The 47819-nt window shown below is 37.7% G+C and carries 47 protein-coding genes and 2 pseudogenes (1 of these 49 cut by a window edge); 25 read left to right on the top strand and 24 right to left on the bottom strand.

All coding sequences use genetic code 11. From position 1 onward, the window contains the following. Positions 1-80: 80 nt before the first annotated feature. The 6 genes and pseudogenes from MKL35_RS11770 to MKL35_RS11745 all read left to right on the top strand — a co-directional run bounded on the left by MKL35_RS11770 (position 81) and on the right by MKL35_RS11745 (position 5852). Positions 81-846: pseudogene (locus MKL35_RS11770) on the top strand (IS5-like element ISAba31 family transposase). Between the two features lie 110 nt (positions 847-956). Further along, complete coding sequence (locus MKL35_RS11765; protein ID WP_032010656.1) at positions 957-1847, top strand: DMT family transporter; 891 nt, start codon at positions 957-959, stop codon at positions 1845-1847. A gap of 218 nt (positions 1848-2065) precedes the next feature. Beyond that, positions 2066-2674 (top strand): paraquat-inducible protein A, encoded by a 609-nt coding sequence (locus MKL35_RS11760; RefSeq protein ID WP_002049163.1) that lies wholly within the window; start codon positions 2066-2068, stop codon positions 2672-2674. Beyond that, complete coding sequence (locus MKL35_RS11755) at positions 2671-3480, top strand: paraquat-inducible protein A (protein ID WP_032010659.1); 810 nt, start codon at positions 2671-2673, stop codon at positions 3478-3480. The genes MKL35_RS11760 and MKL35_RS11755 overlap by 4 nt, the downstream gene beginning before the upstream one ends. Positions 3481-3487: 7 nt before the next feature. Then, entirely contained in the window at positions 3488-5155 is a 1668-nt protein-coding gene (locus MKL35_RS11750) for a PqiB family protein (protein ID WP_002049115.1), read from the top strand. Beyond that, a complete protein-coding gene (locus tag MKL35_RS11745) occupies positions 5145-5852 on the top strand; it encodes a PqiC family protein (protein ID WP_004707996.1) in 708 nt (235 codons plus the stop codon). The genes MKL35_RS11750 and MKL35_RS11745 overlap by 11 nt, the downstream gene beginning before the upstream one ends. A gap of 56 nt (positions 5853-5908) precedes the next feature. On the opposite strand, the gene uraH is transcribed toward MKL35_RS11745, so the two are convergent. Both uraH and MKL35_RS11735 read right to left on the bottom strand, forming a co-directional pair. Beyond that, the gene (uraH, locus tag MKL35_RS11740) at positions 5909-6310 is read right to left on the bottom strand and encodes a hydroxyisourate hydrolase (protein WP_000167348.1); all 402 of its coding nucleotides are present in this window, start codon (positions 6308-6310) and stop codon (positions 5909-5911) included. 11 nt (positions 6311-6321) lie between these two features. Then, on the bottom strand, positions 6322-6810 hold the full coding sequence (locus MKL35_RS11735) for a GlcG/HbpS family heme-binding protein (protein WP_004708000.1): 489 nt from the start codon (positions 6808-6810) through the stop codon (positions 6322-6324). 104 nt (positions 6811-6914) lie between these two features. Between MKL35_RS11735 and MKL35_RS11730 the strand changes: the two genes are divergently transcribed. The 10 genes from MKL35_RS11730 (at position 6915) to MKL35_RS11685 (ending at position 17228) form a co-directional block, all read left to right on the top strand. Continuing rightward, positions 6915-7586, top strand: coding sequence for a heavy metal response regulator transcription factor (locus tag MKL35_RS11730; protein WP_001221367.1), 672 nt, complete (start codon positions 6915-6917; stop codon positions 7584-7586). Then, positions 7583-8974 carry a heavy metal sensor histidine kinase gene (locus MKL35_RS11725; RefSeq protein ID WP_032010663.1) on the top strand — a complete coding sequence of 464 codons (1392 nt, stop codon included), beginning with the start codon at positions 7583-7585 and terminating at the stop codon, positions 8972-8974. Before MKL35_RS11730 ends, MKL35_RS11725 begins: the two co-directional genes overlap by 4 nt. Before the next feature lie 107 nt (positions 8975-9081). Then, positions 9082-9648, top strand: a complete 567-nt coding sequence (locus MKL35_RS11720) for a lipocalin family protein (RefSeq protein ID WP_002049130.1) — start codon at positions 9082-9084, stop codon at positions 9646-9648. Positions 9649-9765: 117 nt separating this feature from the next. Continuing rightward, complete coding sequence (locus tag MKL35_RS11715) at positions 9766-10737, top strand: acyl-CoA desaturase (RefSeq protein WP_032010664.1); 972 nt, start codon at positions 9766-9768, stop codon at positions 10735-10737. Further along, a complete protein-coding gene (locus tag MKL35_RS11710; RefSeq protein ID WP_032010665.1) occupies positions 10734-11996 on the top strand; it encodes an NAD(P)/FAD-dependent oxidoreductase in 1263 nt (420 codons plus the stop codon). The genes MKL35_RS11715 and MKL35_RS11710 overlap by 4 nt, the downstream gene beginning before the upstream one ends. 23 nt (positions 11997-12019) lie before the next feature. Continuing rightward, the gene (locus tag MKL35_RS11705; protein WP_032010668.1) at positions 12020-12811 is read left to right on the top strand and encodes a DUF1365 domain-containing protein; all 792 of its coding nucleotides are present in this window, start codon (positions 12020-12022) and stop codon (positions 12809-12811) included. Next, a complete protein-coding gene (locus tag MKL35_RS11700; protein WP_004886395.1) occupies positions 12808-14007 on the top strand; it encodes an SAM-dependent methyltransferase in 1200 nt (399 codons plus the stop codon). The genes MKL35_RS11705 and MKL35_RS11700 overlap by 4 nt, the downstream gene beginning before the upstream one ends. A 29-nt stretch (positions 14008-14036) precedes the next feature. Next, positions 14037-14816 carry a DUF1295 domain-containing protein gene (locus MKL35_RS11695; RefSeq protein ID WP_270913688.1) on the top strand — a complete coding sequence of 260 codons (780 nt, stop codon included), beginning with the start codon at positions 14037-14039 and terminating at the stop codon, positions 14814-14816. Positions 14817-14824: 8 nt separating this feature from the next. Continuing rightward, the gene (locus tag MKL35_RS11690) at positions 14825-15874 is read left to right on the top strand and encodes an SAM-dependent methyltransferase (protein ID WP_002049152.1); all 1050 of its coding nucleotides are present in this window, start codon (positions 14825-14827) and stop codon (positions 15872-15874) included. A gap of 28 nt (positions 15875-15902) precedes the next feature. After that, entirely contained in the window at positions 15903-17228 is a 1326-nt protein-coding gene (locus tag MKL35_RS11685; RefSeq protein ID WP_004708017.1) for a sensor histidine kinase, read from the top strand. On the opposite strand, the gene MKL35_RS11680 is transcribed toward MKL35_RS11685, so the two are convergent. The 4 genes from MKL35_RS11680 to yddG form a co-directional block, all read right to left on the bottom strand. Further along, complete coding sequence (locus MKL35_RS11680) at positions 17225-17920, bottom strand: response regulator transcription factor (protein WP_004708019.1); 696 nt, start codon at positions 17918-17920, stop codon at positions 17225-17227. The two genes, MKL35_RS11685 and MKL35_RS11680, sit on opposite strands and share 4 nt — an antisense overlap. A 17-nt stretch (positions 17921-17937) precedes the next feature. After that, positions 17938-18432 carry a chalcone isomerase family protein gene (locus MKL35_RS11675; RefSeq protein WP_016805092.1) on the bottom strand — a complete coding sequence of 165 codons (495 nt, stop codon included), beginning with the start codon at positions 18430-18432 and terminating at the stop codon, positions 17938-17940. After that, complete coding sequence (locus MKL35_RS11670; protein WP_270913683.1) at positions 18399-18971, bottom strand: nuclear transport factor 2 family protein; 573 nt, start codon at positions 18969-18971, stop codon at positions 18399-18401. Before MKL35_RS11670 ends, MKL35_RS11675 begins: the two co-directional genes overlap by 34 nt. Positions 18972-19244: 273 nt before the next feature. Further along, positions 19245-20156, bottom strand: a complete 912-nt coding sequence (gene yddG / locus MKL35_RS11665) for an aromatic amino acid DMT transporter YddG (RefSeq protein ID WP_032010674.1) — start codon at positions 20154-20156, stop codon at positions 19245-19247. A 349-nt stretch (positions 20157-20505) separates the two neighbouring features. Between yddG and MKL35_RS11660 the strand changes: the two genes are divergently transcribed. Together MKL35_RS11660 and MKL35_RS11655 are read left to right on the top strand one after the other, a co-directional pair. Continuing rightward, entirely contained in the window at positions 20506-21879 is a 1374-nt protein-coding gene (locus MKL35_RS11660) for a PQQ-dependent sugar dehydrogenase (RefSeq protein ID WP_032010676.1), read from the top strand. 27 nt (positions 21880-21906) lie between these two features. Then, entirely contained in the window at positions 21907-22356 is a 450-nt protein-coding gene (locus MKL35_RS11655; protein WP_032010679.1) for a GNAT family N-acetyltransferase, read from the top strand. Positions 22357-22394: 38 nt separating this feature from the next. Here the strand turns inward: MKL35_RS11655 and MKL35_RS11650 are convergent, their stop codons facing one another. Then, entirely contained in the window at positions 22395-23597 is a 1203-nt protein-coding gene (locus tag MKL35_RS11650; protein WP_032010681.1) for an MFS transporter, read from the bottom strand. Positions 23598-23734: 137 nt separating this feature from the next. Between MKL35_RS11650 and MKL35_RS11645 the strand changes: the two genes are divergently transcribed. Together MKL35_RS11645 and MKL35_RS11640 are read left to right on the top strand one after the other, a co-directional pair. After that, entirely contained in the window at positions 23735-24292 is a 558-nt protein-coding gene (locus MKL35_RS11645) for a TetR/AcrR family transcriptional regulator (RefSeq protein WP_002049198.1), read from the top strand. Positions 24293-24772: 480 nt separating this feature from the next. Further along, positions 24773-26071, top strand: a complete 1299-nt coding sequence (locus tag MKL35_RS11640; RefSeq protein WP_002049225.1) for a dicarboxylate/amino acid:cation symporter — start codon at positions 24773-24775, stop codon at positions 26069-26071. A gap of 242 nt (positions 26072-26313) precedes the next feature. Here the strand turns inward: MKL35_RS11640 and MKL35_RS11635 are convergent, their stop codons facing one another. The 11 genes and pseudogenes from MKL35_RS11635 to MKL35_RS11585 all read right to left on the bottom strand — a co-directional run bounded on the left by MKL35_RS11635 (position 26314) and on the right by MKL35_RS11585 (position 36843). Then, positions 26314-26517: a hypothetical protein gene (locus MKL35_RS11635; RefSeq protein ID WP_270913678.1), complete on the bottom strand. Its 204-nt coding sequence runs from the start codon at positions 26515-26517 to the stop codon at positions 26314-26316. 355 nt (positions 26518-26872) lie between these two features. Then, positions 26873-27604, bottom strand: a complete 732-nt coding sequence (gene gloB, locus MKL35_RS11630; protein ID WP_004708027.1) for a hydroxyacylglutathione hydrolase — start codon at positions 27602-27604, stop codon at positions 26873-26875. A gap of 162 nt (positions 27605-27766) precedes the next feature. Beyond that, a complete protein-coding gene (locus MKL35_RS11625) occupies positions 27767-28462 on the bottom strand; it encodes a methionine ABC transporter permease (RefSeq protein ID WP_004708028.1) in 696 nt (231 codons plus the stop codon). Beyond that, positions 28459-29484 (bottom strand): methionine ABC transporter ATP-binding protein, encoded by a 1026-nt coding sequence (locus tag MKL35_RS11620; RefSeq protein WP_004708029.1) that lies wholly within the window; start codon positions 29482-29484, stop codon positions 28459-28461. Before MKL35_RS11620 ends, MKL35_RS11625 begins: the two co-directional genes overlap by 4 nt. A gap of 75 nt (positions 29485-29559) precedes the next feature. Beyond that, positions 29560-30431 (bottom strand): annotated as a pseudogene (locus tag MKL35_RS11615) (MetQ/NlpA family ABC transporter substrate-binding protein). A 471-nt stretch (positions 30432-30902) separates the two neighbouring features. Beyond that, positions 30903-32189, bottom strand: coding sequence for a phosphoribosylamine--glycine ligase (purD, locus tag MKL35_RS11610; protein WP_032010690.1), 1287 nt, complete (start codon positions 32187-32189; stop codon positions 30903-30905). A gap of 125 nt (positions 32190-32314) precedes the next feature. Next, complete coding sequence (gene purH / locus MKL35_RS11605; protein ID WP_032010692.1) at positions 32315-33889, bottom strand: bifunctional phosphoribosylaminoimidazolecarboxamide formyltransferase/IMP cyclohydrolase; 1575 nt, start codon at positions 33887-33889, stop codon at positions 32315-32317. Positions 33890-33977: 88 nt separating this feature from the next. Next, positions 33978-34247 (bottom strand): DNA-binding transcriptional regulator Fis, encoded by a 270-nt coding sequence (fis, locus tag MKL35_RS11600; protein ID WP_001086304.1) that lies wholly within the window; start codon positions 34245-34247, stop codon positions 33978-33980. 376 nt (positions 34248-34623) lie between these two features. After that, positions 34624-35466, bottom strand: coding sequence for a zinc-ribbon and DUF3426 domain-containing protein (locus MKL35_RS11595; RefSeq protein WP_017393568.1), 843 nt, complete (start codon positions 35464-35466; stop codon positions 34624-34626). A gap of 13 nt (positions 35467-35479) precedes the next feature. Continuing rightward, positions 35480-36385 carry a 50S ribosomal protein L11 methyltransferase gene (gene prmA, locus MKL35_RS11590; protein WP_017393569.1) on the bottom strand — a complete coding sequence of 302 codons (906 nt, stop codon included), beginning with the start codon at positions 36383-36385 and terminating at the stop codon, positions 35480-35482. Positions 36386-36540: 155 nt separating this feature from the next. Beyond that, the gene (locus MKL35_RS11585; protein WP_002049150.1) at positions 36541-36843 is read right to left on the bottom strand and encodes a hypothetical protein; all 303 of its coding nucleotides are present in this window, start codon (positions 36841-36843) and stop codon (positions 36541-36543) included. Positions 36844-37075: 232 nt separating this feature from the next. Between MKL35_RS11585 and mnmG the strand changes: the two genes are divergently transcribed. After that, the gene (mnmG, locus tag MKL35_RS11580; protein ID WP_032010694.1) at positions 37076-38956 is read left to right on the top strand and encodes a tRNA uridine-5-carboxymethylaminomethyl(34) synthesis enzyme MnmG; all 1881 of its coding nucleotides are present in this window, start codon (positions 37076-37078) and stop codon (positions 38954-38956) included. 382 nt (positions 38957-39338) lie between these two features. Here mnmG and MKL35_RS11575 read toward each other — a convergent pair whose 3' ends face one another. Further along, positions 39339-40346, bottom strand: a complete 1008-nt coding sequence (locus MKL35_RS11575) for a helix-turn-helix transcriptional regulator (protein WP_002049181.1) — start codon at positions 40344-40346, stop codon at positions 39339-39341. 225 nt (positions 40347-40571) lie between these two features. Between MKL35_RS11575 and MKL35_RS11570 the strand changes: the two genes are divergently transcribed. From MKL35_RS11570 to MKL35_RS11555, 4 genes are read left to right on the top strand one after another with little or no spacing between them, the layout of a single operon-like run. Further along, positions 40572-42122, top strand: coding sequence for a circularly permuted type 2 ATP-grasp protein (locus tag MKL35_RS11570; RefSeq protein WP_004708036.1), 1551 nt, complete (start codon positions 40572-40574; stop codon positions 42120-42122). Between the two features lie 22 nt (positions 42123-42144). Next, positions 42145-42741: an alpha-E domain-containing protein gene (locus MKL35_RS11565; protein ID WP_032010696.1), complete on the top strand. Its 597-nt coding sequence runs from the start codon at positions 42145-42147 to the stop codon at positions 42739-42741. A 2-nt stretch (positions 42742-42743) separates the two neighbouring features. Continuing rightward, the gene (locus tag MKL35_RS11560) at positions 42744-43523 is read left to right on the top strand and encodes a transglutaminase family protein (protein ID WP_004708040.1); all 780 of its coding nucleotides are present in this window, start codon (positions 42744-42746) and stop codon (positions 43521-43523) included. A 16-nt stretch (positions 43524-43539) separates the two neighbouring features. Next, positions 43540-44274, top strand: a complete 735-nt coding sequence (locus MKL35_RS11555) for a proteasome-type protease (protein ID WP_002049189.1) — start codon at positions 43540-43542, stop codon at positions 44272-44274. Between the two features lie 56 nt (positions 44275-44330). Here the strand turns inward: MKL35_RS11555 and alr are convergent, their stop codons facing one another. The 5 genes from alr to rpsF form a co-directional block, all read right to left on the bottom strand. After that, the gene (gene alr, locus MKL35_RS11550) at positions 44331-45401 is read right to left on the bottom strand and encodes an alanine racemase (RefSeq protein WP_032010698.1); all 1071 of its coding nucleotides are present in this window, start codon (positions 45399-45401) and stop codon (positions 44331-44333) included. 32 nt (positions 45402-45433) lie between these two features. After that, positions 45434-46879 carry a replicative DNA helicase gene (gene dnaB, locus MKL35_RS11545; protein WP_002049228.1) on the bottom strand — a complete coding sequence of 482 codons (1446 nt, stop codon included), beginning with the start codon at positions 46877-46879 and terminating at the stop codon, positions 45434-45436. A gap of 202 nt (positions 46880-47081) precedes the next feature. Further along, positions 47082-47528: a 50S ribosomal protein L9 gene (gene rplI / locus MKL35_RS11540; protein ID WP_000382591.1), complete on the bottom strand. Its 447-nt coding sequence runs from the start codon at positions 47526-47528 to the stop codon at positions 47082-47084. Between the two features lie 8 nt (positions 47529-47536). Next, on the bottom strand, positions 47537-47764 hold the full coding sequence (rpsR, locus tag MKL35_RS11535) for a 30S ribosomal protein S18 (RefSeq protein WP_000090661.1): 228 nt from the start codon (positions 47762-47764) through the stop codon (positions 47537-47539). A gap of 11 nt (positions 47765-47775) precedes the next feature. Next, positions 47776-47819, bottom strand: partial view of a 30S ribosomal protein S6 gene (gene rpsF, locus MKL35_RS11530; RefSeq protein WP_002049107.1) — the 3' end only. It continues 340 nt past the right edge of the window; the window shows 44 of its 384 coding nt (coding positions 341-384); its start codon lies beyond the right edge, outside the window; it ends in the stop codon at positions 47776-47778.

The raw sequence follows: 47819 nt of genomic DNA, 5'->3' as shown, positions 1-47819 counted from the left end.
TAGGGTGTGTTGACACTTTTAGCTTAAAAAAATAGCGAAGTAGTAAAATCAAATCGCCAAACCCAATTTTACTATTCGCTATGCCTCGTACCATGCTGACAGATCAACACTGGCAAAAGTTGAAAGTTATTCTGCGTAATTTATCCATTCACCACAACTCAAATTTACGCAATTTTATTGAAGCTATTCTCTATAGAATTAGAACAGGCTGTCCGTGGCGAGATATTCCTTGCTGTTTTGGTCATTCAAACTCTATTTTCAAACGTTTTAATCGTTGGTCAAGCAGCGGTAAGTTTCTTAGATTATTCAAATTACTAGCCTCATGCCCCGATATGGAGTGGATTTTTATTGATGGCTCTCATGTACGTGCTCATCAACATTCTGCCGGCATAGCGAATCAATCTATTTCTAAAAGTGTAGGAGGAAACTCCTCAAAAATACATTTGATTGTTGATGCACATGGCAATCCTATTGATTTCATGATTACCGATGGAACCACACATGATGTTAAAGTTGCACCTGATTTAATATCAACATTAGATTTAAAAGAGACAAAAGTGGTATGTGCAGATAAAGGCTATGATTCAGAACCACTGCGTGAACAGATCAGGAAAACAGGGACTAAAGCGAATATACCAAAGAAAACAAATAGCCAATCGAACAATGACCATATGGACTGGTATTTATATAAAATCAGGCATTTAGTTGAAAATATGTTTTGTAGATTAAAGCAATTTAGAGGAATAGCTACTCGATATGACAAGCTCAAAAGAAATTATCAAAGTTCTGTTGCTTTAGCCTGTATATTTTTATGGCTACCTTTATAGGGTTAATTATGAACAGTAAATGTCAACAAACCCTACTAAGTTTAAACGGTTTATCTTAAAAAATTCTAATTGATTAGGTAAATATAAATTAGCCAAATAATTAAAGATATAAATTTATTGGAGAAATGTGTGAATGATCATGAGTTAAAAAGGAAAGTGGGCACACTTGAAATGGTAGTAGCCATGCTACTTTCAGGGAGTATTGGTCTATTTGTAATTAAATCAGGTCAATCACCCATTAATATTGTATTTTTTCGCTGCCTTATTTCAGCACTATGCCTAATACCCATCTGTTTATTCTATGGTTATTTTAAAAAAGTATACTTTGGCAAAAAAGAATTATTTTTAATGGTGAGTTCAGGCCTACTGATTATTTTTAACTGGGTTCTACTGTTTGCCGCTTTTCCCAAAACCTCTATTTCTTTAGCAACGATTGTTTATCACGTAAACCCGTTTGTCATTTTATTTTTAGGAGCTTTAGTTTTTCATGAAAAGCTAAATAAAAATGATGTGTTATGGACCATAGTCGCTTTTGTAGGCTTAATTGTGATTATAGGTTTGGGCAGTGCCTCGGTGAATACGAATGAGTTAATTGGCTTAGGGCTGGTTTTAGTTGCTACTACACTGTATTCAATATCTGTTCTAATGACTAAAAAACTAACCAATACACCGCCGTTATTAATTGTGCTTATACAAACCTTAAGTGGGGCCATTGTTATGACTCCGTTTATTTCGGTTTTTGCAAACCCACCGATAGGTCATCAATGGTTCTTTGTACTCGGGCTTGGGGTTTTACATACTGCATTTCTTTACTATTTAATGTACTCGGCAATTAAGAAAATACCTTTAAATAACATTGCGATCTTATCTTTTATTTATCCTATATCGACTATAGTCATTGATTATTTCTTCTTTGATCATGTGCTGACGAGTACTCAAGTTGTAGGTGCAGGTTTAATCCTACTAGGGGTGCTGGGCGTAAAATTGCACTGGAATGTTTTTGCGTTGAAGAGAGCGTAAATTTATTTAAGCTGAATATTCTTTTAGATTTAGTACCTTAAAAGCTCCTTGAAGAAAAGGAGCTTTTTAGTTCTTTTTGTTTTATTTAATAAAATAATTCATCCATATGGTCACTAATTTTTTCTTGAAGAAATGAGATTAGTTTGGCACATTGCTCATAAGTATTATTTTCGGCAAGCGTTATAGCACAGTAAAACGATAAACCTTAGAGTATAACTATGAAGCTTAAAGAATTAGCAGGTTGTGAGGAGTGCGATACCGTCTATCGTAGAGTCCCGCTTGCTTACGGAAAAAGAGCTTATTGTGTCTGCTGTGGTGCGGAACTATATCGGCATACCAAACCGTTTACCACGTTGTTAGCTTTAATTTTAACGGCCTTAATTGTATTTGTGATTGCCAATAGCTTTCCGATTGTAAAAATTGAGTTGCAAGGCAACATATCGGAAACCACTTTACTTGGTGCCGTATGGGTGATGTTTCATTATGATCGGGCCTTCGTCGGTGTCCTCATTTTAATCACTACATTTATAGTGCCGCTTTCATATTTGTTATTAATGGCTTATGTCCTTGGTACGGTGAGTGTATTTAAAAGACGCCCCAAGTTTTTAGTCGGTGCCTTACGTACTCTTTATTTTATGAGAGTGTGGGGAATGGTTGAGGTGTTCCTAATTGGAATTTTGGTCACTCTCGTAAAGTTAATGGGTATGGTACTGGTTATTCCCGAAATTGCCTTGTGGGCATTTGCGGTCTTAAGCCTATTAATGGTTTATATTACATCCATAAAAGTTAGTGACATATGGAACGAAATTGATAGGTCACAATTATGAAAACAATAAAAAATGTGACTACAGTGAAAACCGAAAATACCGATACGGTTCTAAAGCAATATCCAAGAGCCAAAGATCTTTCACTTATATTGTGTCACTGCTGCGGGTTATTAAACTCATCAAAAGTAGATAAAACGGTCGCTGGTAAAAAACATCAAGTTTTACGCTGTGTGAGATGTCACAGTGTGCTGCACCAACGTAAACCGGGAAGTTTAAACCGTACCTTTGCTTTAGTTGTTGCTGCAACTATTCTTTATATACCGGCAAATGTGCTGCCCATGACGGTGACTGACTCTCTTTTAGGAAGTCAGCAAGATACCATTATGAGTGGCGTGATTTATTTTTGGCAAAATGGAGACTATTTGGTATCGGTGGTCATTTTTATGGCCAGTATTTTTATTCCGATGCTTAAGCTATTTATTTTGTATTTCCTGTTATTGGTTGTATATATACAGTCATCGGCAGCTTGGAAATTTGCGCCTGAGCAATGTATTAAACTTTATCGAATTGTAGAATTTGTCGGGCGTTGGTCTATGATTGACGTGTTTGTGGTCGCTTTATTGACTGCTCTCATTCAAATTCAATCGCTTGCCACTATTTTAGCAGGGCCAGGTTCTATCGCTTTTGGTGCAGTTGTGGTTTTGACCATGTTTGCATCTTTAAGTTTTGACCCACGTATTATTTGGGATAATTTTTATGCATCTCAAAATACAAATAAACCCAATCAGTTTTCCTCGGAAAAAAACACAATTATTCAGGCAGAGCACTCGTCCTTGAATAATGATTCCATTAATCCCAGTCAATAAAAGAAAAATGAGTATGTCTGAAAACAAAACAACCAGCGGTACCTCAGATCATCATGAGACAGATGTTGAACTGGAAAACATGAATGATTTACCAGAACCTCAAGAAAAGAAAAATCGGTGGAAACCTTTACTCATCTGGATTGTCCCACTGGTTGCACTTTTAATTGCACTTTCACTCGCGGTGAAAGCGTTACTGTCGAATGGGCCAACGATTGAAGTGTCTTTTCGTACAGCCGAGGGTTTAGTCGCAGGTAAAACAACAGTTCGCTATAAGCAAGTTGATATTGGGGTGGTACGGCAGATTGCTCTTGCAGAAGATCGTTCGCGCGTTATTGCACGTATTGATTTACGTAAGGATGCAAGCAACTTTGCTGCCCAAGATTCACGGTTTTGGGTGGTGCGACCACGCATTGGGACGAGTGGAGTTTCAGGCATAGATACTTTATTGTCGGGTTCATATATTGAAGTGGATGGCGGGAAATCACCCGAGAAAAAACTTGAATTTACGGGGTTAGAAATACCACCCGTTATTACCTCAGATGTACCGGGCAAAGTATTTTTCCTAAAAGCTGATGATTTAGGGTCTTTAGATATCGGTTCACCGATTTATTATCGTCGAATTAACGTAGGACAAATTACCGCCTATAACTTAGCAGATGACGGTAAAAGCGTAGAGCTTCAGACTTTTATTCGTGCGCCGTATGATAAGTTTGTAACAACAGACGCTCGTTTTTGGCAGGCAAGTGGTATAGACGTCACCTTAAATGCTTCAGGCTTTAATTTAGATACTCAGTCGCTTGCAAGTATTGTCGCTGGGGGTATTGCGTTTGGTTTCCCTGAAAACTCAAATGCAACTGTAGCAGCCAATAAGAGTCACTTTAATCTTTGGGACTCAAAAGCTGAGGCATTAAAAGAACCAGATGGACAACCACGTGGTGTGATTATGTACTTCGATCATTCATTACGCGGGTTAGCAGTTGGTGCACCAATCGACTTCATGGGTATTGAAATTGGTAGTGTTAAATCAATTAATGCAGAGTTTTATAACAACTATAAACAGATTCGTATGCGTGTTGAGGCGGTAATTTATCCGTCACGCGTTGAAAATGGCTTGGCACTCAATCCAAACAGTGAAATTTTCAAAGATTTTGTTGAGCATGGATGGCGTGCACAAATGAGAACGGGCAACCTCTTAACAGGCCAAAACTATATTGCGTTAGACAAGTTCCCTAAAGCTAAACCGGCAACTTTACAAACACTAAATGATGGTCGTGTAGTGATTCCAACCACTGCAACAGAGCTAAGTGGTTTGCAGGCGCAGGTTTCTCAAATTGCTGACAAGTTAACCAAATTCCCGTTAGTAGAAATTGGGCAGGATGTTCGTAAAACGCTTAAAAACATGAATACAGCTATTGAGTCAACTGACAAGCTGGTTAAACAGTTAGACGGTAAAGTCGCACCTGGTTTACAGGCAACCTTAGACGATGTTCGTAAAACTGTAAGATCGTCCGAGTCTATCTTGTCGAGTGATGCGCCGTTACAACAAGACGTACGTAAAGCACTGCAACAGATGACTCGTGCGGCTGCTTCTTTACAGCTCATGTCAGATTATATTGAGCAACATCCTGAATCTATTATTCGTGGTAAGAGACCAGAGGCCAACGATGAAAAATAAAAAGAACCAATCATTTCAACACTCTCAAGTAGCCAAATGGCTGCTTGGGAGTGGGGTACTTTTAACAGCGGTTGCTATGACAGCCTGTTCTAGTTCGCCAACGCCAAACTACTATACGATTAGTCCTAAAGTAACTCCGGCAGTCAACTCAAGTATTCGAGTTATTGAAGTTCTACCAGTTGGACTTCCAGACCGTTTAGATCGTGCGCCTTTGGTGCTACAGGACAGTAATGGCAAGTCAACAGTATTGGATAATGAGCGTTGGACTTCGACTATGAGTACGCAATTACGTGATACCTTGTCGGCGGGTTTACAGCAAAAGTTAGGCGCTATTGATAGCTATAGCAGTGGGCTTGCTGGAAATAATCAGCCTTTATACCGAGTTTCTACAGACTTTTCTCATTTCGATATTGTAGATAACAGCAATATCAATGTTGCAGTGTCTTGGGTGGTGAAGCGTCAAATACCGCCTACTCAATTAGAATCATCTAATCCAAAAGTCATCACGAATGCGGGTTCGCAGCTCAATTGTCGAATTGCTTTTAAGCAGCCGATTGATCAAAAAGCTAAAAAACTTGAAGCAATTGTTAGTGCTTCAAGTGAGGCAATGAGCCAAATTATTAATACGGTTTCTTCTTCCATCTTGGCGCTAGATTCAAATAAAAAAGTAGTCGTCAACAATGGTATTTGTTCGTAGCAAGTTGTTTTAAAAAAACCTTTATCTGCCTAAAAACAGATAAAGGTTTTTTTATTTTAGTTGCCTCTATAGGTTGAGTAACCGTAAGGGCTGAGCAGTAACGGAATATGGTAGTGATTTACACTGCCGTCCACTTTAAAAATCACGGGTACTTCGCTAAAGAACGTTTGCTGTTTGTTCTTTTTAAACCATTCTTCAGTTTTAAACGTAACTTTATAAACACCTTGTTCTAGTTTTTTATTTTCCGGATAGAGCGCAGTAATACGACCATTTGAGTCTGTCACTTGTTGGTTGAGTTTCACCCACTGGTTATTGGTGTTTTTCTCCAAAACTACTTCAACCTGAGAAGAGGGTAAACCTGTCTCTAGGTTTAATACATGCACGCTAAGCGGATTGGTTTGTGCAAATGTAGCTGAGGCTATAAATAAAGAAGATAAAGCAATAAATGATTTAGTCATGGTGTAGCTCCTTATGAGTTAAAAACGGTTTCAATGGCTTTGCTTGCACATTGATTGTCATTTTGCGCGCCGCCAGCACCCGCAACCCCAATTGCGCCGATCACTTGGTTCTCAAAACGGACAGGTACGCCACCGCCTAACAAAAGTAAATTTGCTACGGTGGTTAAATTTTTTGCATCGGGGTTTTGGTTACTGTTTTGGCTTAAAACTAAGGTCGATGTTTTGGTCGATAACGCGGTATATGCTTTTTTCTCGGCAGCCATTAAATTATGCGGGCCTACCAACTCATGCCGCTCGGCAGTTAAAGTATTACCGCCACGATCTACCACAACGACCGCAATATTTTGATTTAGTTGTTTACATGCCTGTTTAGCACTGTCAGCTAGCAGATGGGCGGTTTTAAGATCTAAGGAATAAACTTGATTCAAAGCAGGAGGCTGTGCAAAAGTACTATTTGCAAATAGCACTGTTGTGAGTAGCAGCCAGTTTATTTTGTTCATAATGATTGCCTCTATGTCGCTTTGAAAATCTTAAACAAATTGCCTAATTTCAAGCATGACAATCACATTACAAAGTTGTCATTTTTCTAATGAGTCTCTACAAAATGCGTATTCTTATTATTGAAGACGAGATCAAAATCGCCACTTATTTGGTCAAAGGGTTAAAAGAATCCGGATACCAAGCCGAGTGCGTACATTTAGGGCTTCAAGGTTTGGAAATGCTAAAAAGAGATCAATATGACTTGCTTATTCTTGATGTGATGTTGCCAGACATAGAGGGTTGGAGCGTATTACAAGTACTACGCCAGTTCTCAAAAATTCCGGTGATTTTCTTAACGGCAAAAGATCAGGTCATGGATAGAGTGAAAGGGTTAGAGTTAGGTGCAGATGACTACTTGGCTAAACCCTTTTCCTATATTGAACTCTTGGCACGCATTAAAAGTTTGTTAAGACGACAGCAGTATTTGCAAGAAAATGAGTTGTCTATTAGCGATTTAAAAATGGATTTGGTGGGGCATAAAGTATGGCGTAATGGCAACTTAATCGAACTGAGTAAAACCGAATTTAACTTATTACGTTATTTATTGGTCAATAAAGAACAAATCGTGACGCGTAGACAAATCGGTTCTGAGGTTTGGAATATTAACTTTGACACTGATACTAACTTTATTGACGTCGCAGTACGCCGTTTAAGAAGCAAAATTGATGAAGGATATGAACCAAAACTTATCCATACCATCCGTGGCTTGGGCTATAAAATTTCGGTTAGCTTATGAACTTTAAATTTCTGCGTTCGCTTGAAGTCCGTATTACCATACTGGTCACGCTTTGTTCGGCTCTCATTTTATGTTCAGTCGGCTTTATGACCTATTTAGGCATTAACCAAATTTTATTAAAGCAGCAAGATAAAGCTTTAGTCGACCGAATTAATCGTTTGGAAATTTTGCTACAAGACAGTGAAAATGTTGAGCAAATTATTGCGCGTCCTAAGCTGTATCAAAACATGCTTGGCAACCAAGACAACTTATTTTTACTCATTCATAAAGACAAAGCTTTAATTAATATCAATCCACTCCATATTCAGCTACCTCAGCTTGCAGAGCGAACAAATCTTCAATTTCAGGACTTGGCTAACAACTCATATCCAACGCGAATTGCATGGAAAACCATCACTATTAATCAGGAACCTTATCTGCTTATTGCGGGTAAACAGTGGTCTGAGCGCATCAATATTCTTTTACCATTTCAAAAGAATCTTTTGATGTATGTGGTAGGAGGAATTCTTGCAATTTTTGCTCTTTGTATTTTGATATGCCATTTAGGGTTGCGTTCGCTACAACGGCTTCGCAAGCAAACTCACTCAATTAACGTAAATCAGCTACAAAAACGCTTAGACCTATCAAATACACCTTTAGAAGTTGAGCTGCTTTCTAAAGATATAAACCATATGCTTGAACGTATTGAAAAGGGCTATACGCAGCTCAATCGTTTTTCTGAAGATATCGCACATGAGTTCCGTACGCCGTTAAATAACTTGATAGGACAAACCGAGATTGCTTTAACAGATGAGCGTTCAGTAGAGCAATATCAAGATTTGTTGGTGTCTCATTTAGAGGATTATCACAGATTAAAACGCATGATTGATAGCATGTTGTTCTTGGCAAGAGCCGATCAAAAAATGGTGCTTGTTAACAAACAGCAAATCAATATTCAGGACGTTTTAGATGGGCTATGCCAGATTTTTGAATATCAATTTGAGGAACAAGACTGCCACATTAGTTTTAATCTAGAAGTTCCAATGTTATTTGCAGATCCAGAGTTATTTCAACGAGCGGTTTACAACCTTGTTTTAAATGCGCTGGTTCATGGGGGCTATAACAGAACTATCTTGGTTACAAGTAAATATAAGACACTTGATCACAAGAATATGGTGAGCCTAAGTGTGATAACCAGTGGTATTTCAATTGCTGAATATCAACTTGAACATCTTTTTGAAAGATTCTACCAATGTCATTCAAGCCGAACTGATGAGAGTCAAACAGGAGGCTTAGGTCTATCTATTGTGGCTTCTATTATGGATTTACATCATGGTTCATACCGTGCTTATAACACGGCTGTAGGAGTATGTTTTGAGCTTGATTTTCCAATTGCAGATACTCCATAGAAATACAATTAACTACCTATAAATGTTGCTTAATTTTAAATTTCACACTTTGTTCACAACCCTCTGAAGTATGTTTAAACATATGAAATAAATATAGGAGGATCATGATGAAATTATTATTTAAATCAATTGTGATGAGTAGCAGTCTGGCCGCGGTTAGTTTATTGGCCCCTTTAAGTACCTATGCAGAAACTACCACTAAACCCGTAGCTGTTGACGCTATCGATATTAATAAATATGTAGGTAAGTGGTATGAGATTGCGCATTTACCTATGTTTTTTCAGCGTAATTGTATAGCCAATACAACAGCAACCTATTCGATTAACGCAGATAAAACCGTGGGTGTTTTAAATAGTTGTACGAATAAAAAAGGCGAAGTGATTTCATCCGAAGGTGTGGCTTATCCGCAAAATGAAGGTAATAGTAAACTAGAGGTAAGCTTCTTACCTTCCGGTTTAAGATGGATTCCTTTTACTAAAGGTGACTATTGGGTGCTCAGAGTTGACCCAGATTATCAAGTCGCTTTGGTGGGTGGGCCAAGTACAGAATATTTGTGGATTCTTTCTCGTAGCCCTCAAATTGATCAAGCAACATATAACTCTTATTTGCAAACGGCAAAACATTATGGCTATGATGTTTCCAAACTCATTAAAACAACACAAACAAATTATTGAAATCGCTGATTATGTTGGCTTTTAAATTTGGCTCATAAATCTGTGAACTTCACATAAAATTCATTGCGCATTTTCTAAATTAGAACCAAAAGAAATGCTTTAGATCAGGAAGAATCAATGTCTAAATTTTTTCTACGCTGGATCGATAGCTGGTCAGATTCAGAAAATGCGCAAATGGATGCTTCTAGCGAATATGTCATTGAAAAGAAAATTCAATGGTTAAGAATCATACCTTTTATTGTATTACACATCGCTTGTTTAGCTGCTTTTTGGGTAGGGGTGTCTTGGTTCGCTGTGATCTTCATGCTTGGCTTTTACCTAATACGCATGTTTGCAATTACCGCTTTTTTTCACCGTTATCTTTCCCATAAAACTTTTCAAACCTCCCGTATTGTCCAATTTATTTTTATCTTGATTGGAACCATGAGTGCACAGCGCGGACCATTATGGTGGGCAGCACACCACCGTTATCACCATCATTTTACTGACACCGAACAAGATCCGCATTCAGCGAAAGCAGGTTTTTGGTATTCGCATGTAGGCTGGTTTTTAAACGAACAGAATTTTGCCACTCGAAAAAAAGTCATTAAAGACTGGTTGAAGTATCCGGAACTGATTTGGCTTGACCGATTTAGCTTACCTGTTGTGATTTTGACGGCTTTGGCAATTTACGGTTTAGGTTCATGGCTGGCGCAGCGTTTTCCTGAGTTAGGTACCAATGGCTTACAGCTTTTGGTATGGGGTTTTGTGATTTCTACTGTGCTGTTAACACATGCGACTTTATGTATTAATTCACTTGCGCATCGTTATGGTTCACGAGAGTTTAATACGGCTGACGATAGCCGTAATAACTTTTTCCTCTCTTTAATTACCTTAGGTGAAGGATGGCACAACAACCATCACTTTTACGCGGGTAGTGTGCGACAAGGTTTTTATTGGTGGCAGATCGATATTACCTTTTATGTATTAAAAGTCATGTCTTTATTTGGTTTGGTATGGAGATTAAAGCCAGTACCAGAGAAGGTTTATCAATATAAAAAAATTAAAAATCTGCCGATAGAAAAAATTGAAAATGGGGAGGTGTTATGAAAATTGCCATTATTGGTTCAGGTATATCGGGGCTTTATGCGGCTTGGAAATTGTCAAAACAACATCAGGTTACGATATATGAAAAAAATAACTATTTTGGCGGTCATACAGATACGCATGAGCTTTATATAGACGGCGCTAAGGTTGCGGTAGATAGCGGTTTTATTGTGTTTAATGACTATAACTACCCGTTATTTACTGACATGCTTAAAAATTTGGGAGTTGAAACCCAATATAGTGATATGAGCTTTTCGGTGAATAATCTGGTCAGTGGACTTCAATATAATCCTTCAAAAAAATGGTCGCTCTTTGCTCGTCCGCAAAACTTTTTAAATCGTAAATTTCTACAGATGCTCTCAGACTTGCTGCGTTTTTACGATGATAATAAAGATATAGACGTGACAGATCTAGATCCTAATTTAGCGATTGAAGACTATTTAGATCAACATAAATATAGTGCCGAGTTCCGCTATGAGCATCTTTATCCGATGTGCGGTGCATTATGGTCGGCACCTGTTGAGCAGGTAGGCCAAATTCCATATCGATTTGTGGTAAGTTTTTTTCAGCATCATCGTATGTTGCAGCTAAAAGAGCGGCCACAATGGCAAACGGTTAAACACGGTTCGGCAAGTTATATTCGTGCTATTCAAAAGAGTTGCCCATCACTTGAATGGAAGTTTGCAGAAGTAAAAAGTGTGAGCCGTTCCCCTGAAATCGTGTGGATCGAAACTTCAGAAGGGCAAGCACAATATGACTGGGTGATTTTTGCTAGTCATGCTGATGATAGTCTAGGTTTAATAAAAGATGCTTCATCGCTTGAACAAGAGATATTAAGTCAGTTTGGTTATCAAGATAATCATATGGTGGTACACCGTGATCTTTCAATTATGCCTAAAAGCCGTTTGCAGTGGGCAAGCTGGCATGTACATGTAACTCCTACATCGCAAGTTCAAAACAGTGAGTCTGCCATACATTATGGTTTTACTTATTGGATGAACAATTTACAAAACTTACCCTGCAAAACTCAGATTTTCTGTACTTTAAATCCCAATGTGCAAATTAAAGCCGAAGATATTTTGGTTGAACGTCATTATCGACATCCGGTATTTGATGCAAAAGCGATTCAAGCTCAATCTCGTTGGCAAGAAATTAGTGGGCAAAATCGTACTTCATTTTGTGGAGCATATTGGGGATGGGGCTTTCATGAAGATGGCGCCCGCAGTGCAGCACGTGTTGTAGAGCAACTCTTAGCGTTATAAAAAATAAAACGGGAGCTTATCAAATGTTATTAAATAAACTGGCTATCGCTCCCGCACTTATTCGTCACAGACGTTATAGTCCCAAAACTCATCAATTTACATCGACCTTAAATTATTTATGGTTTGACCCAGATCAATTAAATGAAATTACACAAGATTGTTTATTTTGGTCGACTGATCATTGGAATGTATTAAAACTATCCGAAAGTGATTTTTTAAATATGTATAGCGGTTCGGTAAAGGATCGGGTAGGAAAAGCGCTACTGCAAAATAACAACTTATATATGGGTTCAGATTGGCAAATCAGAGTATTGGCTTTGCCTCGTTGTTTGGGTTTTCGGTTTAATTCAGTCGTATTTTATTTTGTTTTAAGCCAAACAGGCCAACCACTATTTATTCTTAGCGAAATTACCAATACCCCGTGGAATGAGCGAAAAGTCTATACACACGACTGTATAAAACAACAAGGTCAGGTGGGTGATTATCAGAGTTTCGATTTTAACTTTGAAAAATCATTTCATGTTTCGCCGTTCATGCCCATGCAGTTGACTTACCGTTGGCGGTTTAGTTTTTCAGACTTACAAAATGTTATTCATATGCAGCTCTTTGAAGAGAAAAAACAAGTCTTTGATGCCACTATGCGCTTTGAACTTGTGCCCATCACATTTCCTTCACAGCAATATCGATATGCTCTTATCAACAGCCTAGCGCCTTTTAAAATGCTGTTTTCCATATATTTAGAGGCATTTAAGTTGTGGCGAAAAAAAGTTCCATTTTATCGTCATCCTAAAAAGATCAAGGTAGATAAGACATGATAAAAACATTTCTTTATGGTGAAGATGACTCGCTACCATTACTGCTCAAGAGTCTTCTTAAATTACGTCATGGACAGATTACTTTTCAGGGCGCGTGGAATGGGACGGTCGGTGAAGTTTCAGATCTTCACGCTGTAATTGAAGTTCATAATCCTCTACTGATGGATCTCATTTTAAAAAATGGTGTTTTAGGAGCAGCAGAAGGGTATATCCGTGGTGATTGGAGCAGTGAGCAACTTGTCGAGTTGATTCAGATATTAGCGCGTAATCGAGATGTATTAGACCAAATCAACCAGAATGTTGTTGCCCAAGCCAGTCAGTTTTTTCTTAAGGCGTGGTATCAAAACCGGAAGAATTCCATAAGTGGTAGCCGTAAAAATATTGCTGAGCACTACGACTTAAGCAATGACTTTTTTAAATTGTTTTTAGATCCGACTTTAATGTATTCGAGTGCAGTCTTTGAAAATGAAACCATGACTCTCGAAGAAGCATCCGATTTAAAAAAAGAGATTATCTGTAAAAAGCTCGATTTAAAACCAATGGATCATTTGGTTGAAATTGGAAGTGGGTGGGGTGGTTTTGCAATTTATGCAGCTCAACACTATGGCTGTAGAGTGACCACCATTACCATTTCACAGGCTCAATATGATGAAGCCATTACTCGCGTAAATGAAGCAGGACTATCTCACCGAATTGATGTACAACTCAAAGACTACCGTCTGCTTGAAGGTAAGTTTGACAAGTTGGTGTCAATTGAAATGGTTGAGGCAGTTGGTGCACAGTATTTATCGACATATTTTGACCAGTGCAAAGCACTATTAAAACCAAAAGGTTTAGCGTTTATTCAAGCCATCACCATTGAAGATTTCCGCTATAAGAAAGCACTCAACACTGTTGATTATATTAAACGCTATATTTTCCCTGGTAGCTTTATTCCTAGCATAACTGTATTGACTCAAACCGCGTCTGAAAGTGGTTTAAGGTTAAAGTCTTTAAATGACATTGGTCTAAGTTATGCGCAAACCATTCATCACTGGCGAGCGCGATTTTTAGCAGCCCGAGAGCAGGTTTTGGCTTTAGGTTTCGATGAAAACTTCATACGTATGTGGGATTTTTATTTATGTTATTGCGAGGGTGGCTTTAAAGAAGGTGTGATAAGCAACGTTCACTTGTTGTTTGAAAGTAGCAGTTACTAACTCAAACACATCAAGCAAGGAGAATGCGCATGTTATGGAATTTATTAATTCTGGATTTACTGATCATGTTGCTCAGTTGGCTACTTGCAACTCTAAATGGTCGTGCCGGAATTGTAGATGCCGCATGGAGTTTCTGTCTGGCAGTGAACATTATTGTTTCTTCTTTACTCATTTCGGTTGCTCCTGTCGAAGTACGACTGTTTATTGGTCTTTTCAGTGGATTATGGTTTTTAAGATTATTTTGGCACTTGTTAAGACGTTATCAATCTGAACAGAATGAAGATGGTCGTTACGCCAGTATGCGACAGGCAATGGGTAAGTTTCAGCATTTAGGTTTTTTCTTATTTTTTATCTTTCAAACCTTTTTAGTGCTTTTATTCTTTTTGCCGATGTGGTTGTTACTCAATGTAGAGGCACCTGCATGGGACAGCGGATATAAAATTACCCTAATTATTGCTGCTGTAGTTATGGGAACCGCCTTTATCGGAGAGCAGCTCGCTGATCAGCAGCTATACCGATTCAAATTAAACTCAGAACATCAGGGTAAAACCATGGACCAAGGTTTATGGCGCTATTCCCGTCATCCCAATTATTTTTTTGAATGGTTACACTGGTTTGCCTATCCAATTATTGGTTTAGCAGCAGGCCAATATTTATTGTGGATTTATCCGGTACTCATGTGGCTATTTTTATATTACGTCACGGGTATTCCATTTAGTGAAAAACAGGCAATTAAAAGTCGCGGTCAAAATTATCTTGATTATCAACAAAAAACGTCAATGTTTATACCGCGGAAACCAAAAAAATAGGTGCGCATATGGATTTTATCGTTCATCAGTCTTTGAAAATTGTTGAAAGTGGTGTGATTCCAGACCATGCAATTCGGGCTGCAATTCGAGCTTTAAGCAAAAAGCGTTTAATTCAGGAAGGCCGCTATGACCCTGAACAAGGGGCACAGCGCTATATGGATGTGCTTAATATGCTGAAAAAGAGCGAAATCGCCGTTGAAACAGATAAGGCAAACGAGCAGCACTATGAGTTACCAACCGAGTTTTTTCAGGCGGTGCTTGGAAAAAGACTTAAATATAGTGCATGTTACTTTCCCACCAAAACAACAACTTTAGATCAGGCAGAAGAGCTTGCACTTCAGCTTTATTGTGAAAGAGCACAACTTAAAAATGGTCAACACATTTTAGAGTTAGGTTGCGGTTGGGGTTCTTTAACTTTGTGGATGGCAGAAAACTATCCACGATCACAGATTACGGCTGTTTCAAATTCTGCAACCCAGAAAAAGCATATTCTCGGGCAAGCAAAGTTAAGAGGTTTAAGCAATATTGAAGTACTGACCTGTGATGTGAATGTTCTCGAATTAGACCAAGCCCGATTTGATCGAGTTGTATCGGTCGAAATGTTTGAACACGTTCGAAACTATCAGCGACTTTTTGAAAAAATTCAGCAATGGTTAAAGCCGGAAGGATTACTCTGGTGTCATATTTTCTGTCATCGCTTTTTGCATTATCCTTTTGAAGTAAAATCAGACTATGATTGGATGTCTAAGTATTTCTTTACTGGCGGTTTAATGCCTTCGACTTCAACTTTTTTGCATTTTCAAGAGCATTTAGAGTTGGCTCAACATTGGCAATGGTCGGGTGAGCACTATATGAGAACGGCAAATGCTTGGCTTAATAATATGGATAATCAAGAGGAAGAGCTCAAGCCACTGTTTAAAAAGATCTATGGGAAAGATGCCAATATTTGGTGGCAACGCTGGCGTATTTTCTTCATGGCTTGTGCTGAACTTTTTGGTTTTGAACAAGGACAAGAGTGGGTCATTGGTCACTTTTTATTTAAAAAGAGATCATTGTAATTTCGATAGCCTATCTCGGCGATAAAATATGATAAGAACTCGAAACGATGGCAAAGCTCATCCATTAGCCCAAATGTTCAATCGATATTATTGGTTGCAGATTGGTCTAATTGCCTTATCAATTGTGGTCGGGTTGGCTTGTAGTGCTTGGGTGATTAAAGGCTCGTTACTTAAAACCGCTTTAGAACAAGAAATGGAACATTACTGGTTGCGTATAGAACGTAACCCAAATGCAGACCTGCCAGATACTAAAAATTTATATGGATATCGGTGGAATACTCAAGTAGCCCCACAACCTTTTAAAGATATGCATCTAGAAAGTGGGGTACATCGGATATTTGTTGATGGCAAAGAACGTATGACGGTATATGGTGAACGTAATGGTCAGCATGTACTGTTGGTATTTGGCGAAAGTAATGTCAATAAGCTGGTTTGGCTTTTTGGTCTCGCACCACTTATGTTTAGTTTGTCTGTTTTATATAGTTTTTTGTGGTGGTCAAATCGAAGAGCAAGACGCTATTTTTCCCCTATTACCCGTTTGGCAAATGCATTAGAAAATATTGATTGGGCACACCAAGATACACAAGCTTCACCTTTTAAAGATATCAATACCAATGGCAATATGGAGGCGGAATATCTCAAACAAGCCTTGGAAAAATATCATCAGGTTTTAAGTGAATTTATTCGACGTGAACGAGAATTTACCGGCGATGTCAGCCATGAGTTACGTACGCCGCTCACGATTTTAAAAGGCAATGTACAACTTTGTCAGACTAAATATGGAGAAGACAAATCTTTAACTCGTCTTCACAATACAATTGAAGACATGCAATTGCTTGTCGACACCTTGCTCGCAATTGCCCGTAATACGGTAAAAAATTTACCGTCTGAAAAGAATTTATTATCTGAAATTGTGAGGGATTTAGTCGAAAGTTTAGAAGGGGTAAGTGTGAGTAAAGGTATACATATTCATATTCACCCAGACTCAGCCGAACAACCACGCTGGTTATATCCCTCTATGACTAAAATGGTTCTAGGCAATATTTTGCGTAATGCTCTGAATTATTCCCAAGGTTCACAAATCGATATTATCCAACAAAAAAATAGCTTAATTATTGCCGATAATGGTATCGGAATTTCTTTACCTAATGATATGAAAGTTCAGGAACTCAGCGACTCGCAACTTTCTTTAAAAGCCAAAGGACACGGCATCGGGTTACAATTGGTCCAAAAGCTTTGCAAACAATTAGGTTGGCGAGTTGAGTTGTTTGATCGGCAATATTACTTAACGACTCATCCTGAGCTGGATTTAGAGATGACCACAGGTTTAATAGTAGTCGTCTATTTAAATTAATCGGCAGTATCGTCTAAAGCAATTTTTAAACCTACGCCTGCTACTGTATGTAATAGTTTAGGGTCAAAAGGTTTATCTATCATTTTCCTTAAGTTATAGATGTGGCTGCGCAAAGCATCACTTTCAGGTTCTTCATCACCCCATAGCTCCATCATAAGTTCCTGTTTAGTTACTACTTTAGGAGACTGACGCATCAAAATTTTTAATAATTTAAATTGAATAGGGGGTAATTCGATATTGTTTCCGGCACGAATAACAGTTTGAGTTGCGCTGTCGAGAATTAAATCATGAATTTGAATTTTATGATTTGCGACTTCACCTGCAGCTCTTTTGATCAGTGCTCGAATACGCATGACCAACTCATTAAAATCAAATGGCTTAACTAAATAATCATCCGTGCCAGCAGTAAATCCTTTAAGTTTGTCATCTAAAGTATCTCTAGCAGTGAGCATAAGAATTGGCATATCAATGCCTTGTTCGGTCCGTAACCAGTTACACAAGTCATAACCTGAGCCATCGGGTAAGTTGATATCGAGCAACAAAAGATGATAATGCTGTGACTTAAGAAAAGAACGAGCTGCATCTAAATTACGCGCATGATCGATGACGTAACCATGTACTTCAAGAAATTCACACACGGTCGCCGCCAGTTCAAAATGGTCCTCAACCATGAGGATAAAATGATTACCCATGAGATTTTATTAAGCCATTAATTTAATAGTTGTTGTTTTAATTTAGCATTAAATGGTTCAGTACCAAACCAGATTTTAAAATATTGATTTGCATTCGGATTAATTATAGAACCGAGCAGCTTCTGGTTTAATTTTAGCTCTAGTTTTTGATTTTCATGATGATAAGAAAGACTATATAAATCTCCGCTCTTGATTGGTCTATAAAGCTCATTAATATGATTAAGCGGAGATTTCGCATCAAATCCACTAATATTCTTCTTTAAATAGTGAGTTGCTGCTCGCTTAAATGCCCACTCAGGAATATCTCGGTTATAACTAAAGTCCATTTTTATGCTTTGGTTCTGCCAACTTTTTAGGCAATCCTCAGCAAAGTAGCTAACATTTCCGACTTTTTGACTCGTTACCATTAAAGGAGCTGAACTGCATTTTTTCAGTTCAGCAGCATTTGCATGAGACGCAATTAAAATACCCAGTAGTATTAAGATTCGACTTTTTTGAATGGCAATATCCATTTATAAACTCCTCCAAATATAGGTAAAGAACGGTAGAGACCATTCGCAGGGTCCCAGAAGTCTTGTTGGAAAATAATTTGTTGTTGTTCATTAATTTTGATTTGACTAATGCCATAAGAAGCCATGGTTTTTGTACGGCCTAGCATTTTAAAGTCATAAGCCATATACCAATGAATATAGGCTGTATCTTGATGGTGAGTTGCGCTAATCAGTTTTAAAGTGACGTTACTTACTCGTGCGTTCATACCCTCAAAGTGTTTAATTAGATCTTTTTTTTGCGAGAACTGGGAAAGTGTATCGTTGATATAAAGCTGATCCGCATAAAGTTGACTCGCATTACTTACAAAAGAAGGTGTGCCTAAAGTGTTAAACGCAGCAACAAAACGGTGACCAATCTCTAGTGCTTGCTCATCATTTAATATGACGCCAGTAATTTGTCGTTCGGCTTTACCATAATCACCTGAGTAACTAGGCACGCTTTTGCATGCTGTTAGACCTACTAAGGTAATCAGCCCTAGGGCAGTGGTTATAATTTTCATATTTAAATCCTAGCCAACTTTATAAAATTAAATTAAAGAGGCTGTCGTGAAATTTGCGTGAATTCTTGAGTTTTTAGTTTTCACGTTAAAGGGAGAACTACAGATTCTTGTTTGCTTGTTTGAAGATAATTTTGAGGCTGTATATTTTTTAATATTAAAATAACTAGGCTAAGAAAAGATAAACAGCAATTTCCTTCTAGTCATGCCAAAGAAGCTGTAAATTTTGCTTTAGAGCAAAAAAACTAATGCTAGTTCTGTTACTCATCACTGCTTTTAATTCTTTTTGAAATAAGAGCGGATTACTGTCCAATTTGTTGAAAGCCAGCAGATGAGTGAACCGGCTGTAACCATAGCGGTTCCTTGCCAAAAGCTGATTGATAACTCGGTTTGTAAAACCAGCATGGCCAGTAAAGATGAAATGATTGGAGTGAAGTAAGAAGCCACCACTAGCATCGTGGTGTTGCCATGAATAATGCCAATATTCCATGCGGCATAACCTAGTCCAATTGCTGTAGAGGCAAAGACGAGAGATAAAGTCGTATTTAAATCGAGTGTAGGTAAAACAGCTTGACCACTAAAGAATAGCTTTAACCACAATGTTAGAGCGACGCCAATAAAGAAAATAGAAATAGGGTTTTGTCCTTTACCTATTTTCTTGGTTAATACACAGTACAAAGCCCAAATAATTGCACCTATAAAAGCCAAAATATAACTTAGAGGATTACTATAAAAATTGTCTATAACTCGACCTAGACTAAAATCGCCATTTCCGGTCTGAATAAAAGTAATGCCGAAAATTGAAATAATTAAACCTAAAATAATAAAGATATTAAATTTTAGCTCTTTAAAAATGACAAAAGCTAAAACAGTCAAGCTTGGCCAAAGGTAGTTCACAATGCTGACTTCAATCGCTTGTTGCGCTGTCTTTGAATAGGCAAGTGCAAACGAAAAGCAGAGTTCATAAGCGATAAATAAAATTGCACCTAAAATTAAATATTTTTTAGAAATTAACTTAAAGTTTGGTACTCTAAAAATAATAAGCAGTAGCAACGCACTTAGTGAATAGATCAGTGTAATGCCAACATCTGGTCCAATCACGGTCGTAATATGTTTTACAAAACCCACCATAGAGGCCCACATCAGGATGGCACTTAAACCAATTAATGTTGCTAAATTTTTTGACATAAGAAATAAATGAACTTAGTTGAACACCTGAGCTACAGTGAAAGTTAAAATAATTAAAGTAAGTCAGGGTAAAGGAATTTTTAATTAAAAAATAGGCACGGATAGATAATTACCTAATAAATGATTATCAGCAAACATAAATACTTTAGGTAATTAAACTAAATATAAGATATCAATTTATAGCTAAGCATTAAAGTAAGCTAAACGTCTAGAAAACACCCAGTTATGTATTAAAAGTTTAAAAATATAGCCGTTAATGCCGAGCACAGTTAAATAAATAAACTATAAGTCTCTCTCCTAAAGCATTACCCTGTGCATATTGCGAAAAAATAAGAAATGGAGATAAAAGATGCTTACACGTTTTTTACTGCCGACTTTAGGTACTACCGTTGTATGTATACTTACAGGATGTGCTTCATCCTCTCAATATCCAATTACCGAGAGTTACGGTCCAGAACCAAAGTTACCTGAACCAAAAACAAGCTTAATTCCAACCGTAAATATAGCACCAGCGAAGGGCTGGCCTAGGGGTGTTGCACCAACTCCGGCAGAAGGCTTAAAGGTAAAAGCATTTGCTAAAGGACTTGAACATCCACGTTGGCTCTATGTATTACCGAATGGTGATGTATTGGTCGCTGAAACAGATGCTCCGCCTAAACCCGAAGACAGCAAAGGCATTAAAGGTAAAATTATGACTTTCGTGATGAGACGAGCAGGATCATCTCATCCGAGTGCTAATCGTATTACTTTACTTCGTGATACCAATGGAGATGGAATAGCTGACCAGAAAACCGTATTTCTTCAAAATCTAAATTCACCATTTGGTATGGCACTGGTGGGGAACTATTTGTATGTTGCCAATACAGATTCACTTATGCGTTTCCCTTACCAAGAAGGTGCAACCAAAATTACTGCCAGTGGTACTAAAGTACTAGATTTACCGGGTGGTCCTTTAAATCATCATTGGACCAAAAACGTCATTGCCAATCGTGAAGGGACAAAGCTCTACATTACCGTCGGCTCCAATAGTAATGTAGCTGAAAATGGTTTAGATCAAGAAAAAGGCCGCGCACAAATTATGGAGTTTGATATTGCAAGCGGTCAGTCACGTCCATTTGCAACTGGACTGCGTAATCCAAATGGTATGGCTTGGCAACCTCAAAGCGGTAAACTCTGGACGGTGGTTAATGAGCGCGATGAAATTGGTAGTGACCTAGTACCTGACTATATGACCTCAGTTCAAGATGGCGCTTTTTACGGCTGGCCTTATAGCTACTATGGTCAACATATAGATGTACGTGTAAAACCACAAAATCCTGAAATGGTGGCTCGTGCAATTAAACCTGACTATGCATTAGGTAACCATACTGCTTCTTTAGGTCTCGCATTTTATGCAGCCGAATTGATGCCACAATTTAGAGGTGGGGCGATCATCGGTCAGCATGGTTCATGGAACCGTAAGCCTCATAGTGGTTATAAAGTTATTTTTGTACCATTTAGAAGTGGTCAGCCTTCTGGTCCACCGCAAGATATTTTGACGGGGTTTTTAAGTGATAAAGGCAAAGCGTATGGGCGTCCAGTTGGGGTGGCAATTGATTTTTCAGGAGCTGTGTTAGTTGCAGATGATGTCGGTAATACGATTTGGCGTGTTTCACCAGTTGCTGAAACAACTTATGAGAGTCCAACCCAGCAAACCATTAGTAGTTCAGTGACTCAACCTTAAAAAGGTTGGACAGAATAGGCCTATTTGATGCAAATATTACGGTTATCTGATTATCCTCAATACAAAGAAATGGCTGCACAGTGGTTCTCTGAAAAGTGGCAAATCCCTGTGGAAGCCTATCTTGAGAGTATCCAGATTTCCATTGATCAAAAGCATGCTATTCCACGGTGGTACATTGTTTTAAATGAAAATAAGCATTTAGTTGCTGGAGCGGGAGTCATTGATAATGACTTCCATGAGCGTAAAGATTTAACCCCAAACTTATGTGCTTTATTTGTAGAAGAGATCTATCGAAACCAAAACGTTGCAAAACACATTTTAGATTTTGTACGTGAAGACTTGAGTAATCAGGGTATCCAAACACTTTATTTAATAACGGACCATACCGAATTTTATGAAAAATGTGGTTGGCGGTTTTTAACGTTGGTAAAGGATGAGGAAGGCGAGATGGTACGTATGTATGTAGCAGATACCTAGAATTCAAATAGCCTCATTAGAGGCTATTTTTTTATGGCTTATTTATTTTTAAAATTTTTAATAATCATCAGAAGGGCAACCAGTGACAATAAGATAATAAAACCAATATAACTATTTGCCGTACTCATCAGCCCAATTTTTCCTACAAAATATCCAGCTAAAATTGCAGGAATACTAAAAGCCAAATAACTTTCAACAAAAAAAGCAGCCATAAGACCCGCACGTTCTTCAGGAAGCGCCAATGGCATTACACTACGAATAGCCCCCATAAACGCCGTACCAAAACCAACTCCAGTAATAATAGAACCTAAAAATAGAATTACAGCATTAGTCAGATTAATAGCGACAAATAAAACAGCTGCGCCAATAGCAATTGAGAGCGTACCGGTTAATAAAATACGAAAATTTGTCGACTTTCTAAGCGTTAATATACCTGCCGCACCTGAAAGGGCGAGCGCCATAAAGGTAATACCATTTAGCCATGCAGATGAAGTATGGAAAATTTTTGCCAATAACGATGGCATGAGTGACAAGAAAAAACCACTAACCATCCATAGTGCAATATTAATTGGACTAATAGTCAATAAAGCGCTTTTCGTTTGTGGAGGAATCGCCATCGCAGGTTTTAAAGAGGCAAGTGCGCCGGATCTTTTTTGTGCGGTTTCAGGAGTAAGAAAACTTAAAATGAGTTCCAAAATAAGAAGAAAGCATAAGAACTCAAAAACTACCCGTAAGGGTTGAGTAGAAAACTGTAAAATAGAACAGGTCAGAAAAATCCCAACAGCCATGCCTATCATGGGTGCGATACTATTAATCAGTGAACCATGTAATTTACTAAAATCTAAAATTGCTGCCCCTATAGCAGAAACTGCAAGACCAGTTGCTATACCTTGTAAGCCTCGTGCAATAAATAACATTGAAACATCTGATGCAAATAAGAAAAAACTCATCGAAATAATTTGCAGAGAAATAGCGGCAATGATGACTGGACGACGTCCAATATAATCAGACAGTGACCCAATAATGAGTAATGATCCCAGCAGTGTAAAAGCATAGGTTGCAAAAATTAAAGTCAGTGTGACAGGTGAAAATTGCCAGAGCTGTTGATATAGGCGGTAGAGTGGGGTTGGTGCACTAGATGCAGCCATAAATGTCATGAGCGTGATGGTATTAAGTGTCAAAGCACTCGCGGCATCTAATTGAAAAACAGCTCTTGACCGTTTTGAACTTGAATTGTTCATAGAACATGAATAACATAAAAGCGAATATTTAGCTTTTATACATTATTTTTACACTAAAGCAAATCCTTAGCTTTAGTGTATTTTGTATATAGATATAAATATTTATAAATTTTTCGAGACCTTTACAGAGTTTATAAATGGCAAAAGTTGTTACTGGATTACGCCCTGGTGGCCGTAGCGAAAGAATACAAACCGCGGTACATAATGCTGTAAAAGAATTACAAAAAGATTTCGAGCAAAGCCAGATTACCATTCCAATGATCGCTTCACAGGCGGGAGTAACACCTTCAACCATTTATCGTCGATGGGGAGACATCAATCAGTTATTTTCAGATGTAGCTTTAAATGAACTTAAACCTGATATGGAACCCAAAGATTTAGGTTCGTTTAAACAAGATATCACAGCATGGGTTGAGCAATATTTTGAAGAATATGCTTCCGAGGTGGGACAAGATTTATTACGAGATGTTCTGTATACATCAAATTCGGATTCTAATGCACGTATGTGCGAAAGTTTAATTATTCAGCAACTCGACATTATTCAAAATCGTGCAAAATTACGAAATGAGTTCACTATACCGAACCAAGAAATTATCGAAACTGTAATTGCACCCATGTTATTTCGGATTCTATTTACCAATCAGGAATTAAATTTAGATTATGTACGTAGTCTTTTAAAACGCCTATTTATTTAAAATCATAGAAATATGTTTGTCTTTTTAGTTAAAAATGGCTCATTTAATTAGCCTAAGCATATAGGTTTTTGTTTTTATTAAACAATTATATATCAATATTTCTTATTATTTAAAAATTAAATTCTCATAATTTAGAATAAATATGAATTTATTTTAATCATTTATTTTTGAAATGATGATTTTATTCATTGTAAAATTAATACTGAAAGCATTCAAGGAAGTTTTAAATAATATAAATCATATAATAAACATAGGGTTATCTGGAATTTTAATTATTTTTAAGAAATTTAATTTTTTAAAAATTCCGTAAAATAATTGTTTTGTATACAAAAATATACATGATTTTTGAATTTAACATTTTTTAAATTTATGACACAGGGTGTTTTTTATTCTTTACAATGGCTTCACTTCCTTTAAAGCAGCTTGTGGTGCACGCTTTATATTTTATTTTTTTATCCCCATCGAACAGGTATTTAGATAATGGATTTCAATACCCTTGACCAAGAAACGGTACAGAAAAAACAGAAGTTTCACCAAATTTTGTATGTACAGGTCATTTTTGCAATTATTTTAGGCGTTTTAATAGGTCATTTTTACCCTGAACTTGGACAAAGCTTAAAACCGCTTGGTGATGCATTCATCAAGATCGTTAAAATGATTATTGCTCCCGTAATCTTTTTGACCGTGGTTACTGGTATTGCCAGCATGACGAACATGAGTCGAGTTGGACGTGTGACTGGTAAAGCTATGCTATATTTCATTACTTTCTCAAGTCTTGCACTTGTGGTTGGTATGATTGTGGCAAACATCATTCAACCTGGTAAAGGCCTAAATATTGATCCAGCGACCTTAGTCAGCGATAAAGTAAATACTTACGTTGAGAAGGCTCATGCTACCAATATTACTGACTTCTTCATGAATATTATCCCGCAAACCCTGGTAAGTCCGCTTGCTGGTGGTGAAATCTTGCAGGTTCTATTTGTGGCGGTGTTATTTGGTATTTCTTTAGCTGCTTTAGGTGATCGTGCGCGTCCAATCACTGATTTCCTAAATAACCTTACTGCTCCAGTTTTCTACTTGGTTGGCATGTTAATGAAACTTGCGCCAATTGGTGCTTTTGGGGCTATGGCATTTACTATCGGCGCATATGGGATCGAATCAATTGGTAATCTATTACTGTTGATTATGACTTTCTATATTACAGCTGTGCTGTTTGTATTAATTGTTCTAGGTGCTGTGGCGCGCTATAACGGCTTTTCAATTATTGCTTTGATTCGTTATATCAAAGACGAGCTTTGGTTGGTTTTAGGTACAAGTTCATCTGAAGCTGCTTTACCTTCCCTCATGGATAAAATGCAAAAAGCAGGTTGTGAAAAATCTGTAGTGGGCTTAGTCATTCCTACAGGTTACTCATTTAACCTTGATGGTACTAATATTTATATGACTATGGCTGCTTTATTTATTGCACAAGCATGTAATGTAGACCTATCTATTAGTGAACAGCTTGCATTACTTTTAGTGGCAATGGTGAGTTCAAAAGGTGCAGCAGGGGTAACGGGCGCAGGCTTTATTACACTGGCTGCTACTTTGTCGGTTGTTCCATCTGTACCAGTGGCAGGTATGGCGCTAATTTTAGGTATTGACCGTTTTATGTCTGAGTGTCGTGCTTTAACTAATTTAATTGGTAATGCATGTGCAACAATTGTTGTTGCTCGTTGGGACAAAGCTCTGGACAAGGACGTTCTAGATAAAGCATTAGGAAAATCTAAAACGAATTAATTATTTAAAATTTTAATTCGAAATAAAAAACCTGTAGCAATTGGCAATTTGGGAGAGGCGCCATGCTACAGGTTTTATTTTGTCTAGTCGAAAATTTAATTTAAAAAAACTATCTTCTATGTAAATGCTTAATTATGGCAGGTCAGTATAAAATTTCTCACAAACTCTCATATAGATCTACTTATGAAGTAGAACTTTTGAGGTGCCTATACTAAAAATAGTATACGCAAAACAGCTCAAGCTTACGCTTTTAAGTGATCCTCAAACTCTTCACCTAATTGCATCGCTAAGGCATTACCAACCAAATCACACGTGACTAAACCATATTCTTTTTTAAAACTGAAAGTGAAACCTTTTCCATCGGCAAGATTTTTAACCGAATATCCTAATTTTTCTAACCAAATACGGAACGCAATTAAATTTTTAGCTTTAACAACCTTTTTCACGTGAGAACTCCTTCTATCCGTGTCTTACACCTTATTTATTAATAGGGATTTACTAGGATTTTTTAAAGGGGGAAAACTTTGTTTTATTTTGCAACTTGTAAAAAAAGTAATAGAGATAAACCAATCTTCTTCATTTTATGAATTTATTCAGTTTTTGTGTAATCATTTTTATCACTAATAAAATTTAACTATTTAATTTTTATAATTATTTTAAAATATAAGAATTAGAGTAAATTTTAATCAAAACAAATTAATTTAAAATCAATAAATGTAAAAAATAATTTCACGAAACATGCCTTATTCAAAAAGATACAGTTCTTAAAATTAAACTGTATCTTTATATAAAGCCAAAAAATTAGAAATTATCTTTTAAACTACGTAATTGAGCGAACTCATCTACACTTTCAGCACGTAAAAATGGATTGGTTGCCAACTCAAGTTCAATACTACTTGGTAGGGTAATTTTACCTTCCGTGCGAAGTTTGCGGACTTGTTCTGCACGTTCTTGTAAGGCATGATTTTCAGGTTCTACGCTTAAAGCAAACTCAGCATTAGAAAGCGTATATTCATGTGTGCAATAGACTTTAGTTGTGGTTGGAAGGGCAGCAAGACGATTTAATGAGTGATACATCTGTTCTGCCGTACCTTCAAATAGTCGGCCACATCCCATTGCAAACAGAGTATCTCCACAAAAGAGCGCATTCAACTCTTCAATAAAATAAACAATGTGTCCTAAGGTATGACCAGGTGTCGCAATAATCTCTGCTTTTAAATCATTAAACTTTAGATGGTCATCATGTTGAAGAGGATGGGTAATACCAGGAATTTTACTTAATTCATCTCTTGGACCATATACAGCTAGAGTGGAATTTGCCATTAAATCTGCAACGCCACCAATATGATCTTTATGCCAATGTGTAAGCCAAATTTGCTTTAAAGTTAAATGATGCTCATCACAAAATTGAGTGACTAACTCAGCCTCTGTTGGATCAACTGCAACAGCTTCATGAGTTTCAGTATCTTCTAAAATCCAGATATAGTTTTGTAGGGCATTTTGCACATCAATAAAATGAATTCTATAACGCATTGTTTTTATCCTGAAACTAAATCCAAAGAGTAAATGAGTAATCGCTAATTCTGATGATAACAGAAAATGCTATTAAGCCACGTACTCAACTGTTTGGTGGCAGAAACTTCTAAAAACAAAAAAAGCCCCCGTTTAGGGAGCTTTGATTTGTATATAAATGATTTAACGTATCTTAGAGAGCCAGTTGCCCAAAGTCTGTACAATCTGTACTAAGAGCAAGAGGATAATCACTGTTAAAATTACGACACTTGTATCAAAACGTTGATAACCATAAGAAATTGCTAAGTCACCAATACCACCAGCACCAACCGCACCAGCCATAGCAGTCGCGCCGATAAGGCTAATCGTAGCAGTTGTTAAGTTCAAAATAAGAGAACTACGAGCTTCAGGTAAAATAAAGCGTGAAATAATCTGCCAAGGCGTTGCACCCATTGCTTGAGCAGATTCGATAATTCCTTCATTTACTTCAAGTAGGGAAGTTTCAATAAGTCGGCCCATATATGGTCCAACATAAATCGTTAAAGGAACGATTGCCGCCCATGTACCAATCGAAGTACCTACCAAGAACTTTGTAAGTGGAATAACTGCAATAAGTAAAATAATAAATGGCAGAGAACGCAATGCATTTACAATTGGGTTAAGCAAATGATAAATGAATTTGTTTGGTAAGATCCCTTCAGGGCGAGTTACAAGCAGAATAATGCCTTGGATGAAGCCCCAAATACCACCAAATATAAGTGCAAAGAACACCATATTAAAGGTTTCTTGTAATGCAGTTACAAACTGGTCCATAGAAAGGGAACTTTGCCAGAAAGGCTGAGTAAGTTCAGTTAACCATTGTACGATTAAATCTCTCATACTTGATCTCCTGATTGAACTACGCTCACTTCATTTTTCTCTAAAAACTCAATCGCTTGACTGATCAACTGCGGGTCACCTAAAAGCTGTACAAACATTTGACCAATCACTGTGCCATTAATTTCAGTCATATTGGCAAATAAGATATTTAAACTAATATCATATTGTTTAATAAGTGACTGAATTACAGGTTCTTGAGCCGAACGTCCTAAGAATTGTAGGCAATAGATGCTGTGGTGATGCTGATTTTCTAATTGATTTAGAATGTTAACTGGTAACTGCTGATGTAAAACAGTTTGTATAAAGTTTTTAGTTGTTGGATGCTGAGGATTACTAAAAATATCAATAGTTGAGCCTTGCTCAATCACTTTACCAGCTTCCATAACTGCAACATGGTCACAAATAGATTCAATGACATCCATTTCATGAGTAACCATAACAATTGTGATTTTCTGTTCTTGATTGATTTTCTTTAAAAGCTCTAGAACTGATTGAGTAGTTTGCGGATCTAGTGCAGATGTGGCTTCATCACATAATAAAATTTTAGGATGGTTTGCTAAAGCACGCGCAATACCAACACGTTGCTTTTGACCGCCAGAGAGTTCATCTGGATAGGCATCTTTTTTATGCTTAAGATCAATAAACTCTAATAATTCATTTAAACGCTTTTCACGTTCTGCTTTTTTATAATTTAGCAGTCGCATTGGCATTTCGATATTTTCAGCAACTGTTTTGGTTTGAAGCAAATTGAAATGCTGAAAAATCATACCAATATTTGCACGCTCCTGACGTAATGAACGTGCATCTAAAGCAGTGAAGTCCTTTTGATTAATAATAATCTGACCTTCATTTGGTCGTTCGAGTAAATTAATCAGGCGAATTAAAGTACTTTTACCTGCACCACTATAGCCAATAATGCCGAAAATACTGCCCTCTGGAATCTCTAAATTGATTTGATCGAGTGCGCGTATGGTTTGGCTTTTGAGCTGATAGTGCTTTGAAATGTTTTTAAATTGAATCATATCGTCAGAAACTATGCTTGAAAGAAAAAACAGGCAAAGATAATTTGCCTGTTTCACGTTTGGGCTATTATATTACTATTTAGCTTCTGAGAGATAGCTGATTGGTTTGTCTACGTCAACTTTTGTTCCACCAAAGTGTTCTTCAATGTATTTTTTAACAGCTGCAGTGTGGTAAAGCTTACCAACTTTTTGCAAGACAGGATCATTTTTACGTGATTCAGCAGTTGCTAGAACGTTTACACTAATTTTTGAGATTTGATCAATAGGTTCATAGAACATAGAATCTTTGAGTACGTTTAAACCTCCCTCGAGTGCTATGGTATTATTTAATACAACTGCATCAAATTCATTTTTAAGACGTAATGCAGTTTCCATTTTGATTGGTTTGATGTTGATCTTTTTGGGATTTTCGATAACATCAATTGGACTGCCCTGAACAGGATTATAGTCAGCTTTAAGCTTGATTAAGCCAGCAGTTTGTAACAAGAGTAGCGCACGAGATTCGCTGGCAGCATCATCCGGGATTGAAATAATTGCACCTTCAGGAAGTTCTTCAATTTTTTTGTATTTACTTGAATAAATCCCCATTGGCTCAATATAAGTGGTAGAAACCGCTGCAATCTTATCCGGGTTTGAATTATTAAATACAGTAAGATAAGAATAAGCTTGGAATGCGTTCAAATCTACTTCTTTATTTCAACTGCTATATTCATTGAAACGGAGTCTGAGAAGTTTTTTACTTCTAACTTCAGTCCAGCAGCTTGGGTTTCAGGTAAAGATGCGATATAACGCCAAATGTCAGCATCCGAACCTGTAGAGGCAATTACTACCTTTTGTACTTTGGAACTATCATTGTTTTGTTCGGCTTGTTGAGCATTTTCTTGTTTGCTACATGCTGTCAATAATACTACTGACATGCTTAAAAAAAGGCTGATCAGCTTTTTCATTTAAAAAAGTCCTGATTAAGATATAGAACAATAACGATTGATCTATATCAATATGAAAAAAGAGGAGTTGGAATTACAACTAGTCTAAACTCTGTGATCTTTTTCTGGGGTTCCATAATTTGCTTGCATATTTTGGCTATAACAGAGGGTAATTGTTTAATAAACAAAAACTGTTTCCCCAAACAGTTCATCCCCAACAGTAGCCAAACGAGCATTCATAAATTTAGAATATTAAAAAACTCTCTACAGGCATAATTTGTAGAGCAAGTCTTTATGGAAATTATTAAAACAGCAGTGTCTGATGACAGTTACAACTATGTACTAATGATAGCAATAAAAATGTAGTTGATATAGAGGGCTTTTTTCTATTTGTTGATATCTTAATAAATCTTATAAAAATTTATATCATTTTCTTCTATTGGTGTACAAAATAAAAAAGCTCCCTAAATAGGAAGCTTTTTTTGCTAACTTTTATTCAGCTTTTTCACGTGCAATCGCGCGGTAACCGATGTCACTACGGTATTGCATACCTGTGAAAGTTACTTGGCCGCATACTTCTAAAGCATTAATTTGTGCTTCAAGAACGCTGTCACCTAAAGCAGTTACGCAAAGTACACGTCCACCAGAAGTCACAATGTGGCCATCTTCACGAGTTGCAGTACCTGCGTGGAAGATTTTAGTATCTTCTGGTGATTGGCCGATACCAGAAATCACATCGCCTTTACGTACGCTATCTGGGTATCCTTCTGCTGCAAGTACAACACCGATTGACTTACGCTCATCCCACTCAGCTTCTTTTGGTAAATTACCTGCAATACCTGCTTCAACCAAATCAACAAGAGATGACTTTAAGCGCATCATGATTGGTTGAGTTTCAGGGTCACCAAAACGGCAGTTAAATTCGATTACGCGTGGTTGACCTTGTTCATCAATCATTAAACCAGCATACAAGAAACCAGTGTAAACATGACCGTCAGCGGCCATACCATCAACAGTTGGACGCATAATTTCAGACATCACACGTTCAAATACGTCTGGAGTTACAACTGGAGCAGGAGAGTAGGCACCCATACCGCCAGTGTTTGGTCCTTGGTCGCCTTCAAAAATACGTTTGTGATCTTGTGAAGTTGCCATTGGTAAAATATTTTTACCATCAATCATACAAATGAAAGAGGCTTCTTCACCAGCGAGGAATTGTTCAATTACGACACGTGAACCTGCATCACCAAATTTGTTGCCTGCAAGCATGTCATCAATTGCTGCAAAAGCTTCTTCGTTGGTCATTGCAACGATGACACCTTTACCTGCCGCTAGACCGTCAGCTTTAATTACAATTGGTGCGCCATTTTTTTCAACGTAAGCTTTCGCTGCATCAACTTCAGTAAATACTTCGTAAAAAGCAGTTGGAATGTTATGGCGTTTTAAAAAATGTTTAGCAAACGCTTTTGAGCCTTCAAGCTGCGCTGCATATTGAGTAGGACCCCAAATTTTTAAACCAGCTTCACGTGCAGCATCTACTACACCATTTACTAATGGTGCTTCTGGACCAACAACAATCAGCTCAACATTATTTTCTTTAGCAAAAGCAATAATTGCAGGGTTGTCCAAAATATCAAGTTGGACGTTAACGCATTTTGCTTCTGTTGCCGTTCCGGCATTACCAGGCGCAACAAAAACTTGAGTAACTTTGGTATCTTGCGCGATTTTCCATGCTAAAGCATGCTCACGACCACCACTACCTAAAACTAAAATATTCATTTTTAATTTGTTCCTTAACTTTAATCCTTTTTCATCCCCCTCTATTTCTCGAAGTGGAGAGATAGTTCCATTATTGTGGAAAACCCTCCTGAATAAAAGGAGGGTTAGGGAGGACTAAATTTAAATTAGTGGCGGAAATGGCGCATACCAGTGAAGACCATTGCAATACCAGCTTCATCAGCTGCCGCAATGACTTCTTCATCACGCATAGAACCACCCGGTTGAATGATACATTTAATGCCAGCTTTAGCTGCATTATCAATACCGTCACGGAACGGGAAGAATGCATCAGATGCCATAACAGCGCCTTCAACAACTAAACCAGCATGCTCTGCTTTAATTGCAGCAATACGCGCTGAGTTAACACGGCTCATTTGACCTGCGCCTACACCAATAGTTTGACGGTTTTTTGCATAAACAATAGCGTTTGATTTTACATATTTCGCAACTTTCCACGCGAAAATAAGGTCATCAATTTCTTGTTCAGTAGGAGCACGTTTAGTAACTACTTTAAGATCATCTTTAGTGATGATGCCCAAGTCCTGGTCTTGAACAAGTAAGCCGCCGTTGACGCGTTTATAGTCAAGTTGCGGAGCACGTGCATCAATTGCAGGTAATTCGCCACATACTAAAACACGAACATTTTTCTTCGCACCAGTTACCTCAAGTACGCCATCAGCAATGCTTGGAGCAATAATAACTTCAACGAATTGACGGTCAACAATTGCTTGAGCAGTTGCAACATCTAACTCACGGTTAAATGCAATAATGCCACCGAAAGCAGATTCTGGATCTGTTGCATAAGCTAAATCATAAGCAGCTTTAATGCCGTCTAAAGAAACCGCAACACCACAAGGGTTAGCATGTTTTACGATGACACAAGCTGGTTTAGCAAATGATTTAACACATTCAAGTGCAGCATCTGTGTCAGCAATATTGTTATAAGACAATTCTTTGCCTTGTAATTGTTTTGCTGTAGAAACAGAAGCTTCTTTTGCGTTTGCTTCAACATAGAAAGCAGCAGATTGATGTGGGTTTTCACCGTAACGTAAATCTTGTGCTTTATTTAATTGAGTGTTGAACGTACGAGGGAATAAATCAGCTTCACCTTCGGTCTTACCAACGCGAGCGCCTAAGTAAGAAGCGATCATACCGTCGTATTGAGCTGTATGTTCAAATGCTTTAACCGCTAAATCGAAGCGTGTTTCATAAGAAAGTGAACCTGTAGCTTTTAATTCGCTAATCACTGTATCGTAATCTGAAGCATTTACAACAATACCTACAGAGGCATGGTTCTTAGCAGCAGCACGTACCATTGTCGGACCACCGATGTCGATATTTTCGATAGCATCAGCAAGAGAGCAGTTAGGTTTAGCAACTGTAGCTGCAAATGGATAAAGGTTGACAACAACTAGATCGATTGGATCAATGTTGTGTTCTTGCATAACTGCTTCGTCTAGACCACGACGAGCTAAAATGCCGCCATGAATTTTTGGATGTAGTGTTTTTACACGGCCATCCATCATTTCTGGGAAACCAGTATGTTCAGATACTTCAACAACAGCAATGTTATTATCTTTAAGCAACTTGTATGTGCCGCCTGTAGATAATAATTCTACCCCTAAAGCTGCAAGGTTTTGAGCAAATTCGACAATTCCTGTTTTGTCTGATACAGAAATCAAAGCACGTTTAATAGTCATGATGTTCAAGTCAACAATTTCAAGTCTACGGATTAAAACCAATTAGAAGCATAAAAAAATGCCCACGACGTCGTGAGCATTTTATCATTTATTCACTCATTAAACCGTGAGCTTTTAACTTTTTGCGTAAAGTGCCGCGGTTTAGTCCAAGAATCTCTGCGGCACGTGTTTGGTTGCCACGAGTATATTCAAGAACTACAGATAAAAGAGGTTTCTCCATTTCTGCTAGCACCATGTCATATACCTGAGATGGTTGCTCACCTTGCAATTGTGCAAAATAATGACGAACTGCGCGATCCACGTGGATGCGAAGAGCAACATCAGATTGTGCAGTAAAAATAGGAGATTTGCTATTCATGCGAGTTAATCCGAAAATCAAATACTAGCTTGGGTAAAGTAGTATATAAATGTGGTCTAAAAATACGGAGTCCTGTTTTAGATCCTAAAACAGTGACTCTAAAACATAAGAACAATTAGCTTGCCATAAATCTTCGTATTGAGTAAAAAATAAGCGTAACAATAGTTAAATATTTGTTACAGCCCCCTCAAAAACAAAAAAAGTTAGGCTATGCGCTTAATTTAGAAAAGCACACATGCTTAACAGTATATTTTTTGAATTGAGAGCGAGGAGTATATGAGTCAAAGCTTTCGTGGCGCGTATCATACCATTGTCTAGGAAAAAGTGAGCAAATTAACTGCATTTTTTTTTATTTTTTTTTCACTTTTTTTACAAATTAGGGGTGGACAATTTCTAATCGATAATTTACGAGGCTTTTTTTGCTTTTATTTAAATCAAATTGAAATTTAAACGGTGTATTAGTTGGGATACGTTGAATGCCTCGTAAATTTTCAACCAAGTATTGTTGAGGAGTAAAAATGATCTCTTCTTGATTGCTTTCTTGACCAAAACTTAATTTTAGGTTTGGTAACTCAATACTTTTATTATTTTGATTGACTAGAACGCCAGAAAATCGAGTATGTTCTATATCTATTCTACGTAGCTTTACCTTTTCTATATAAAGAAGTTGATATTGTTCAGCTGACTTACTGCAGTGCAGTATTTGACAGACATAATTAAATGCATGGCTAATAGCAGGGCTTTGCTGCATAAGTTTTGGGTTGAACCAGAGAATCTGAAAAGTAAAAACTAAAATCAGAATCAGATTCGCAGAACTCCAAAGTGTATAGTACAACCAGCTATGCTTTTTACCATTATCCTGTTCGGGTGAAGTTGCTTGTTCAGCTAAGTTGAGGTTGGGAAGAGCATTGATGGGCTCGTTGTGGAAGTAATTTAAATTATTTAAATATGTCAAAAGATCAATATTAGAGTTTTCAACTTTCTGATCAAAGATATCTAATACATGAGAATGAGTCATATATCGTGTTTGAATCGAGCCGTCAGCTAAAACAGATGAGTTTGTTGCTTCTGGGAGCTCAATGTTAACCAAGTTGGTAAGAGCATTAAAATTTAAATTACATTTAGGGCAACAAACCATACCCTGAGCAACAGTTAACTGGGTAAGAGAAACTTTATAAACTGTTAAACACTTAGGGCAGCGGGTTTGTTTTTCATTCATGAGTTAAATAATCTCAATTTATTGTTTTACGTTTTCCTGAAATGCGGCACCAGTTTTCTTCGCGCTTTTCGACATCTAATATATCAAAAAATTCAGAATAAACACCTGAAACATCAGCTACTTGCTCTTCAATTACACCAGCAAGTGCGAAATCACCATCAGATTTAAGTAATTTTGCAAATTCTGGCGCAAGTGCCATGAGCGGTCCTGCTAAAATATTTGCAACTAAAACGTCTGCCTGTTGAGGTTTGAATTCTTGATCGAACTCTTCAGGGAGACCCACATATAGGCGGTCTAAAACCCCATTGAGTTCTGCATTTTGTTTTGTCGCAAGAACAGCTTGAGGGTCAATATCTGTCGCATAGACTTTTTTAGCACCTAATAATAAAGCTGCAACGCCTAAAATGCCTGAACCACAACCATAATCAATAACGATTTTATCTTTTACATCGGTTTTACCTAACCATTGTAAACATAAGAATGTACTTGCATGGTTACCTGTACCAAAAGCAAGGCCTGGATCAAGTTTAATATTAGTCGCATCTGCTTCTGGTGGTTCTAACCACTCAGGTACGATCCAGAATTTTTCCCCAATTTGAATCGGTTCATAATAATCCATCCATGCACGTTCCCAAACTTGGTCTTCAAGTTCTTCATGACGCATAGGTACATCTGGAAGTTGAGCTTTTAAGAAAGCTTCTAAAGTGTCAACATCAATTGGGTCTTGTTCGTCTTGTTGATAAATACCTGTAACAATAACTTTATTCCATAAAGGTGTTTCGCCTGGTAATGGTTCAAGCAAAGCCTGATCTTCAGCATCATCCAGCGTTACGCTTACCGCACCTAGAGACATTAAAAGTGTTTCTGTGAATTCAACTTGTTCTTGATCAACGGTAATGTGTATTTGTAACCACTTCACGAAAAGGACCTAAAAATTTTATTTAAAGGTGTATTGTAGCCGACTAGAATGGTTTAAAAAAGAAAACGGCCCATCTTTAATGGACCGCTTTTTGAAAATTTCGCTGTGTTATAGAAAAATTAAAACTTTTTTCTATACTTTAGGTTCAAACTATATTAGGGAGCAGGGGCCTTAAATTGTAGTTTGCCATTTTCGTTTGGTTGGCAAGTACCATTGAAGGTTGCACCATTATGGCTGTAAGAAACCCAATCACCCTGACGTTTTTTAGCACAAGCTCTCAGTTCTTTTTGCGTTACTGATGTACCTGACTCTGCAGCATGCTTGCTTGTTTTAGCAGTATGACTCGATTTAGTAGTATGAGTCGATTTGGCATTATGATTAGTCGCAGCGTGGGTCAACGTTACGCCTGAAAAACAAAGGAGAGATGCAGTTAAGATTTTTAACATGGTCGTTTTCATTTTGTGTTCCTTCTCGTTGCGTTAATTTTAAAGTCGTAGAAGTGCTGTACGTTTTTTATTCTAGAATGAAAAATTTTTAAAAACATTCACTTTGTATTGAATTCCTGAAACAAAATGTCAAAACATGTGGTGTAGCGTAAATCATGTGATGACAATTTTGTAATTATGTACATCAATAAGCAGATAATTTTGCTATAATGTTCCGTCTTTTTTTTCTGGTGTTTTTGTACTCATGCACTATCCTAAAGTTTATGATGTTATCGTTATCGGTGGCGGTCACGCAGGTACGGAAGCGGCACTTGCTGCGGCGCGTATGGGACGACAGACTTTGCTTTTGACCCATAACATTGAGACTTTGGGTCAGATGAGCTGTAACCCAGCAATTGGCGGTATTGGTAAATCACACTTAGTACGTGAAATTGATGCACTTGGTGGTGCAATGGCATTAGCTGCCGATAAAGGCGGTATTCAATTCCGTATTTTAAACTCGCGTAAAGGTGCCGCAGTGCGTGCAACACGTGCTCAGGCAGACCGTGTTCGTTATAAAGCTGCTATTCGCGAGACATTAGAAAACCAAGCAAATCTTGATATTTTCCAACAAGCGGCCGATGACCTGATTGTGGAAGGCGATACCGTTAAGGGTGTTGTGACCCAAATGGGTATTCGCTTCGACGCAAAAACTGTTGTGTTGACTACAGGTACATTCTTGGGTGGTGTTATTCACGTTGGTTTAGAGAAATCAAGCGGCGGTCGTGCAGGAGATCCTCCTTCTATTGCTCTTGCTCAGCGTCTTCGTGAATTAAAACTACCAGTAGGCCGTTTAAAAACAGGTACACCTCCACGTATTGATGCACGTTCAGTTGATTTTTCTGTTATGACACCACAACCAGGCGACTTCCCGTCTCCGGTAATGTCGTTCATGGGCGATGTGTCTATGCACCCAGAACAAGTGAACTGCTATATCACGCATACTAACGAAAAAACTCATGACATTATTCGTGGTGGCTTAGACCGTTCACCAATGTATACCGGTGTCATTGAAGGGGTAGGTCCACGTTACTGTCCTTCAATTGAAGATAAGATTCATCGTTTCTCTGATAAAGATTCGCATCAGGTATTTTTAGAGCCAGAAGGCCTAGATACACACGAGCTTTATCCAAATGGGATTTCGACTTCATTACCATTTGATGTTCAGTTTGAACTTGTGCGCTCGATTCGCGGTATGGAAAATGCCCATATCTTACGTCCGGGTTATGCAATCGAATATGACTATTTCAACCCGCAAGCTTTGAAATTTACCCTAGAAACCAAAGCAATTAACGGCTTGTATTTTGCTGGTCAAATTAATGGTACTACCGGTTATGAAGAAGCTGGTGCCCAAGGTTTACTTGCAGGTCTAAATGCTGCTCGCCGTGCGTGGGAGCAAGAAGAATGGACACCGAAACGTGACCAAGCTTATATGGGTGTATTGGTTGACGATTTGATTACCCTGGGTACGAAAGAACCATACCGCATGTTCACTTCACGTGCGGAATATCGTTTGATGTTGCGTGAAGATAATGCCGATCAACGTTTAACAACTATTGGTCGTGAGCTTGGTTTAGTTGATGATATTCGTTGGGCTGCTTATTGTGAAAAAATGGAAGCAGTTGAACGTGAAACATCTCGACTACAGCATTTGTGGGCAGCGCCTAATAACCCAATGGGTAAAAAGTTTGTCGAAATGACTGGTGCTGACTTGAGTAAAGAATGTAGTGCGATTGATTTACTCAAACGTCCTAATATTAGTTTTGCTCAAATCGCAGAACTTACGGGTTCAGAAGTTTCAGAACAAGTGGGTGAGCAAATCGAGATTGCGGTTAAATATGAAGGTTATATCAACCGTCAGCATGAAGATGTAGCTCAATTAAAGCGTCTTGAAGAAACCAAGATTCCTGCCGATTTTGATTACGATGTTGTTTCAGGTTTATCTCGTGAAATTACTCAGAAGTTAAAAACTGTGCGTCCAGAAACATTGGCTCAAGCAAGTCGTATTCCTGGTGTTACCCCAGCTGCTGTTCAACTTGTAATGATCACGATTCGTAAAAATAACATGATCAAAAAAACAGCTTAATCATTTAAGTAATTAAAAAAGCCCAGTTAAGACTGGGCTTTTTTATTTTCTGATCAAAAAATATATGGAAACTTCCTAAGGAAGAAAATAGATTTCACTTCCTTTTTTTCTTATTTCACATGTTTTAAAACGAACGTTATATTGAATTCACGTTCAAACAAGAGGGCTTTAAACATGACAATGAAATCAATTCGCTATAATGGATATGATTTGGCATGCCAATACTCATGTTCAACATAGCGCAAAAGAAGAAGCAGATCATTTTGGTGGAGGAGAACAGAATGATCTGAAAATAAATAAAACTATAAATACCAATATAAAATTAAGAAAATTATTATTCAAAATCTAAAGAGAACCTGACGGTTCTCTTTTTTATATCTAGTCATTTGTTATCAGGTTCAATTTCTCGTACTGCATTGTGTACTTGAACTGGTTCAATATGGAGCAACTTTTTACCGAAACTTCGTAACCACCAGACGAGTTGAGATGTAAAAGGAACAGTCGCCGTAACTTCGACAATGTTTTCTTCAATTGGAGTAATTGTCTGATCTTTACTTAACTGACTTTCATAAAAAGTTTTGGCAGTTTGTTCAGTCATGGTTAAGGTGAGCTGTATCAATTCAGTAGGTTGATTGTAGTCTACCCTGAAACCTAAAGCACCCGAGTCAATATAGTGATCAATATCAAAATTAACGGGGTGGAGCGCACGACTTTCTAAAACCTTAGCGGATTTGAAGCGGTGTAGGGCAAAGGTTTGTACTTCGGTTTTATCATGGCGGGTGCAAATTAAATAAATAACAGCACCTTTTTGGACCAATGCAAGCGGATTTAAAATATAAGTTTTATCTTCGCCTTGATTTACACGGGCTTGATAAACACACTCAATTTGTTTGTCTTGCAGTAAGCCTTCGTAAATTGCTTGTTGAGCAGCACGGTCGACTACAGGTGGAATCAGTGGTTGGCTTGCTGGCACAATACGGACACGATTAATCCATTGTCTTACATTATTTTGTGTAGACAGACTACGTTTTGCTAAGTCAAACCAAGGACCCATCTCATCAAGGAGACTTGGTGGGAGCAAATGTTTGAGATGTTCTTCAACCATCATAAAGGTTACTGCTTGAGAGCTTGTCATATGCGGTAAGCTTTGAATTGGTGCATCTGATTGCCACCGCCAGCCTTGAGGCACAGCTTTATTACTTTCAATTGGAAAACGCTGAGCAATTTGATTTAAATCACGCTGAATTGTCCTTAAACTGATTTCGATACCTTCACGCTCAAGCATTTCTTGCAATTCTCGAGTCCCGATCCATTTACCGGTAGGAAGGCGAGATAGAATCTGCCACTGGCGATATAAACTATTTGAAGTTTCTTTTTCTATTACAGACATAAGCGTAATACATCTATATCCAATTGCTTTGGTGTCAACACAATAAAAAAACTTTACACATTTAGCAAGTTTGTCAGATTCGGTTTATGGCACCTTTTACAATCAATGCTAAAATTTAAAAGAAAGTTATAACAACGAAAGCCAATAAGCATTATAGATATATAAGTGGCACTGAAATTGCTTATTTAAAAATGAAATATAGATAAATGATAAGACGAGGTTGCTATGTCAGAACAAGAGAAAGACCTACAAGCCGATATTGATTATTTTTTACAAGAGCAGGCGACCACCGCATTACTTAACCAGACTTCGTTTATGGACAATCTTTCGGTACAAACGAACTTATTTGAACAGTTAAAATCGCAGTTTTTTAACGAAATGCTAGACGATGTGACATCTAACGGTGCTGCTTCTAAAAAAATTGAGCAATGGTTGAGCATTCGAACTTTAGATGAGCTTAAGCAGTTAAATGCGGAGGCCAAACAACATTTTCTCTATCACGGTATTACATTTAATGTTTACGGCGATAAAGAGGGTGCAGAGCGAACCATTCCTTTTGATTTAATCCCGAGAGTAATTGAAAAAAAACAGTGGGAGAAAATAGCAGCTGGATGTGCACAGCGAGTTAAAGCTTTAAACTATTTTTTAGATGATATTTATCATGGACAACATATTTTAAAGGAACAGTTAATTCCAGAAAATCATATTATTTGTCATGAGGCTTTTCAGCCACACATGCTCAAGCACAAGCTTAAAGGTAAAATTTATTCTCAAATTAGCGGTATAGATATTATACGAGATGGCGAAGGTGAATTTTTTGTACTAGAAGATAATTTAAGAACGCCTTCTGGCGTCTCTTATATGATTGAATGTAGAAATATTAGTCAGCAACTCATGCCTGAACTTTGTGCTGCTAATAATTTGCAAGGCATTGAACATTACCCAAGCTTATTAAAAGAAATACTTCAAGAAAACTCAGAGGTTGATTGTCCTTTTATCGTAGTTTTAACACCAGGGCGTTTTAATAGTGCTTATTACGAACATGCCTTTTTGGCACGTGAAATGGATGTGCCACTGGTTACTAACCGAGATTTGTTTGTAGAAAATGATCAAGTTTTTGTAAAAACGATTCGTGGACGTCAAAAGGTTGATGTGATTTATCGTCGGTTAGATGATGATTTTTTAGATCCACTTGCCTTTAGGCCTGATAGTGCCCTAGGGGTAGCAGGTCTTATGTCCGCTTATTTACAAAAAAATGTAGTGATTGCAAATGCACCGGGTACTGGTGTAGCCGATGATAAATCGATTTATCCGTATGTTGATCAGATGATTCAATATTATTTAAGTGAAACACCAATTCTGAAGAATGTCCCTACTTATCAGTGCCGCGAAAAGGAACATTTAGACTATGTATTGTCTCATCTAGATCAATTAGTGATTAAGGAAGCTCAAGGATCTGGTGGTTATGGCATGTTAATTGGTCCTAAGGCGAGTTCATGTGAAATTGATGAATTTAGAAAAAAATTGATTGCTACACCACACGAATATATTGCACAGCCAACATTAGCTTTATCTGTTGCACCGACTTTAACGACATCAGGAGTGGCTGAGCGCCACATCGACTTACGTCCTTTTGTATTGAGTTCCCCATATCGCACTGAAATTGTACCGGGAGGCTTAACACGAGTGGCCATGCAAGCAGGATCTTTAGTCGTAAATTCCTCACAAGGAGGAGGCATTAAAGATACATGGGTCGTTGAAACGCTACATTCCTAATAGTCGGTTAAAGAGGAAATTTATGGTTTTACTCAATTCGAGTGCACACCACATTTATTGGTTGGGCCGTTATTTAATGCGGATTAAATTTGCTGTATCACATTTACCATTTACCGATGATGAAAAAGCAACTCAATTTGCAGCGGCATTTGGACTGGTCATTGAGCAAGCAGAATTACTGAACTGCTATATGTTGGATACGAAACAAACATATTCATTACTGAACCAGTTCATGATTGCTAAAGATAATATTCAAGAGTTAAGAGGGATACTATCTTCTAGCGCTTATGCCGAACTGAATCATGCGATTAAGTCACTTCAAGTTCATCCTGATTCATTAAATAAAGCTTTAGCTCTATGTAATCAAATACTTGATTCTGAAAATGAAGATATAGCCTTATTTCTGAATTTAGGAAAGAAAGTAGAGCAATTAGATATACAACTACGTTTTCAGCAAGACCTTACGGGACTTTTACAGGAGCTAGAAAAATTGCTTCAACAGCTGAATGACTTAGGGTGGGAGAAGCTAAATCAATCTTGGCAATTATTAAAAGATCATCCGTCTTGGGATGCTTATTATAATTTTACTCAGCAGCTGGAATATATGTTCGAGGCATGATTATGAAATTGATGATTAATCATCAAACGCATTATAAATATACTGAAACTGCTAAAAACAGTATTCAGTATATTAAGATGATGCCTCAAACATCGCTGCATCAACATGTTGTCAATTGGGCAATCAGTGTGCCAGGTGATAAGACACTCAAAAGAGATATTTTTAATAATATTTGGTTAACCGCTACGCAGCGTTATGAATACCAACATCTTACTTTTATGGCGCAGGGTATTGTTGAGCTTTTAAATACAGAGATAGGTGGAGTAGATGTACCTATACCATTAAAAATATTTCTTCAAAGTACAGCGGCCACTCAATATGATTCTGAAATGTTGGATTTTGCCCAGAAAATTGTAACCGTCAAAGATCGACAACACATTGCTTTGCTCAGTGAAAATATTCTGCAAAAGATGCCATATCAACCAGATAGTACATCTGTTCATACGACTGCCACGCAAGCCTTTCATGCAGCTCAAGGAGTATGTCAAGATCATGCACATGTTTTAATCGCCATGTGTCGTGCGTTACAATTACCAGCACGTTATGTCTCTGGTTATTTATTTGATCAAAATTATCCGCACCTTGCCAGTCACGCTTGGGCGGAGGTATTTTTAGATAATCAGTGGTATTGTTTTGATGTAAGCAATCAATTGTTTACGCCAAAGCATCATATTTATCTCGCAGTTGGACGGGACTATCTTGATGTTGCCCCAATTAGAGGTGTGCGAGAACAGGGTGGTATTGAAAATATGATGTCTGTGGTTCAAGTGTTGGCTTGTTGAATGTAAAGAGAACGAAATGACCTATTGTTGTGCGCTGAGATTAGAACAGGGTTTGGTGTTTATAAGTGACACTCGAACTAATGCAGGGGTCGATCATATTTCTGTATTTCGTAAGCTTCATACTTTCGGTGTAACGGGAGAGCGTTTTATTGCCTTGCAAACAGCAGGTAATTTAGCAACGACACAAGCGGTTATCGGGCATTTGCAAAATGCGCTTACTTTGCAGCAAGAGCCTAATTTATATAGTATTAATACAATGTTTGAAGTGGCTGATTTAGTCGGTAAAACTTTAAAAAATGTTTTAGAAGATATTAGCTCAGATACTCAAGAACAAATGAATTATGCTTGTAGTATTTTGGTGGGTGGACAAATTAAAGGCGGTGATATGCAGCTTTATAATGTTTATCCGCAAGGTAATTTTATTTGTGCTACAACCGACACGCCTTACTTTCAAATTGGTGAAAGTAAATATGGTAAGCCTATTTTAGATCGTGCTTTATATTATGCAATGCCGTTAGATGATGCTCTACGCTGTAGTTTAATCTCATTTGACTCAACATTACGTTCTAATGTTTCGGTAGGTTTACCATTAGATGCCTTGGTCTATAGCAGAGATAGTTTTGTGATTCCTATGGGTAAACGAATTAGTGAAGATGATCCGTATTTTTCACAAATTAGTCGTCAGTGGTCGGATACTTTACGTCGTGGTTTACAGGAAATGCCTAAACCTACAGATGATTATTGGCGTTAAAAGCTATTTCAAATAAAAAAATCCAAGCAAGCTTGGATTTTTTATTTACTAAATTATTAAGTACTTTTGCGGACTGGACGAGTGCTTAAGCGGCAAAGTAATTCATAACCAATTGTGCCGTTAGCTTCGGCAACGTCATCAACTAAACGATGATTACCCCAAAGTTCAACTTGGGTACCAAGTTTTACCTGAGTATTTGTGACATCAATCGCTATCATATCCATACTTACACGTCCTACAACTGGACAAAGTTTGCCATCAATAGCGACAAAGTTTTGCTTAACATAAGCTCTTGGATAACCATCACCATAGCCAATAGAAACTATGGCAATATCCATAGCCTGTTGGGCGCAAAAAGTTGAACCATAACCCACATGTTCACCAGCTTGAATATGGTTTAACGCGATAACTTCTGCTGTGAAAGTCATGACTGGTTTTAAATCAAGCTCATGTACTGTTTTATCTGCAAAAGGTGAAGCACCGTAGAGCATAATACCCGGTCGTACATAGTCAAAATTCAGTTCTGGCCATTTAAAAATAGCCGCTGAATTACAGCAAGATGCTAAAACTGGTTCACAAGCTTGTTTTACTTGCAAAAATTGCTGTTTTTGTTGTTCATTTAAAGGATGGTCTACATCTGCATTGGCAAAATGCATAGCAAGTACACAGGTAAATCCTTCAGATTTTAAAGTTTTAATGATTTCAATAACTTCTGGGTTCTTAAAACCTAAACGGTTCATACCGCTATTTAATTTAACCCATACTTTTAAGCCTTGGGCAATGTATGCTTGTTTGTGTTTAATTAACCATTCAAACTGTTGTTGATGATGAATAACACATTCAAATTTTTGCTCAATTGCGACGGGCATTTCATCTTCAGAAAATACGCCTTCAATTAAAGTAACTGGTTGTTCGAAACCAAGTTCACGGATTTCTAATCCTTCTTGTAGGCAGGCGACACCAAAGGCATCTGAGGCATTTAAGGCTGCTAAACAGTCTTTGACTCCATGTCCGTAAGCATTGGCTTTTACCATACTTACGATTTTTGAATTTGCTGCGAGTTGTTTGACACGGTTTAAATTATATTGAAGCGCTTGGCGATCAATATAAACTGTTGCTTGACGCACCCTCATTTACTCCTTTGGGCTAGAGATAGAGTTTATTCTTCATCATCATATTGGCTGTAATACTCAGGAGAGAGATTACTAAAACGAGTATATTGACCTTCAAAGGCAAGGCGAACAGTACCAATAGGACCGTTACGCTGTTTACCAATGATAATTTCTGCGGTGCCTGCTTCTTTAGATTCTTTGTTATAGACTTCATCACGGTAAATGAACATGATTAAGTCGGCATCCTGTTCAATCGCACCCGATTCACGTAAGTCGGACATTACTGGGCGTTTATTTGGACGGTTTTCCAGACTTCGGTTAAGCTGGGAAAGTGCAATCACAGGACAGTGCATTTCTTTTGCCAAGGCTTTTAAGCTTCGTGAAATTTCCGAGATTTCGCCAACACGGTTATCACCCATACCCGGAACTTTCATGAGCTGTAAATAGTCGACCATGATACAGCCGATTTTACCATCATGCATTTTTGCAATACGTCTAGCTCGGGCACGAACCTCGGTTGGTGGTAAAGCTGACGAATCATCAATGTATAAATGCATTTGTTGAAGCTGCAAAATAGTACCAGTAACTTTAGTCCACTCATCTGCATCTAAATTACCTGAACGTAAATGTCCTTGGTGAACTTTACCCATTGCAGAGATTAGACGCATTGCAATTGAGTCAGCTGGCATCTCCATAGAGAATACGAGAGCAGGGAGTTTATTGTATTGCAAAACACTTTCAACCAAGTTCATGGCAAAGGTAGTTTTACCCATAGACGGACGTGCCGCGACAATAATTAAGTCTCCAGGTTGCATACCGGAAGTTTTATTATCGAGTTCTAAGAAGCCAGTAGTTAAACCAGTAATATTGCCATCGAGTTTTGAAAGTTCATCAAGTTTACTAATTACATCGGCTGTTACAGAGCTAATTGCTTTAGGGCCAGAATCTTTTTTATTGTTATTGTGCTGTTCAGCTAAAGAGAAAATACTGGTTTCGGCTAAATCTAAAATTTCACTAACACCACGCCCTTTTGTGTCATAAGCATTTTGTAAAATTTCAGTACTTACCTTGATCATACTGCGTAGTGTAGAGAATTCTTTAATTTTGGTTGCATAGGTTTCAAGGTTATAGAAACTTGAAGGTGAATCAGCCATAAGCTGCATTAAGTATTCTTCACCACCAATAGCATCAAGTAAGTTTTGTTTTAAAAGCCAGTCATTCACTAAGACCGCATCATAAGGTGAATTTTCCTGCGCTAATTTTTCAATTGCGCGGTAAATATATTTATGACGAGTGGCATAAAAATCATTTTCTTTGAGTAGGTCACTGATTTGTTCAAAAGATTCAGCAACGGTCATCAATGCAGCAAGCACTGCTTGTTCAATGGCTAAATTGTGTGGGGGAGTGCGAAACTCTTTAAGTTGGCCTGATTCACTCGTCTTATTTTCTGTTGGAGATGAAAGCGTTAAAGAAGTGGCATTCGCCTGAGACATAATTAGACCTGATGATAAAATGTGTGCACAAAAAAAGGGTTTTAAGCCGAGAACTATCTTAAAACAAAAATAAATAAACTACCTAATTAAAAAACCAATTAAACTGAAGAACTGATCAGGAATTAATATATCTAATTTTATTTCATAAATTTAAGAGATAAAAAAAGAGCATGCGTGAGCATGCTCTTTTTTTGATGAGAAATTACTCAGATACGATAGTAACGAGAACTTCTGCAACAACATCATGATGCAATTGGATTGCGATGTTGAATTCACCAGTGTGACGAAGCGCACCGTTTGGTAAACGAACTTCTGCACGGTCAACTGTAAGACCAGCATTCGTTAACGCGTCAGCGATGTCACGAGTACCGATAGAACCGAAGAGTTTACCTTCGTCACCAGCTTTAGCAGTGATAACGATGTTAACTTCATTCAATTGTTCAGCACGTGCTTGAGCAGCAGCTAATACTTCAGCTTCTTGCTTCTCAAGTTCAGCACGACGAGCTTCAAAAGCAGCAGTGTTAGCTTCAGTAGCTGCAACTGCTTTACCTTGAGGGATAAGGAAGTTACGGCCGTAACCAGCTTTAACTGATACTTTATCGCCTAATTTACCAAGGTTCTTAATGCGTTGTAATAAGATAACGTCCACAGATCACCTCACTTATGGTTGTCAGTGTACGGAATCAAAGACAAATAGCGAGCTTGTTTGATAGCAAGTGCTAATTGACGTTGATAACGAGCTTTAGTACCAGTGATACGGCTAGGAACAATCTTGCCGTTTTCAGTGATGTACTGTTTTAAAGTGTCGATATCTTTGTAGTCGATGTACGCAACATTCTCAGCTGTAAAGCGGCAGAACTTGCGACGACGGTAAAAACGTGCCATTGATGTTCTCCTTATTCAGCTTCTTGAGCAACTTGCTGTGCTTCTTCGCGTTGAG

Source organism: Acinetobacter sp. AOR41_HL (assembly GCF_027854645.1).
Classification (GTDB): domain Bacteria; phylum Pseudomonadota; class Gammaproteobacteria; order Pseudomonadales; family Moraxellaceae; genus Acinetobacter; species Acinetobacter nosocomialis.
Note: the sequence above shows the minus strand (reverse complement) of the source record. Positions and strands in the feature narration are given on the sequence as shown.

Excerpts from the sequence above, each read along its gene's own strand:
- MKL35_RS11760 (WP_002049163.1), top strand. The coding sequence starts at position 2,066 with ATGAAGCTTAAAGAATTAGCAGGTTGTGAGGAGTGCGATACCGTCTAT.
- MKL35_RS11755 (WP_032010659.1), top strand. The coding sequence starts at position 2,671 with ATGAAAACAATAAAAAATGTGACTACAGTGAAAACCGAAAATACCGAT.
- MKL35_RS11750 (WP_002049115.1), top strand. The coding sequence starts at position 3,488 with ATGAGTATGTCTGAAAACAAAACAACCAGCGGTACCTCAGATCATCAT.
- MKL35_RS11745 (WP_004707996.1), top strand. The coding sequence starts at position 5,145 with ATGAAAAATAAAAAGAACCAATCATTTCAACACTCTCAAGTAGCCAAA.
- uraH (WP_000167348.1), bottom strand. The coding sequence starts at position 6,310 with ATGACTAAATCATTTATTGCTTTATCTTCTTTATTTATAGCCTCAGCT.
- MKL35_RS11735 (WP_004708000.1), bottom strand. The coding sequence starts at position 6,810 with ATGAACAAAATAAACTGGCTGCTACTCACAACAGTGCTATTTGCAAAT.
- MKL35_RS11730 (WP_001221367.1), top strand. The coding sequence starts at position 6,915 with ATGCGTATTCTTATTATTGAAGACGAGATCAAAATCGCCACTTATTTG.
- MKL35_RS11725 (WP_032010663.1), top strand. The coding sequence starts at position 7,583 with ATGAACTTTAAATTTCTGCGTTCGCTTGAAGTCCGTATTACCATACTG.
- MKL35_RS11720 (WP_002049130.1), top strand. The coding sequence starts at position 9,082 with ATGAAATTATTATTTAAATCAATTGTGATGAGTAGCAGTCTGGCCGCG.
- MKL35_RS11715 (WP_032010664.1), top strand. The coding sequence starts at position 9,766 with ATGTCTAAATTTTTTCTACGCTGGATCGATAGCTGGTCAGATTCAGAA.
- MKL35_RS11710 (WP_032010665.1), top strand. The coding sequence starts at position 10,734 with ATGAAAATTGCCATTATTGGTTCAGGTATATCGGGGCTTTATGCGGCT.
- MKL35_RS11705 (WP_032010668.1), top strand. The coding sequence starts at position 12,020 with ATGTTATTAAATAAACTGGCTATCGCTCCCGCACTTATTCGTCACAGA.
- MKL35_RS11700 (WP_004886395.1), top strand. The coding sequence starts at position 12,808 with ATGATAAAAACATTTCTTTATGGTGAAGATGACTCGCTACCATTACTG.
- MKL35_RS11695 (WP_270913688.1), top strand. The coding sequence starts at position 14,037 with ATGTTATGGAATTTATTAATTCTGGATTTACTGATCATGTTGCTCAGT.
- MKL35_RS11690 (WP_002049152.1), top strand. The coding sequence starts at position 14,825 with ATGGATTTTATCGTTCATCAGTCTTTGAAAATTGTTGAAAGTGGTGTG.
- MKL35_RS11685 (WP_004708017.1), top strand. The coding sequence starts at position 15,903 with ATGATAAGAACTCGAAACGATGGCAAAGCTCATCCATTAGCCCAAATG.
- MKL35_RS11680 (WP_004708019.1), bottom strand. The coding sequence starts at position 17,920 with ATGGGTAATCATTTTATCCTCATGGTTGAGGACCATTTTGAACTGGCG.
- MKL35_RS11675 (WP_016805092.1), bottom strand. The coding sequence starts at position 18,432 with ATGGATATTGCCATTCAAAAAAGTCGAATCTTAATACTACTGGGTATT.
- MKL35_RS11670 (WP_270913683.1), bottom strand. The coding sequence starts at position 18,971 with ATGAAAATTATAACCACTGCCCTAGGGCTGATTACCTTAGTAGGTCTA.
- yddG (WP_032010674.1), bottom strand. The coding sequence starts at position 20,156 with ATGTCAAAAAATTTAGCAACATTAATTGGTTTAAGTGCCATCCTGATG.
- MKL35_RS11660 (WP_032010676.1), top strand. The coding sequence starts at position 20,506 with ATGCTTACACGTTTTTTACTGCCGACTTTAGGTACTACCGTTGTATGT.
- MKL35_RS11655 (WP_032010679.1), top strand. The coding sequence starts at position 21,907 with ATGCAAATATTACGGTTATCTGATTATCCTCAATACAAAGAAATGGCT.
- MKL35_RS11650 (WP_032010681.1), bottom strand. The coding sequence starts at position 23,597 with ATGAACAATTCAAGTTCAAAACGGTCAAGAGCTGTTTTTCAATTAGAT.
- MKL35_RS11645 (WP_002049198.1), top strand. The coding sequence starts at position 23,735 with ATGGCAAAAGTTGTTACTGGATTACGCCCTGGTGGCCGTAGCGAAAGA.
- MKL35_RS11640 (WP_002049225.1), top strand. The coding sequence starts at position 24,773 with ATGGATTTCAATACCCTTGACCAAGAAACGGTACAGAAAAAACAGAAG.
- gloB (WP_004708027.1), bottom strand. The coding sequence starts at position 27,604 with ATGCGTTATAGAATTCATTTTATTGATGTGCAAAATGCCCTACAAAAC.
- MKL35_RS11625 (WP_004708028.1), bottom strand. The coding sequence starts at position 28,462 with ATGAGAGATTTAATCGTACAATGGTTAACTGAACTTACTCAGCCTTTC.
- MKL35_RS11620 (WP_004708029.1), bottom strand. The coding sequence starts at position 29,484 with ATGATTCAATTTAAAAACATTTCAAAGCACTATCAGCTCAAAAGCCAA.
- purD (WP_032010690.1), bottom strand. The coding sequence starts at position 32,189 with ATGAATATTTTAGTTTTAGGTAGTGGTGGTCGTGAGCATGCTTTAGCA.
- purH (WP_032010692.1), bottom strand. The coding sequence starts at position 33,889 with ATGACTATTAAACGTGCTTTGATTTCTGTATCAGACAAAACAGGAATT.
- fis (WP_001086304.1), bottom strand. The coding sequence starts at position 34,247 with ATGAATAGCAAATCTCCTATTTTTACTGCACAATCTGATGTTGCTCTT.
- MKL35_RS11595 (WP_017393568.1), bottom strand. The coding sequence starts at position 35,466 with ATGAATGAAAAACAAACCCGCTGCCCTAAGTGTTTAACAGTTTATAAA.
- MKL35_RS11585 (WP_002049150.1), bottom strand. The coding sequence starts at position 36,843 with ATGAAAACGACCATGTTAAAAATCTTAACTGCATCTCTCCTTTGTTTT.
- mnmG (WP_032010694.1), top strand. The coding sequence starts at position 37,076 with ATGCACTATCCTAAAGTTTATGATGTTATCGTTATCGGTGGCGGTCAC.
- MKL35_RS11575 (WP_002049181.1), bottom strand. The coding sequence starts at position 40,346 with ATGTCTGTAATAGAAAAAGAAACTTCAAATAGTTTATATCGCCAGTGG.
- MKL35_RS11570 (WP_004708036.1), top strand. The coding sequence starts at position 40,572 with ATGTCAGAACAAGAGAAAGACCTACAAGCCGATATTGATTATTTTTTA.
- MKL35_RS11565 (WP_032010696.1), top strand. The coding sequence starts at position 42,145 with ATGGTTTTACTCAATTCGAGTGCACACCACATTTATTGGTTGGGCCGT.
- MKL35_RS11560 (WP_004708040.1), top strand. The coding sequence starts at position 42,744 with ATGAAATTGATGATTAATCATCAAACGCATTATAAATATACTGAAACT.
- MKL35_RS11555 (WP_002049189.1), top strand. The coding sequence starts at position 43,540 with ATGACCTATTGTTGTGCGCTGAGATTAGAACAGGGTTTGGTGTTTATA.
- dnaB (WP_002049228.1), bottom strand. The coding sequence starts at position 46,879 with ATGTCTCAGGCGAATGCCACTTCTTTAACGCTTTCATCTCCAACAGAA.
- rpsR (WP_000090661.1), bottom strand. The coding sequence starts at position 47,764 with ATGGCACGTTTTTACCGTCGTCGCAAGTTCTGCCGCTTTACAGCTGAG.